52 protein-coding genes and 1 tRNA gene (1 of these 53 running past the window's edge) are annotated in these 57,671 nt (G+C 52.8%); 40 read left to right on the top strand and 13 right to left on the bottom strand.

The features are described from left to right. The 14 genes from SPV1_RS13655 to priA all read left to right on the top strand — a co-directional run. Window positions 1-544, top strand: partial view of an O-antigen ligase family protein gene (locus tag SPV1_RS13655; RefSeq protein ID WP_040882034.1) — the 3' portion only. 767 nt of this gene lie to the left of the window's left edge; 544 of the gene's 1,311 nt are visible here — the last part of the coding sequence; the start codon falls outside the window, past its left edge; it ends in the stop codon at window positions 542-544. A gap of 208 nt (window positions 545-752) precedes the next feature. After that, window positions 753-1,574, top strand: coding sequence for an FkbM family methyltransferase (locus SPV1_RS13650; RefSeq protein ID WP_009851821.1), 822 nt, complete (start codon window positions 753-755; stop codon window positions 1,572-1,574). Between the two features lie 3 nt (window positions 1,575-1,577). Next, on the top strand, window positions 1,578-2,303 hold the full coding sequence (locus tag SPV1_RS13645; protein ID WP_009851820.1) for a class I SAM-dependent methyltransferase: 726 nt from the start codon (window positions 1,578-1,580) through the stop codon (window positions 2,301-2,303). A 97-nt stretch (window positions 2,304-2,400) separates the two neighbouring features. After that, the gene (locus SPV1_RS13640; protein WP_196795148.1) at window positions 2,401-3,546 is read left to right on the top strand and encodes a CgeB family protein; all 1,146 of its coding nucleotides are present in this window, start codon (window positions 2,401-2,403) and stop codon (window positions 3,544-3,546) included. A gap of 40 nt (window positions 3,547-3,586) precedes the next feature. Beyond that, window positions 3,587-4,498: an NAD-dependent epimerase/dehydratase family protein gene (locus SPV1_RS13635; protein WP_009851818.1), complete on the top strand. Its 912-nt coding sequence runs from the start codon at window positions 3,587-3,589 to the stop codon at window positions 4,496-4,498. A 43-nt stretch (window positions 4,499-4,541) separates the two neighbouring features. Then, window positions 4,542-5,423 carry a glycosyltransferase family 2 protein gene (locus SPV1_RS13630; RefSeq protein ID WP_009851817.1) on the top strand — a complete coding sequence of 294 codons (882 nt, stop codon included), beginning with the start codon at window positions 4,542-4,544 and terminating at the stop codon, window positions 5,421-5,423. Next, window positions 5,407-6,549, top strand: coding sequence for a glycosyltransferase family 4 protein (locus SPV1_RS13625; RefSeq protein ID WP_009851816.1), 1,143 nt, complete (start codon window positions 5,407-5,409; stop codon window positions 6,547-6,549). The genes SPV1_RS13630 and SPV1_RS13625 overlap by 17 nt, the downstream gene beginning before the upstream one ends. Beyond that, window positions 6,546-7,139 (top strand): sugar transferase, encoded by a 594-nt coding sequence (locus tag SPV1_RS13620; protein ID WP_009851815.1) that lies wholly within the window; start codon window positions 6,546-6,548, stop codon window positions 7,137-7,139. Before SPV1_RS13625 ends, SPV1_RS13620 begins: the two co-directional genes overlap by 4 nt. Continuing rightward, window positions 7,136-7,771 (top strand): acetyltransferase, encoded by a 636-nt coding sequence (locus SPV1_RS13615; RefSeq protein WP_009851814.1) that lies wholly within the window; start codon window positions 7,136-7,138, stop codon window positions 7,769-7,771. The genes SPV1_RS13620 and SPV1_RS13615 overlap by 4 nt, the downstream gene beginning before the upstream one ends. 2 nt (window positions 7,772-7,773) lie before the next feature. After that, entirely contained in the window at window positions 7,774-8,937 is a 1,164-nt protein-coding gene (locus SPV1_RS13610) for a DegT/DnrJ/EryC1/StrS family aminotransferase (protein ID WP_009851813.1), read from the top strand. A gap of 193 nt (window positions 8,938-9,130) precedes the next feature. Then, entirely contained in the window at window positions 9,131-10,186 is a 1,056-nt protein-coding gene (locus SPV1_RS13605; RefSeq protein WP_009851812.1) for an O-antigen ligase family protein, read from the top strand. Between the two features lie 137 nt (window positions 10,187-10,323). Beyond that, the gene (locus SPV1_RS13600) at window positions 10,324-10,614 is read left to right on the top strand and encodes a ComEA family DNA-binding protein (protein WP_009851811.1); all 291 of its coding nucleotides are present in this window, start codon (window positions 10,324-10,326) and stop codon (window positions 10,612-10,614) included. A gap of 77 nt (window positions 10,615-10,691) precedes the next feature. Continuing rightward, on the top strand, window positions 10,692-12,554 hold the full coding sequence (locus tag SPV1_RS13595; protein ID WP_009851810.1) for a polysaccharide biosynthesis protein: 1,863 nt from the start codon (window positions 10,692-10,694) through the stop codon (window positions 12,552-12,554). Window positions 12,555-12,568: 14 nt separating this feature from the next. Then, window positions 12,569-14,686, top strand: coding sequence for a replication restart helicase PriA (gene priA, locus SPV1_RS13590; protein ID WP_009851809.1), 2,118 nt, complete (start codon window positions 12,569-12,571; stop codon window positions 14,684-14,686). A gap of 354 nt (window positions 14,687-15,040) precedes the next feature. Here priA and SPV1_RS13585 read toward each other — a convergent pair whose 3' ends face one another. Next, the gene (locus tag SPV1_RS13585) at window positions 15,041-15,844 is read right to left on the bottom strand and encodes a Stp1/IreP family PP2C-type Ser/Thr phosphatase (protein ID WP_009851808.1); all 804 of its coding nucleotides are present in this window, start codon (window positions 15,842-15,844) and stop codon (window positions 15,041-15,043) included. Next, the gene (locus SPV1_RS13580) at window positions 15,841-18,249 is read right to left on the bottom strand and encodes a serine/threonine-protein kinase (RefSeq protein ID WP_009851807.1); all 2,409 of its coding nucleotides are present in this window, start codon (window positions 18,247-18,249) and stop codon (window positions 15,841-15,843) included. The genes SPV1_RS13585 and SPV1_RS13580 overlap by 4 nt, the downstream gene beginning before the upstream one ends. A gap of 238 nt (window positions 18,250-18,487) precedes the next feature. On the opposite strand from SPV1_RS13580, the gene SPV1_RS13575 reads away from it, so the two are divergent. Both SPV1_RS13575 and thiI read left to right on the top strand, forming a co-directional pair. Beyond that, a tRNA-Asn gene (locus tag SPV1_RS13575) sits at window positions 18,488-18,563 on the top strand. 126 nt (window positions 18,564-18,689) lie between these two features. After that, on the top strand, window positions 18,690-19,868 hold the full coding sequence (gene thiI, locus SPV1_RS13570; RefSeq protein WP_009851806.1) for a tRNA uracil 4-sulfurtransferase ThiI: 1,179 nt from the start codon (window positions 18,690-18,692) through the stop codon (window positions 19,866-19,868). 101 nt (window positions 19,869-19,969) lie between these two features. Here the strand turns inward: thiI and SPV1_RS13565 are convergent, their stop codons facing one another. Continuing rightward, window positions 19,970-20,704, bottom strand: coding sequence for a creatininase family protein (locus SPV1_RS13565; protein WP_009851805.1), 735 nt, complete (start codon window positions 20,702-20,704; stop codon window positions 19,970-19,972). A 168-nt stretch (window positions 20,705-20,872) separates the two neighbouring features. Here SPV1_RS13565 and SPV1_RS13560 point away from each other — a divergent pair, with 168 nt between their 5' ends. The 9 genes from SPV1_RS13560 (at window position 20,873) to SPV1_RS13520 (ending at window position 32,539) form a co-directional block, all read left to right on the top strand. Then, entirely contained in the window at window positions 20,873-21,331 is a 459-nt protein-coding gene (locus SPV1_RS13560; RefSeq protein ID WP_009851804.1) for a YehS family protein, read from the top strand. 135 nt (window positions 21,332-21,466) lie between these two features. Then, the gene (gene groES, locus SPV1_RS13555; RefSeq protein ID WP_040882031.1) at window positions 21,467-21,763 is read left to right on the top strand and encodes a co-chaperone GroES; all 297 of its coding nucleotides are present in this window, start codon (window positions 21,467-21,469) and stop codon (window positions 21,761-21,763) included. Between the two features lie 94 nt (window positions 21,764-21,857). Then, window positions 21,858-23,498 carry a chaperonin GroEL gene (groL, locus tag SPV1_RS13550; protein WP_009851802.1) on the top strand — a complete coding sequence of 547 codons (1,641 nt, stop codon included), beginning with the start codon at window positions 21,858-21,860 and terminating at the stop codon, window positions 23,496-23,498. A 446-nt stretch (window positions 23,499-23,944) separates the two neighbouring features. Beyond that, a complete protein-coding gene (locus SPV1_RS13545; protein ID WP_009851801.1) occupies window positions 23,945-25,855 on the top strand; it encodes a SurA N-terminal domain-containing protein in 1,911 nt (636 codons plus the stop codon). 235 nt (window positions 25,856-26,090) lie between these two features. Next, window positions 26,091-26,633 carry a diaminobutyrate acetyltransferase gene (gene ectA, locus SPV1_RS13540; protein ID WP_009851800.1) on the top strand — a complete coding sequence of 181 codons (543 nt, stop codon included), beginning with the start codon at window positions 26,091-26,093 and terminating at the stop codon, window positions 26,631-26,633. Between the two features lie 7 nt (window positions 26,634-26,640). Further along, the gene (gene ectB / locus SPV1_RS13535) at window positions 26,641-27,918 is read left to right on the top strand and encodes a diaminobutyrate--2-oxoglutarate transaminase (protein WP_009851799.1); all 1,278 of its coding nucleotides are present in this window, start codon (window positions 26,641-26,643) and stop codon (window positions 27,916-27,918) included. Further along, on the top strand, window positions 27,915-28,316 hold the full coding sequence (locus SPV1_RS13530) for an ectoine synthase (RefSeq protein ID WP_009851798.1): 402 nt from the start codon (window positions 27,915-27,917) through the stop codon (window positions 28,314-28,316). The genes ectB and SPV1_RS13530 overlap by 4 nt, the downstream gene beginning before the upstream one ends. 15 nt (window positions 28,317-28,331) lie before the next feature. Further along, window positions 28,332-29,777: an aspartate kinase gene (locus SPV1_RS13525; protein WP_009851797.1), complete on the top strand. Its 1,446-nt coding sequence runs from the start codon at window positions 28,332-28,334 to the stop codon at window positions 29,775-29,777. Between the two features lie 473 nt (window positions 29,778-30,250). Continuing rightward, on the top strand, window positions 30,251-32,539 hold the full coding sequence (locus tag SPV1_RS13520; RefSeq protein ID WP_009851796.1) for a TonB-dependent receptor: 2,289 nt from the start codon (window positions 30,251-30,253) through the stop codon (window positions 32,537-32,539). Between the two features lie 294 nt (window positions 32,540-32,833). Here the strand turns inward: SPV1_RS13520 and SPV1_RS13515 are convergent, their stop codons facing one another. The 4 genes from SPV1_RS13515 to SPV1_RS13500 form a co-directional block, all read right to left on the bottom strand. Beyond that, entirely contained in the window at window positions 32,834-33,439 is a 606-nt protein-coding gene (locus tag SPV1_RS13515) for a MarC family protein (RefSeq protein ID WP_040882029.1), read from the bottom strand. A gap of 214 nt (window positions 33,440-33,653) precedes the next feature. Continuing rightward, the gene (locus SPV1_RS13510; protein ID WP_009851794.1) at window positions 33,654-33,857 is read right to left on the bottom strand and encodes a tRNA lysidine(34) synthetase TilS C-terminal domain-containing protein; all 204 of its coding nucleotides are present in this window, start codon (window positions 33,855-33,857) and stop codon (window positions 33,654-33,656) included. A 98-nt stretch (window positions 33,858-33,955) separates the two neighbouring features. After that, on the bottom strand, window positions 33,956-34,951 hold the full coding sequence (gene lpxK / locus SPV1_RS13505) for a tetraacyldisaccharide 4'-kinase (protein WP_009851793.1): 996 nt from the start codon (window positions 34,949-34,951) through the stop codon (window positions 33,956-33,958). Between the two features lie 24 nt (window positions 34,952-34,975). Beyond that, complete coding sequence (locus tag SPV1_RS13500) at window positions 34,976-36,181, bottom strand: 3-deoxy-D-manno-octulosonic acid transferase (RefSeq protein ID WP_081442015.1); 1,206 nt, start codon at window positions 36,179-36,181, stop codon at window positions 34,976-34,978. Window positions 36,182-36,342: 161 nt separating this feature from the next. On the opposite strand from SPV1_RS13500, the gene SPV1_RS13495 reads away from it, so the two are divergent. From SPV1_RS13495 to SPV1_RS13485, 3 genes are all read left to right on the top strand, one after another. Then, on the top strand, window positions 36,343-36,813 hold the full coding sequence (locus SPV1_RS13495) for a Crp/Fnr family transcriptional regulator (protein ID WP_009851790.1): 471 nt from the start codon (window positions 36,343-36,345) through the stop codon (window positions 36,811-36,813). A gap of 57 nt (window positions 36,814-36,870) precedes the next feature. Beyond that, the gene (locus SPV1_RS13490) at window positions 36,871-37,881 is read left to right on the top strand and encodes a sodium:calcium antiporter (protein ID WP_196795147.1); all 1,011 of its coding nucleotides are present in this window, start codon (window positions 36,871-36,873) and stop codon (window positions 37,879-37,881) included. A 129-nt stretch (window positions 37,882-38,010) separates the two neighbouring features. After that, the gene (locus tag SPV1_RS13485) at window positions 38,011-39,405 is read left to right on the top strand and encodes a cation:proton antiporter (protein ID WP_009851788.1); all 1,395 of its coding nucleotides are present in this window, start codon (window positions 38,011-38,013) and stop codon (window positions 39,403-39,405) included. Between the two features lie 447 nt (window positions 39,406-39,852). Here the strand turns inward: SPV1_RS13485 and SPV1_RS13480 are convergent, their stop codons facing one another. From SPV1_RS13480 to efp, 3 genes are all read right to left on the bottom strand, one after another. Beyond that, window positions 39,853-42,945: an efflux RND transporter permease subunit gene (locus SPV1_RS13480; RefSeq protein ID WP_009851787.1), complete on the bottom strand. Its 3,093-nt coding sequence runs from the start codon at window positions 42,943-42,945 to the stop codon at window positions 39,853-39,855. 2 nt (window positions 42,946-42,947) lie between these two features. Continuing rightward, a complete protein-coding gene (locus tag SPV1_RS13475; RefSeq protein WP_009851786.1) occupies window positions 42,948-44,429 on the bottom strand; it encodes a TolC family protein in 1,482 nt (493 codons plus the stop codon). A 159-nt stretch (window positions 44,430-44,588) separates the two neighbouring features. After that, the gene (gene efp / locus SPV1_RS13470) at window positions 44,589-45,149 is read right to left on the bottom strand and encodes an elongation factor P (RefSeq protein WP_009851784.1); all 561 of its coding nucleotides are present in this window, start codon (window positions 45,147-45,149) and stop codon (window positions 44,589-44,591) included. A gap of 143 nt (window positions 45,150-45,292) precedes the next feature. On the opposite strand from efp, the gene SPV1_RS13465 reads away from it, so the two are divergent. The 7 genes from SPV1_RS13465 to clpB all read left to right on the top strand — a co-directional run bounded on the left by SPV1_RS13465 (window position 45,293) and on the right by clpB (window position 53,357). Then, a complete protein-coding gene (locus SPV1_RS13465) occupies window positions 45,293-46,102 on the top strand; it encodes a hypothetical protein (RefSeq protein ID WP_018294091.1) in 810 nt (269 codons plus the stop codon). Window positions 46,103-46,146: 44 nt separating this feature from the next. Continuing rightward, window positions 46,147-46,470 carry a YajD family HNH nuclease gene (locus SPV1_RS13460; RefSeq protein ID WP_009851782.1) on the top strand — a complete coding sequence of 108 codons (324 nt, stop codon included), beginning with the start codon at window positions 46,147-46,149 and terminating at the stop codon, window positions 46,468-46,470. Window positions 46,471-46,571: 101 nt separating this feature from the next. After that, a complete protein-coding gene (gene dapA / locus SPV1_RS13455) occupies window positions 46,572-47,471 on the top strand; it encodes a 4-hydroxy-tetrahydrodipicolinate synthase (protein ID WP_009851781.1) in 900 nt (299 codons plus the stop codon). Between the two features lie 7 nt (window positions 47,472-47,478). Next, window positions 47,479-48,822 (top strand): ATP-binding protein, encoded by a 1,344-nt coding sequence (locus tag SPV1_RS13450; protein ID WP_009851780.1) that lies wholly within the window; start codon window positions 47,479-47,481, stop codon window positions 48,820-48,822. A gap of 2 nt (window positions 48,823-48,824) precedes the next feature. Continuing rightward, window positions 48,825-50,237 (top strand): sigma-54-dependent transcriptional regulator, encoded by a 1,413-nt coding sequence (locus tag SPV1_RS13445; RefSeq protein ID WP_009851779.1) that lies wholly within the window; start codon window positions 48,825-48,827, stop codon window positions 50,235-50,237. Continuing rightward, on the top strand, window positions 50,234-50,629 hold the full coding sequence (locus SPV1_RS13440) for a hypothetical protein (RefSeq protein ID WP_009851778.1): 396 nt from the start codon (window positions 50,234-50,236) through the stop codon (window positions 50,627-50,629). Before SPV1_RS13445 ends, SPV1_RS13440 begins: the two co-directional genes overlap by 4 nt. A 118-nt stretch (window positions 50,630-50,747) precedes the next feature. Then, on the top strand, window positions 50,748-53,357 hold the full coding sequence (clpB, locus tag SPV1_RS13435; RefSeq protein WP_009851777.1) for an ATP-dependent chaperone ClpB: 2,610 nt from the start codon (window positions 50,748-50,750) through the stop codon (window positions 53,355-53,357). A 151-nt stretch (window positions 53,358-53,508) separates the two neighbouring features. On the opposite strand, the gene SPV1_RS13430 is transcribed toward clpB, so the two are convergent. Then, window positions 53,509-53,880 (bottom strand): hypothetical protein, encoded by a 372-nt coding sequence (locus SPV1_RS13430; RefSeq protein ID WP_009851776.1) that lies wholly within the window; start codon window positions 53,878-53,880, stop codon window positions 53,509-53,511. Beyond that, the gene (locus tag SPV1_RS13425; RefSeq protein ID WP_009851775.1) at window positions 53,877-54,290 is read right to left on the bottom strand and encodes a hypothetical protein; all 414 of its coding nucleotides are present in this window, start codon (window positions 54,288-54,290) and stop codon (window positions 53,877-53,879) included. Before SPV1_RS13425 ends, SPV1_RS13430 begins: the two co-directional genes overlap by 4 nt. A 102-nt stretch (window positions 54,291-54,392) precedes the next feature. Here SPV1_RS13425 and SPV1_RS13420 point away from each other — a divergent pair, with 102 nt between their 5' ends. The 4 genes from SPV1_RS13420 to SPV1_RS13405 are packed head-to-tail and all read left to right on the top strand — an operon-like array spanning window position 54,393 to window position 56,539. Further along, window positions 54,393-55,007 (top strand): c-type cytochrome, encoded by a 615-nt coding sequence (locus SPV1_RS13420; protein ID WP_009851774.1) that lies wholly within the window; start codon window positions 54,393-54,395, stop codon window positions 55,005-55,007. After that, the gene (locus SPV1_RS13415; RefSeq protein ID WP_009851773.1) at window positions 55,004-55,516 is read left to right on the top strand and encodes a cbb3-type cytochrome c oxidase subunit I; all 513 of its coding nucleotides are present in this window, start codon (window positions 55,004-55,006) and stop codon (window positions 55,514-55,516) included. Before SPV1_RS13420 ends, SPV1_RS13415 begins: the two co-directional genes overlap by 4 nt. Further along, window positions 55,510-56,082 carry a thioredoxin family protein gene (locus SPV1_RS13410; protein ID WP_009851772.1) on the top strand — a complete coding sequence of 191 codons (573 nt, stop codon included), beginning with the start codon at window positions 55,510-55,512 and terminating at the stop codon, window positions 56,080-56,082. Before SPV1_RS13415 ends, SPV1_RS13410 begins: the two co-directional genes overlap by 7 nt. Beyond that, window positions 56,075-56,539: a hypothetical protein gene (locus SPV1_RS13405; protein ID WP_009851771.1), complete on the top strand. Its 465-nt coding sequence runs from the start codon at window positions 56,075-56,077 to the stop codon at window positions 56,537-56,539. Before SPV1_RS13410 ends, SPV1_RS13405 begins: the two co-directional genes overlap by 8 nt. 77 nt (window positions 56,540-56,616) lie before the next feature. Here SPV1_RS13405 and SPV1_RS13400 read toward each other — a convergent pair whose 3' ends face one another. Next, window positions 56,617-56,805, bottom strand: coding sequence for a hypothetical protein (locus tag SPV1_RS13400; RefSeq protein WP_009851770.1), 189 nt, complete (start codon window positions 56,803-56,805; stop codon window positions 56,617-56,619). Window positions 56,806-56,995: 190 nt separating this feature from the next. On the opposite strand from SPV1_RS13400, the gene SPV1_RS13395 reads away from it, so the two are divergent. After that, a partial coding sequence (locus SPV1_RS13395; RefSeq protein WP_040882027.1) for a multicopper oxidase domain-containing protein occupies window positions 56,996-57,671 on the top strand: 676 nt, incomplete at its 3' end.

The following is a 57,671-nucleotide window of genomic DNA, read 5'->3' as shown; positions in this document are numbered from 1 at the left end:
CGTGGCTTTGGCATATATTACGGCACCGGAAAACACCAAGCGTTTCTACGGACAGTGGGATGTAGCCGATCTTGTGAAGGCTGCTGAACTCCAAGGGGTTCCTCATGGGTATGGGTATGGTGAAGTGGATCCTACAAATAGCGCTGCTGTCAGGCTGGTTTTGTGGGCTAGGGCATGGGAGAATATCAAAAACAACCCTGTGCTAGGTATTGGCGCAAGGTCATGGAGTTACAAGGATCCTCATCCGCATAACGTAATAATTGAGTCGGCATTACTGTTTGGGCTTCCATCAGCAATGGCGCTGGTTATATTTTTTTTGTTTCTTATGAACTGTGTCTTGAGGAATTTTCCTAAAATGCTTGCGCAGAACCAAGCCGTTACTGTCTCGATAGTGTTCCTGCTGCTATTTTACCTTATTTTAAATATGACCCAAAGTCAGTTAGGATCATTCAGAAGCTTACCTCTATTCCTCCTCAGTGGATTTGCGGTCGCATGTTTATCCAGTTTGTTGCAGAAGCAGAGAGGTGATCTGTTTAATGACTAAGGCTGGCCTCTTGTGTGGTAAGTCAGTCCAGTCATTGCGGGGTCAAACATATCAAAATATTGAATTAAGTATTAATGATGGACCGGATTAACTACTATATTGGCTATGTGGAAAATACGGAGCATTTTCTTGATAAGGTAGTGATGGTCAGTGCTCCCTATAAAGTACGTCAAATATTTTCCGAATAATTACCCGATGAAGGTTGAATATGCAAAAGCTAGTTGATTATCGTTCAAACATTTACTCCCAGTTTGGAGAGGATGGTATTATTGAGCGAATTTTCGAAACTATTGGTACGAAGTCGAAGCTGTGTGTTGAGTTTGGCGCCTGGGACGGTTTTCATATGGCCAACACTGCGAATCTCTGGACAAAGTCCTGGAGAGGGGTGTTGATTGAAGGCAATCAAAGGCGTTATAAACGGCTGCTGAAAAATGTTAGTGAATATAACTGCAGCTGTATTTGTGCATTTGTGCAGAGTTCGGGTGATTCAACTCTGGAAGCCTTATTGGATAAAGAAGGGGTCACGGAGCAGATTGATCTGCTTTCCATCGATATTGATGGCAATGACTACTATATCTTTGAGAGCCTTAAAACGATTCGCCCGAGAGTGGTTGTGTGCGAGCATAATCCAACTATTCCAGCTGAGATTGATCTGGTCGCGGCAGAAAACAACTACTTCGGATGTTCTGTTTCTGCGCTGGTCAGAGTGGGAGAGTCGAAGGGATATAAGTTGGTTGCAGTGACCGAAACGAACAGCTTCTTTGTATTGAACGAGTATGAGGAATTGTTTGCAGATTATGAAACGCGTTTGGAAAAAATAAAGAATGACCGCTACGTTACATACTTCATCACCAGTTACTCAGGTGAATATGTTTTGTCTAAAACAGATTTAGCTTATGGTGCATCCTTTCCTTACAAAGGGAAACTTATCGGAGAGCATACAAGAATCAGCTTTCACTCTACCCTGTTGCGGCCGGTATATGACCTGATTAGAAAGGCCAAGGACTTTGTGCGGGAGCAGTTGAAGTAAGTGATGGAACCATATGAAAAGGCCTATTACGACTACCAGACCCAGGCACGAGGTCTGCTGACTGAAGATAGTTTGTTAGCCCGATTCAGGAAGCTGGGAAAATGGTATGACGGAAGATTGAAGCGCTATTTGCCCGTGGATAAACAGGCCAGGTGTCTGGATGTGCCGTGTGGCTTTGGGAATTTTCTTTACTTCCTGAAAGGCAAGGGATATCAAAATATTCAGGGCATTGATCTGGACTCAAAGCAGGTGGAGCTGGCGAAACTGGTTGGCTTACCCGCCGAACAGGGCGATGCCTTTCAAATCCTGTCCGGTGAAGGAGCTTCGTTCGACTTGGTCACTTCTCTTGATTTCATTGAACATCTGGATAAAGGCAAAGTGCTCGAATTTCTATCACTCATATACGATGGTCTGAAGCCAGGCGGGACAATAATCCTCAGGGCGCCGTGCGGTGATGGTCCATTCGGTGCCCATGATGCATGGAATGATCTGACCCATCAGTGGGGTATGACCTCCAATGTTGTGCGTACCCTGCTTGAGATGCATGGTTTTGAGCAGGTAAGGATTCTTGATGAACGGCCGCAACCGGGGGGTATCGTGGATACCCTGCGCTGGCTGGTCTTTTTCCCGGCAAAACTGCTGGCAGACGGTTTCTGCATTGCACTGGGTATGCGTCCTCCGGCAATCTGGTCCCGTTCGATGATTGCTATTGGTTATAAGCCGAAATGAGCTTTGCCATTACGTACATATGAAAGTCCTCTGTGTCTTCGGACAACATAATTATGGTGATCCGGTGCGCGGCTTGGGGTATGAATACACAAATTTTATGCCCGCGCTGAAGAACCTTGGCCATGAGGTGTTGTTTTTTGAAAGCCTGAACAAGGCGGCATACTCCGATTATGCAGAGATGAACCGGAAGTTGCTACAGTTGGTCGAAGCGGAAAAGCCAGACCTGATCTTCTGCGTGTTGATGACCTATGAAATCTGGTTGGAGACACTGCAACTGGTCCGAGAAGGCAGTGATGCAGCCCTGATACACTGGGCGACAGATGACTCATGGAAATATGAGCAGGCATCAAAATTTCTGGCTCCGTTATTCGACCTCCATGCTACGACTTACCCCTCAGCCATGGCAAAAGCGGAAAAGGACGGGCTGGATAACTTTGTCCTTAGTCAGTGGGCCGCGGACTCATCCCGCATGACCCCTCCTCTCAGGGCAGACCTGTGTCGTTACCCGGTCAGTTTTGTCGGCTCCACGTATGGCAATCGGAAACAGTGGGTTGAGTTGTTGAAGCAGCGAGGTATCCATGTGGATGCATTCGGTTACGGCTGGCCTAATGGGCCGGTGGCAGCCGAAGATATTGCCGGGATTATGCGAGAGTCTCAGGTCAGTCTGAATTTCGGTGATTCAGGCGTGGTGATTGAGGATGGTAAGCCAGTGCGCAGTCGGCAGATCAAGGCACGTGTCTTTGAAGTGCCCGGAGCGGGTGGCCTGCTGGTTACAGAAAAAGCAGAGCACTTGGATGAATATTATGTGCCGGGCGAAGAGATTATTGTTTTCGATGATATCGACGATCTGGTTGAAAAAACTGAATACCTGCTTGCCCATCCGGACAGGCGTGATGCCATTGCACAAGCCGGGTATGCAAGAACCAAAGCCGAGCACAGCTATGAGTCTCGTTTCGGCCCTCTAATTAAACTGGCTGTTGAGCGAAGAGCTAACCGTCCTGCTGCAGCAAAGCAGGGGATTGATTTTTGCCGGTTTGAAAACATCGCGAAGTTGTACCGGCCAACATTTTTACTTTACCTACTAAAAGTTCTGGTATTGCTGCCGTGCCTGCTGGTGTGGGGGAAGCAGCGTGGTCCTCGAGCAGCAAGGCGCTTCCTGTTTGAGTTCAGCTGGCGATACATGGGAAAAAAAACTTATTCTGCAACGAACTGGGCGGGGCGAATTTTTTACAAAGAGAGTTAAATGCATAGTCTGCTAGCCTTGCAACTAGACGGGAGTTGATATGAATGTTCTGGTATTGGGTGGTAGCGGGTTTATCGGTTCGCATGTGGTGGATCATCTGCTTGCAGCTGGCCACAAGGTACGAGTATTTGATCGCGCGCCGGAGCGTTATCGAACTGCTTTAAAGCAAGTTGAATACAGGCTTGGTGCTTTTGACGATACATTTCAGGTGGCTGAGGCATTGCAAGGCATGGATGCTGTCTGTCATCTGATTAGCACCACGGTGCCCGGCACATCCAACCTTGATCCTGTCGCTGATGTGCAAAGCAATCTGATCAATACACTTTCATTACTTGAGCAGATGAGAAATAAAGATTTGCACAGAATTTTATATCTCTCATCCGGCGGTACAGTATATGGAAACCCGCAACAGTTCCCGATTAGCGAAAGTCATCCGCTGAACCCGATTAGCTCGTACGGTGTTGTGAAGGTGGCGATCGAAAAATACATGAATATGTATCAGCAGTTGTATGGTTTTGAGCCGATTATTTTGCGCCCATCCAACCCTTACGGTTCCAGACAGGGACATGCCGGCGTGCAGGGCTTGATCGGAACCCTGCTTGCCAGAGCGCTGTCGGGCGATACGCTCGAAATCTGGGGCGATGGTTCTGTCATTCGTGATTATATGCATGTCAGCGATCTTGCCCGTTTATCTGTGGCAGCGCTGGAGAGTGGGCACAGTGGCGTGTTTAATGCTGGTAGCGGCGAGGGGCATTCAATCAACGATATTATTGGCTTGATTCGCGATATCATGAGTGAGGAGTTGCAGGTAAATTACTGTGAGGGTCGGACCTTTGACGTAAAAGAGGTAGTGCTCGATATCAGCCGTGCGAAGGAGACATTCGCATGGCAGCCCGAAATTTCACTTTCCGCTGGCATTAACGAGCAACTGCAATGGTTGAGGACGTTGTGATGCGAGCATATACGCACAGTGCTTCATCAGGATTGTTCTGGCAATGAAGCCAACAGTGACGATTGCTCTGCCTGTATATAACGGTGGAGCCACGTTGAAGCTCGCTGTTCACTCCATTTTGCAGCAGAGCTTCACAGACTGGGAGTTGATCATTCTTAATGATGCATCAACAGACAATAGCCTGGAGGTAATGCGCTCCTTTGATGATTCGCGCATCCGTCTGGTGGAAGGGGAAAGCAACCTGGGTTTGTCTGCACGCCTGAATATGGCTGCTGATTTGGCCAGAGGTGATTATTTTGCCCGTATGGATCAGGATGATGTCAGTTATCCGCATCGTATTGAGAAACAACTGGAGTATTTGAAACATCATCCCAGGATAGATTTACTGGCAACTGCCACAACAGTGTTTCGAGGTGCAGGCGAAGCTCTGGGATGTCTGCCTGTGCAAAACGCACATGATAAAATTTGTGCTCGCCCCTGGAATGGCTTTCATATGCCGCACCCGACATGGATGGGCAGAACTGACTGGTTTCGTCAGCACAGGTATGACTCATCAGCAGATGGTGCGGAAGACCAGCAGCTTCTCCTGCGTTCGTATCGGGATAGCCATTATGCATGTCTTAGTGAGCCACTTCTGGCTTATCGGGAAGGTGTCAGGTCACTGAAAAAAATGTTTCGGGCACGCCACATATTTGCACGAGCCTACATGCGACAGTTTGCCGTTGAAGGTCGTTATGGTATGACGATTAAAGTGGCATGCTATGCATTGCTTAAGGTTGCCGCTGATATGCTGAATCTGGTCTTTGGGGTGGCCGGCATGCGAAACAGTTTGCGCCAAATGTCAGCAGCGGAAATGTCAGCATGGCAAACAATATGGCGTCGATTTGAAGTGATGGACGCTGGAAAAAATGATGCAAAGCCTTAACAAGATCTGCTTTGTGGTTGCAAGCGAAATGACTGTGAAAGCGTTTCTGAAACAGCATATTATTGCATTAAGTGAACATTATGATGTGACGCTTGTTGTGAACACTCAACAAGCAGATTTCGCCGGGCAGAATGACCTGTCGGTCAAAGTTATCCCCCTTGTTATCGAGCGAACCATTAATCCTGTGGCCGACTTACAGGCTCTTTTTCGATTAACTCACATATTCCGGCAACATCATTTTGATCTTGTGCATTCTGTTACACCAAAGGCAGGACTGCTTGCCATGTTGGCGGGGAAAATTGCCGGTGTGCATTTTCGACTGCACACCTTTACCGGCCAGGTATGGGCAACAAGAAATGGCTTTTTAAGATTGCTGCTGAAAAGCATGGATCGCTTGCTGGCTGCATCGGCGACACATCTGCTGACGGACAGCTTTACTCAACGACAGTTCCTGATCGATCAGAAGGTTACCGGCGCAGAAAAGCTGAGCGTGCTAGCCGACGGGTCTATCAGCGGAGTGGATGTCGACAGGTTTATGCCGAACAGTAGCGCCCGTTCCGATTTGCGAAAGCAGGTCGGTATCAGTGAAAGCGAAATACTTCTGCTGTTTCTGGGCAGGCTGAATCGTGACAAAGGTGTGCTCGATCTGGCTGCGGCATTTGCCAAAATCGCTGTGAAACTGCCCCGCTTGCATCTGTTGTTTGTCGGTCCTGATGAGGGGAACTTGCAGGATGCTGTGAAATCAACCAGCGCTGAATTTGTGCAACGTGTCCATTTTATTGATTATACCGACAAACCCGAATCCTGCTTTGCGGCGGCCGATATATTTTGTCTGCCAAGTTACAGGGAAGGCTTTGGCAGCGTTATTATTGAAGCAGCTGCGTGCGGTGTCCCCGCAATCGGTTCGAGAATATACGGGATCTCTGATGCGATCAGAGAAGGACAGACTGGCCTGCTGTTCGAAGCTGGCAATAGCGACCAGTTGGCGAAGGAGATAGAACAGTTGGCCACAAATTCAACGTTGCGCAGTCAGATGGGAAAAGCCGCTTTTGAACGTGCGCGTGATGATTTTTCAACAAAACGTCTGGTTCAGGCATGGCTGGATTACTATGATGGTTTGCAATGAAACGTTTGTTTGACCTTGTCGCCGCAATCAGCGGCCTGTGCCTGTTGTGGCCGATACTGTTGTTGCTGGCTCTGCTGGTGAGAATCAAGCTGGGCTCACCGGTGTTGTTCAGGCAGCAGAGACCGGGGTTGCATGGGGAACCGTTTTATATTTACAAGTTTCGCAGTATGACCGATGAAAGGGGGCCTGATGGTAAGCTATTACCGGATGCTGAACGCTTACCCCCGTTTGGTGTTTTTTTGCGGCGGTTCAGTCTGGATGAGTTGCCGCAGCTGCTTAATGTGATCAAGGGTGATATCAGTCTGGTTGGACCAAGAGCGTTATTAATGGAGTATCTGCCGTTGTATAACGCAGATCAGGCACGGCGCCATGATGTCCGACCGGGAATCACCGGTTGGGCGCAGGTGAACGGACGCAATGCTATCAGCTGGGAAGAAAAATTTGCTTACGATGTATGGTATGTGGATCACCACTCTTTTCTGCTTGATTTGAAGATCCTCTGGCAAACGCTGCTAAAGGTGGTGCGCTCAGAGGGCGTGGCTCAGTCCGGTCATGTGACGATGGAAAAATTCCGGGGGAACTCCAGATGAATCAGTTGCTCATTCTTGGTGCAGGCGGACATGGCAAGGTGATGGCTGAAGCAGCAGAGGCTCAAGGTGCGTGGCAACATATCGCGCTGCTTGATGACCGGTATGCATTGCTTGATGGTACGCTGCGTTGGCCTGTGCTGGCGAGCATTGAACGGGCTGGGCATTTTGTCTCTGAGTATTCACATGCTGCCGTAGCTGTGGGCGATAGCAAACGAAGACTTGAGTGGCTTGATATGCTGGCCGGTTTGGGCTTTTGCATTCCGACACTGATTCATCCGGCTGCCTGGGTTAGTCCTTCGGCATCGTTGGCCGAAGGCTGTGTCGTGATGGCCAATGCTACCGTGCAGGCGGATGCTCGCTTGGGGCGCGGCTCTATTGTGAACACAGGCGCAAGTGTCGATCATGATTGCAGCATAGGCGATGGTGTGCATATCTGCCCGGGGGCAAGCCTTGGCGGCGAAGTAATTATCGGCCACGGCAGTTGGCTCGGTATCGGTTGTTCGGTGATTCAGGGGGTGCGTATCGGCAGTCATGTGACTGTCGGGGCGGGCGCTGCAGTGATTAGTGACATTGGAGATGCTATGACGGTTGTCGGAGTGCCGGCCAGAGGCATATCCAGAGGGATGGAGTGACAATGAGTTTTCCTGTTTGGCCTGAATATGCCGAGGATGAGATTGCAGCTGTAGAAGCAGTGTTACGCTCAGGCAAGGTGAATTACTGGAGCGGTGATCAGGGAAGTTGTTTTGAGATGGAGTTTGCAGCCTTTACCGGCACTTCATACGCGATTGCGCTGGCCAATGGGACTCTGGCGCTGGAGGCGGCACTGTATGCGCTGGGTATCGGACCTGATGATGAAGTGATTGTGCCGGCCAGAACATTTATCGCGACAGCCAGTAGTGTGGTGATGCGTGGTGCTGTACCGGTGGTGGCCGATATTGATCTGCGTAGTGGAAACCTGACTGTAGACACTATAGATGCAGCTCGTACTGAAAATACAAAGGCAATCATTGTCGTGCATCTTGGCGGCTGGCCATGTGATATGCCCCGGATTATGGCCTATGCGGAACTGCACGGGCTGAAGGTGATTGAGGATTGTGCCCAGGCACATGGTGCTGAAATCGATGGAAGAAAAGTTGGCTCATTCGGCCATGCTTCAGCATTTTCATTCTGTCAGGACAAAATTATCACCACTGGCGGCGAAGGCGGTATGCTGGTGACGGATGATCAGGATGTCTGGCGTAAAGTGTGGTCATTGAAAGATCATGGGCGCGATTATGACGAGGTGTTTCACAGTCAGCATGGCCCCGGCCACCGCTGGTTGTGTACTACATTCGGGAGTAACTGGCGGCTGACTGAAATGCAGTCGGCTATTGGCCGTATTCAGTTGAAGAAGTTGCCCTCATGGCTGGCCTCGCGCCGCCGCTCTGCGCAGACTCTTGCTGAAGGGCTGTCAGACCTTGTCGGACTGAATGTTTGGTTGCCTGATGAAGGCATTCTGCATGCCTGGTACAGGTTTTATGCATGCATTGATTCAGAGCTGCTGCAGGAAGGCTGGAATCAGGATCGTATCATCGAAGCGATTGCTGCTGAAGGCGTGCCCTGTTTTCATGGCAGTTGCAGTGAGATTTACCGTGAGAAAGCATTTGATCAGCTCAAACAGGATCGTTACCCGCTCCCAAACGCACAGCTCACCAGCAGAACCAGCATGGCCTTATTATTGCATCCGACATTGCGAGATGAACATATTGAAAAAACAATTGCAGTAGTAAGGGATGTATTTGAACGTGCAGTGGGCTGAGACTTTTCCTGTATGGCAGGGTACAAAATCAGTGGTGCTGATTCTGTTGTGTCTGGCTATGGTCTGCTTTCCATTTTCTGTCGCGGTCACTAATATATTTCTTGGTTTGACGCTGGCAACGGGCATACTTAGTGGTCTATGGTGGAGTGGTGTCAGGGACCTTTGGCATAATTACCGCTTATTGTTTATCGCCATGATGCTTTATCTGGCTCTTGTTCCTTTAGGCCTGTTATGGAGTTCTGACCTGGAATGGGGGCAGCGGATTTTGGCCAGACATTGGTTCTGGATGTTGCTGCCTGTTGTTACTATGGCGTTATCGTCTGAGCGTAACAGAAATATATTCCTTGTTACGACAAGCTTTGGTCTGACTGTCAACTTGGCGTTTTGTGTGCTACAAGCAAATGGCCTGATTGAAAGCCCGGCAGTTGCCGGTTCAGCAGTGGGTAATGCGACAGGACATATCGGGCATACCAGTTTTGGATTTATCTATGGTGTCTGGGCGGCCTGGCTGCTGCACATGGGGTTAATTTGTCGAAATAACACTCGCTGGTTGCTGTGGGGGTTGGCTTCATGGGCGGTAGTGATGGTCTTTCTGGCACAGGGGAAAAGTGGTTATATTGTTACGCTGGTGGCTTTTTTGCTTGTTGCTGTAAAGTGGTTGCAGGAGGTAGGAGGCAGAAGGATGTTTGTTTCATTTGCATTCGTGCTGTTGGTGCTGTCCATGTTTGCTGCTTTGGGGCCTGGCAAGGAGCGTGTGCTGGGAACATGGGAAGCACTGACTGGCACCGCACAGGGTAAGTTGAACTCAGATCAAATGGTCGCTGTTTCTTCTGCCACTGCCCGCCTGGAGTGGTGGAAAATGAGTTACAATATCTGGCTTGAACAGCCGCTTCTGGGGGTTGGTACAGGTGGCTTTCCTAAGGCTTCAGCAAACTGGCAGGCGGGCCATATGACAGGTATGGAGTTCGCCGTGCCGCTTGTGCACCCCCATAATCAATATTTGCTTTCCATGGTTCGCTGGGGTGTGGTTGGCCTGCTGGCACTGCTGGCGCTACTCTGTTTCTGGATTCGGACCGGTACCGCCTCCCCGTGGCGGGACAGAGTGGCTCTGCCTCTGGTTACACTGACTGGCGTCGCTCTGCTTGTCGATGGCTTGTCAACAGCAAGCCTGGAGGAACATTTTTCCACTATTTTTGCCCTTATTTTATTGGCAACAGGTTTGTCTGAACCCCTCTCGCAGGACGTCTGATTAGTCGTCTGGCCAGTCCAGAATGCATGATAATACGTGTGTTCAGAAATAATAACTTTGATATGCTATTATAAAGTTCACTGTTGTTTGGAACAGGAGTGTCTTGATGACAGAAATTTATATTTCTGGAGGATATCATGAAAATAAGAAAGATAATGGCATCAATCTGCCTGGCAATCATGATGGGGACTTCCGCAGTATTTGCTGGTGATAGTCATGTCGATGTCAACACAGCCACCGTTGAACAACTGCAAACTGTCAACGGCATAGGAAAGAAGACTGCCGCGGAGATTGTAGCGTACAGGGAGGCTCATGGGCCTTTCAAATCTGTGGATGCATTGGTTCATGTCAAAGGTATTGGCGAGAAAAAGCTAGAGCAGATCAGGGGTTCGGTAGAGGTTGGTGGTGACGCTAATTCAGCGAATTGAATGTCTCTGATTCCCGAGGCGCGGCACATCATGAATAGAGATTGCCGCGCCTTCATTTTTATGAAGCATGGCTTCCCATGAAGATGCTCGTATCTCTGAGGAATCGTTGGTTGGTGATCGCACACGATATGGCGTGGATTCCGCTGGCCATATGGATGGCCTTCTGGTTGCGTTTCAACATGGATGTGGTCCCGTCGGTCTATCTGGAACCGTTGCACCTGCTGATTGCTGTTTCTGTCCCATTGCAGTTCGTTGTATTTTGGTATTTTGGTCTTTACCGGGGCATCTGGCGCTTTGCCTCGATTCCTGATCTGCTGCGTATTATTCAAGCTGTCGCAGTCGGATCACTGTTGAGTTTCACTGTCATGTTTGTGCTGCAACGTCTGGAAGGAATCCCTCGCTCGGTGCTGATTTTATATCCTGTGATTCTGGCTATGGGGCTGGCTTCCCCACGCCTGTTTTATCGTTGGGTGAAAGATCGACACATCGATCTGAAAGCTGCTTCCGGCAAGCGCGCCCTGGTGATTGGTGCAGGGCAGGCCGGTGAGTTGCTGGTGCGTGACCTGCTGAAATCAGGGCCCTATTCGACGGTCGGCTTTCTGGATGATGCAGACCGTAGACAGGGGCAGGAAATTCACGGCGTTCGCGTGATCGGCAGCCTTGCTGACCTGGAAAAGACGGTGGCCCGCCATTGTGTGGAGGTGGTGCTACTGGCAGTTCCCTCGGCATCGCACCAGACCATACAATCGATTGTGCAACGTTGTCAGCAGATGCAGGTGGCGTGCCGGATACTGCCTTCGGTGGCCGAACTGGCTGACGGGCGGGTTGAGGTATCACGCCTCAGGTCGGTGCAGATCGAGGATCTGCTCGGGCGTGATACGGTGGAACTCGATTATGCAGGTATTCATCAGTTGATTGCAGGAGAGACGGTGCTGGTTACCGGCGCTGGTGGATCAATCGGATCCGAATTGTGTCGGCAAATCCTTCACCAGAAACCATCCCGTTTGCTGCTGCTCGACCATGGCGAATTCAATCTCTATACGATTGATCAGCAGCTCAGATCGACGGGCGAGGAGCAGGGTGTGGCGGTATCCGCTATTCTCGGCGACATCCGTGATCAAACGCGTATGCGCTGGGTTTTCGAGAGTTTTCGCCCGGATATCGTGTTCAATGCCGCAGCCTATAAGCATGTACCGCTGGTTGAGGAGAATCCGGTTGAGGGCATCAAAACCAATGTGTTGGGTACTTGTCAGCTGGCTGATCTGGCGGTGGCGTACGGGGTGAAAAAATTTGTGCAGATATCTACCGACAAGGCGGTCAATCCGACCAATGTGATGGGCGCATCGAAACGCACGGCGGAAATTTACTGCCAGAACCTCAATCGCAGAGAAGATCCCACCGCCTTTATCACCACCCGATTCGGTAATGTGTTGGGCTCTGCCGGTTCTGTCGTACCGTTGTTTCGCAAACAGATAGAGGCGGGTGGGCCGATCACAGTGACCCATCCGGATATTACCCGCTATTTCATGACAATACCGGAAGCCGTTAGCTTGATTCTGCAGGCGGGCAGCATGGGCAAGGGTGGTGAGATCTTCGTGCTCGATATGGGCGAGCCGGTGAAGATTGTGGATCTGGCCGAACAGATGATTCGCCTGACCGGACTGGAGCCCGGGCGCGATATAGAGATTAGTTTCACAGGCTTAAGGCCGGGTGAAAAGTTGTATGAGGAGCTGTTTCATGGCTCTGAACCGCTGACAACGACGATGCACCCGAAGATTATGCTCTCGGGCAGTCGTGAAGTGGATTGGCAGGCGATGCAGCAGGGGCTGCATGCCTTGCGTGATGCCTGTGAGATGCGTGATGTCAGTCTGCTGCACCGTCAGCTCAGGCAGTTGGTACCGGAGTTTGTATCCGGCGTGATTCAGGATGGCGACAACTGAAGCGGCAGGCACCCGTGCTATGCATTGAGGTTGCTGTTTTTTCACCCCTGCCGGGCTGCTTTAGCTACAGCTGGCCGCCCGAGTTTGGTGAACCGGCTGTCGGGATACGTGTACAGGTGCCATTCGGCAAGGGGACGCGAATCGGTGTAGTGCTGCGACTCTCTGATACCTTGCCTGATAGCGTTGAGCTTAAGCCTGTGGCGGATCGACTGGACGTATCGCCACTGTATGATGCTTCTCGGATACAATGGGTGGAGCGGGTACGGCGCTATTATCTGGCCAGTTCCGGCGATGCGTGGCAGACGGCGCTGGCATGGGCGGCCCATGACCAGGTGCGCGCCTTTCGTTGTCCGGATGTTGCGGTGCTGGCCAAGGCAGCTCCTGCTCTGGCCGCTGTATTCACCAGCAGGAGAGCGCTATCACTGAAAACCATTGCAGCCAGGATTGAGCCTTGTGCACTGCGCCATTGCCTTAATACGGCTTGTCAGGCCGGTTTGCTGGAAGAGGTGCTTCATGAGCCACTGTTGCAGCAGAATGAAAGTATACCGGCAGCTCTTACCCTGACGGACGCCCAAGCCTCGGCAGTTCAGATGCTGGTTGATGCCCGTGGTTTTCAACCCTTTCTGCTCTTCGGGCGCACCGGCTCCGGTAAAACCGAGGTCTATCTGCGGGCTGCAAGCGAGTCGATCCGGCGCGGTGGCCGGGTGTTGGTGCTGGTGCCGGAGATCGGCCTGACGCCGATGTGGATAGCACGCCTGCAGTCGCGTTTTGCGCGTGTGGCTGTATGGCATTCGGCACTTACCGAACGGGATCGTCTGGCGGTGCGTCAGCATCTGGCACAGACGGATATTCTGATCGGTACACGCTCTGCCCTGTTCCTGCCGTTGCCGGATCTGGCAATGATTGTTGTTGATGAGGAACATGACGGCAGTTTCAAACAGCAGGATGGCATGGCCTATTCAGCCCGTGATATGGCTGTGCTGCTGGCACAGCAACTGGATATTCCGATTGTACTCGGATCGGCCACGCCGAGCCTGGAGAGCTGGCGGCAGGCTCTGGCAGGGCTTTATCAGCGTATAGACCTGCCATCCCGGATTGCCGATCACACGCAGCAGATCAAGCCGGAGATTATCGATATGCGTGCTGTCGACGGGCCTGTATCACCGGCCCTGCTCGCGGCTATGCAGCAGACGCTGGCCGCCGGCGATCAGACGATTCTCTTCCTTAACCGGCGCGGTTATTCGCCGTCGCTGCAATGTACGGCCTGTGGTGATGTGCCCCAGTGTCCGGCCTGCTCCCTGAGTCTGACACTGCATCGGCGGGCCGGTCAGTTACGCTGTCACAGTTGCGGGTTCATCAGACGCGCTCCACGTTCATGCGAGTGTTGTGGTGAAGCGGCTCTCATGCCGATGGGTGAGGGGACGGAAAGGATTGAAGAGTGGCTGCAGCAGCATATACCCGACTTACGCTTTTCGCGCTTCGATCGGGATGTTGTAACCAGTCATGCCCGCCTGAGCGAGATTCTGGCCGCATTCGAACGCCGTGAGCTTGATTGTCTGCTTGGTACTCAGATGCTGGTCAAGGGGCATGACTTTCCGCATGTCACACTGGTCGGTGTGGTGAATGCAGACCAGGGCATGAATATGCCGGACTTCCGGGCAGGGGAGCGCTGGTGGCAGCAGATGACGCAGGTGACCGGCCGCGCAGGCCGGGGTGAAAAAGCTGGCAGGATGCTGATCCAGACGCGTATGCCGGATGCGGCATGGTTGCAGCGTATTGCAGAGGCGCAAGCCGAAGCGACAATGACGGCTGAACTTGAGTTACGTGAAATGTTGCAATACCCGCCGTTTGCACGCTGGGTCAGGGTGGTGTTTTCCGCTATGCGGGCGGAGCGGGCGGATCAGGCTGCCGCAGCCTTTGCCGAGAGTTGCCGGGCTATTTCGGAGTTGATGGTGAGCGGGCCCATGCCTTGTGCGATGGAGCGGCTGGCCGGCCGTTTTCGTTTTGAAGTGCTGCTGCGTGACACTACGCGTCAGCTACTGCCGTGGAAGTTATTACCGGTGTTGGATTCGCTGAAGGTTCCATCCGGTGTACGTCGCCGTGTGGATGTCGATCCGCAGGATATGATGTAGGCACTTCGTGTGCCTACACCCGCAGGGCGCACTAAAGTGCGTCCAATCTGGCTATCCTGCTGATTTGTGATGTAGAGCACCTTCGTAGGGAGGCAACACCCGTAGGGCGTCCACCATTGTGCAGGAGAGCACAATGGCACGATTTATCGCCCTGCAAGAGGGGAGTGCACGGATGCACTCCATGAAATAAGGTGTCCTGTAGATTTGTACCCAGGGCATCCTGCCCTTCGCCCTTCGGGCCGCCGCAAAAGCGGCGTTCAATTTGGCGATCGTGCCAAATTGTGATGTAATTTGATCTACCTTTCAGATGAGCAAGACAGCGTCAGGTAAGAAGAGGGCGATAGGTCGCTGCAATTATTTACCCATCAGACGGGAGAAGAAGCCGCGCTTTGGCGCTGCTTTGGCGCAGGCCAGGATGATGGAGATGTTATCCGGGCCGCCGGCCTCATTGGCCAGTTGGATCAGTTGTGCCGCTAAATTCTCCAGATGATTACGGTGCCGGGTCATTGTCTGCTGAATCTGGTCATCGGCAACGACATCGGTCAGGCCGTCCGAGCACAAAAGGTACAGATCACCGGGGAGTACTGTATCTTCGACAATATCCGGATCTACGCCCTGTTCGATGCCCAGTGCCCGTGTCACCAGATTTTTGATTGAGGAGTTTCGCGCATCTGCAGCGGTGACCAGACCACGGCGGACCTGTTCGTGGATCAGGGAGTGATCTTCAGTGACATGGCTCAGGATGTTGTCACGCAGGCGATACATGCGTGAATCCCCGACATGTGCTGCGGTAACACGGTCGGCATAAAAAACTGCAGCCAGCACGGTGGTGCCCATGCCGGCGCACTCTGTTTTTGTACGGGCAGCCTGATAGATCGCATCATTGGAGTGACGAATAGCGTTGCGAAGCAGGATCGACTCGCCCGTAAAGCCGGTTGCGCTGTCGATGGCGGCTGTTGGCATCGACAGTAGGTTTTGTTTCAGCTCTTCGGTGATGATGTCGATAGCCATGGCGCTGGCCACTTCACCAGCATTGTAGCCGCCCATGCCATCTGCCAGCACGGCAATGCCGTGTGAAGGCGTTATTTTAACGCAGTCTTCATTGTGTTTCCTTCGCCTGCCGACATCCGTGGCAGCATACATTTCCATTGATGTCATGGTTGACCTCCTGGTCTGTTCATATCTCGCAGGCAGCGACTTATTTCTTCCAGCACATCACTGGCAGAGTTGAACCGTTGTTGTGATTTCTTTGCCAATAAATGATCAATCAGAGCGGCAACACAGTCAGGTATATCCGGATTATGTTCCTGCACAGGGACATGTGGCTCTTTGGCAATCTTTAGCATGAGTTTGGAAATCGATTCCGCCCGAAACGGACGTACCCCGGATGTCAGCTCATAGAGCATGACACCAAGTGAAAACAGATCGGAGCGGCCATCGAGCTCCTTGCCGGAGAGTTGTTCCGGAGACATATAGGACGGTGTGCCGAGTACAACCCCCGCCTTGGTCTTGGTTGATTCTGCAATATGGGCGATGCCGAAATCCGTTACTTTTACCGTTTTGTTTTTCAGAATCATGATGTTGGCCGGTTTTATGTCGCGGTGAATGACACCGTGGTTATGAGCATATTGCAGTGCTTCGGCCACCTTGCCTATGATCTTTAGCGTGGTTTGTATCGGCAGTAGTCTGTCTTTTTTGGTGTAGGGAATCAGATCAATGCCATCAAGAAACTCCATGGCAATATAGGCCAGGTCATGTTCATCGCCGGCATCAAATATCGTGACAATATTGGGGTGATTGAGCATGCCTGCAATTTCAGCCTCATGAAAGAAACGTGATTTAACCTCTTCCAGTTCGTCGGCCTCAAACTCTTCAGACAGAGCCATGGTTTTGATTGCAACCTGACGATTTATTTTTGGGTCACGCCCCAGAAACACGGTGCCCATCGCTCCTTTTCCCAGTTCGCTGAGAATTTCATAACGCCCCAATGTCGGCTTGTTCTCACCGGTAAGCAGCAGCGCGGAGAGACCGCTGTTTTTATCATCACTGCCGGACAGGGCGTCATTGGCATTCCCGGCGGAGATGATCCTGGTTTGGATGTCTTTGTAATCGGCTTGATATTCGCTGATGTATTCGTAAATGCTGACAGCTTTGCTGAACTGGCGTTTACGTTCAAATGAGAGTGCCAGTTCGTACATGTAGGATGCGATCTCCTCATTCATCGGACAGGCCATGAATTTCTCACATGCCTGATCCAGCATACCCTGATTTTGGAAGGAGAAAGCAAGCATCTTGTTGGTTTCATCCACGCTTGAGGCATTGCTTTTACGGGTGTGATGACGGGTTGAATAATAGTGTTTCAGTGCCAGCCCCGCATGACCGATGATCAGCAACAGGACTGCAGCCATGGCCTGAAACCACACTGCATAGCTGCTCAGCAGGAGCGTGTCGGCCCCGGTAATCAGGATCAGCAGCAATACAGATGCAGCCGCACTGATGAGGACCGGTATGCGTGGCAGAAGAAGAATCAGATACAGGCCGATCAGCAGCAACAGGCCTGTCTCGGCCATGCTTGCCCAGGACGGGCGACTGATCGACTCCTCTTTCAGAATGCTTTGTAGAGCATGTGCATTAAACTCAACTGTGCTCATGTGGGTGGAAAACGGCGTGGCGAAGCCGTTCCCCGAACCTTTACCCGTCATGCCGATCAGGACGATTTTATCGCTGAATGATTCAGCCGGCACTGCGCCGGAACGCACGGCTGCAAATGAGTAGGTCTGGAAGCCATGTTTATGAAAGGCAGGTAGCATTTGAATGCGATCATTGACCGGAATATTGATCGGTCCCAATTCAATGGAACGTCCGATATTGATGCGGATATCATTCATGGAAATGTGTAATGCCCCGGCAGCGAGGCTTAGCGACATGGATGGAAAGTAGTGGCCGGAATACAAGATCGCCAGTGGCTCTGAGCGTACGATGCCATCATCATCGGGATGTATGTTCAGGTGTCCGAGCCCGGCTGCAGAGCGTGTCAGTTTTGCGTAGGGGGCGCGCAGGTAGGTGCCGTTTATCGGATTACTGACGCCCTCGCTGTCATTGATATGGCCGATTGACGCGCGACGAACATAATCAGGAATGTCGGCGTTTAAACGGGTGTTGACAGTGCCGGTAAGAAAGTAAATTGGTAGCAGAGTGTTGCCGGATGCACGCACGGCATCGGGCAGCGTGAGTGGTGTAGTTTCGCCATCCCTGTCTTTGTCCGGCTGACCATAGAAGAGATCCAGCGCAATCAGACGGGCACCCGCAGCAGAGAGCCGGGCAATTGTTTCCGCAACGGCTTCTTGCGGATGATCGCCGATGGTGTCTAAGGATTTTTTGTCCAGATTGATAATGACAATATCATCATCGGCTTGTAGTGCGTTGATGCGGGCGCCCAGATCGTAGAAGCTGCGATCCAGATACTGTACAGGTTCCAGTGCAAAACTGTGAGCCAGCAGGAGCAGCAGGGTGAGGCAGACGCCGAAGAACCAGTCCGATTTCCAGAATGTACCACCCTCCACTTATACCTCCCCAGGATTTTCTATTTATCTATTATCTCTGATGTTACCAATAAGGATCTATGCAATAAATCGGTGCTTTCAATTAACAGCTTGTTATACCGGTCAGGCATAGTGGCAATTCTGCCTGCTCAGTGCAATAGTTCGGCGTGTATGGCCTCTGTTTGCTGTCATTTTAACAGGTCGTTGAACTGACTATTGACAGTATATGGGCTCATCCTTACGGTTCGCGCCACCTTATTCCCCGGTAGCTCAGTTGGTAGAGCAGGTGACTGTTAATCACCCTGTCGCTGGTTCGAGTCCGGCCCGGGGAGCCATTTTAAAAAGGCCTGCTATGCAGGCCTTTTTTATTTCTGCCTATCCGTGGATCTGGTTATTTCAGGTGATTGTAAGTCGCGCAGGATTGTTGCCCTGAGTGTGCCAGACTCCTAGCTTGCCGGCCTATGGCAAAAATACTGTTCCATTTCGGCGAGCTCTCTCTCAAGGGCAAAAATCGCCACACCTTCGAAGACCGTATGGCGCGCAATATCAGGCGCGTACTGGGCGACCAACTTAAGCCCAACGGTTTCTATCGGGAACACGGGCGCATGTTGGCCGATGTGCATGAGCTCTCTGATGAGCTGCTCAGACAGCTGACGCTGACGCCGGGTATCCGTAACCTGTCGCTGGTTCACGAGTGTGAGCTGGATCTGGAAGTCATGCAGCGCACGGCTGCTGAGGCGGTGTTTGCGGCCTACGGCGAAAACGTCGCGGGGCGTCCCTTCAGGGTTAGTTGTCGGCGTAGTAACAAGCGCTTCGCCCTGACCACGCCGGAGATGAATTTCGAGATAGGCGGCTACCTGAAGCGCCACCTGAATCTCAGCGTGAATCTGGATGCGCCGGAAATTGATGTGCGCGTTGAAGTCGGGGCCAATGCCGCCTATATCTATACCCGCAAGATTACCGGGATTGGCGGTCTGCCCATAGGTTCCTCCGGCCGTGGCGTGGTGCTCTTCTCCGGCGGTATCGATTCGCCTGTTGCCGCCTACAGCATGATGAAACGCGGTATGGAGGTGGTGCTGGTGCATCTCTATAACAGCACGATCAATCGCGATTTTGCCAAGATCAGGGATCTGGCGCGCCAGTTATCGCTGTATCAGGGACGTTTGACGCTGCATATGATTGATCTGGAAGAGTTTCAGCGTCATGCCATCGCCAAGGTCGATGCTGAATACCGGATGATCATCTATAAACGCCAGATGATTCGCTCTGCCGCTGCCATTGCTGCAGATGCAGGCGCGCAGGCCTTGGTAACAGGTGACTCCCTCGGTCAGGTGGCCAGTCAGACGCTGGCCAATATCCATGCCATTTATGATGCCTCGGATCTGCCGCTGCTGTCGCCGCTGATCGCATGGGATAAGGAAGAGATCATCGCGCTGGCAAAGCGCATCGGTACCTATGAAATCTCTATCGAAGAGTATTGCGATATCTGCTCATTTCTGATTGCCAAACATCCTGAAACGCATGGCAAGCGTGATATGGTGGCGGAGTTGGAAGCGGATCTGCCGCTCACCGGGCTGGAGCGCCATATGCAAACGGTGCGCTTTAATGGTGGCAAAGAGGTCGTGCGCAAAAGCGTCTAGTGCGCCGGCATTTTTCATGGTACGGTGAAATCCATTGTTAAGCGTTGATATTTATTTCGGGTCAGGCCCTGCGCGCCGGCTTTGACGATCACCGGTTTTCCTCAGCATGTAAGGAAATGACGGTAGTCAGCGGTCAATGCATCAACGGCCAGATTGCAGAACTGTTCGCCGGCAGCGATGCTGGCCAACTGCGGGCTGGAACCCATGCGTCCGTCCGGGAACTGGCGTCTGAAATCGGCTGCCGTATAAATATCCCCGGTCGGTGCGATGGCAGGATGGATCGGCATATCCTTGACCGCTTCGGGATGGGCATAATAACTCAATGACACTTCACTGACGGTGGCGTGATAACCCTCTGCATCGCCGTATAACTCCTTTGCCAGACGGGTGATGGCATCATTGCGCCACCAGTTTGCCAGTTTACAGCGCACTGGATGTGAAATGTCTCCCTGAAGGTCAGCATAAATTTCCGAAAAAGCGGTGGTGACAGGCGCGATATTGCCGCCGTGGCCGTTGACGAAGTAGAAGTGGGTGAAGCCGTGCCGGTGCAGGGATGTAACAACATCAATGACGACTTGAATCAGGGTGGTGGGGCGCAGCGTGACGGTGCCGGGAAAAGCCATATGATGCTGCGACATACCATAATTGATGGTCGGTGCGATGAGAATCTGCTCCTGCTCAGCGATGCCAGCGGCAATACGTGTCGGGCAGATGGCGTCGGTACCGATCAGGCCGTTCGGGCCATGTTGTTCGGTTGATCCGATCGGAATGATGATGCCGGTGGAGTGCTCCAGGTAACGCTCGACCTCCTGCCATGTGCTCAGTGCCAGTTGCATACTCTCTCTCCTGTCGTTTTGAGTGTGGTGTTAAGCGTATCGTTGCACAAACAGCCGGGCACCGCCATGCTCAGAAGGGGAGGATGTGTCTGGCCGCCGATAAAGCACGACATCTCCCCCTGTTTTGATATACGTTGTCTCTGAAGCCGGAATCCGTAAGGTAGCGTCATGATAAATAACGATATATTACGCCGAATCCGCTATGCCTTTGATTTTGACGATGTAAAAATGATGGCACTGTTTGCGCTGGCGGATTGCAATGTTACGCGAGCACAGATCAGTGACTGGTTGAAAAAAGATGATGACCCCGCATTTCAGCCATGCAGCGATGTCGAGCTGGCCACCTTCCTCAACGGGTTGATCAACGACAGGCGCGGTAAACGCGAGGGGGTGAAGCCGGTGGCTGAGCAGCGGCTCAATAATAATATCATCTTCAGAAAACTGCGTATTGCACTGAACCTGCAGGATGACGATATACTGACCATGATGAACCGTGTCGGCGTGCGTCTGAGTAAACACGAATTGAGCGCATTTTTCCGGAAGCCTGACCATCAACATTATCGCGATTGCGGGGATCAGATCCTGCGCAACTTTCTTGCCGGAATGCAGCTAAGTTATCGACCATAAGCCGTGGCCCGGGATGTAAACAAATTACATCCGGGGGTTGAAATCGATTTGACTGAGCCCCACAAGGGGCTTGAATCGGTTCCGACCGGTTCCTATATAACAGTTTCCAACAACATTACGAAAGGAGAAACATCGATGGCAACAACAGTTCGTCCCTTGCACGATCGCGTCATTGTCCGCCGTTTGGACGAAGAAGAGAAGTCTGCTGGTGGTATTATTATCCCGGATTCAGCTAAAGAAAAGCCGCTTGAAGGCGAGGTTATCTCTGCCGGTAAAGGCAAGATCCTGGAAAACGGCGATGTGCGCCCGCTGGACGTGAAAGCAGGCGATAAGGTGATTTTTTCCAAGTACGCCGGTACAGAAATCAAGCTTGATGGCGACGATTTCCTGATGATGCGTGAAGACGACATCCTGGGCGTAATCGAAGACTGATTCGTTTTATAAAACGCAGATTATTGCCGTTTTGCCAGCCGGTTCCGGTGGGCAGGCGCAGAAATATGAAAGAGATAAATAGGAGATAAAAAGAATGGCTAAAGACATTCAATTCGGTGAAGACGCTCGTGCCAAGATGATGGTCGGCGTCAACAAACTTGCTGATGCAGTAAAAGTAACCCTCGGTCCGAAGGGCCGTAACGTCGTGATTGAAAAATCATGGGGTGCACCAACCATCACCAAGGACGGTGTATCCGTTGCCAAAGAGATCGAGCTGGAAGACAAGTTCGAGAATATGGGCGCACAGATGGTTAAAGAAGTCTCTTCCAAGACTGCAGATATTGCAGGTGACGGCACAACAACCGCTACCGTTCTGGCTCAGTCCATTGCCAAGGAAGGTGTGAAGGCTGTGGCTGCCGGCATGAACCCGATGGATCTGAAGCGCGGTATCGACAAGGCTGTAACAGCTGTTGTCGCTGAGCTGGCTAACCTCTCCAAGGAAGTTCAGAATCAGGATGAGATCGCTCAGGTTGGCACCATTTCTGCCAATGGCGATGCCGAGATCGGCAAGATCATTGCTGATGCGATGGATAAGGTCGGTAAAGAAGGCGTTATCACCGTTGAAGAAGCCAAGGGTCTGGAGACAGAGCTGGATGTGGTTGAAGGCATGCAGATCGACCGCGGTTATCTCTCACCTTACTTCGTGACCGACACCGAGCGCATGGAAGCCAATCTGGATCACCCATATATCCTGCTGTTCGAGAAGAAGATCTCCAACATGCGCGAGCTGTTGCCTGTATTGGAAGCGGTTGCCCGTACCGGCAAGCCACTGCTGATTATCGCTGAAGATATTGAAGGCGAAGCGCTGGCAACACTGGTTGTGAACAAGGTTCGTGGTGTGGTCAATGTGGCTGCTGTGAAGGCTCCCGGTTTTGGCGATCGTCGCAAGGCGATGCTGGAAGATATGGCGATCCTGACCGGTGCCAAGGTAATCTCTGAAGACCTGGGTCTGAAGCTGGAAAATGTAACCCTGGAAGATCTGGGTACTGCTGCAGCTGTGAAGATTGCTAAAGATACAACAACTGTTGTTGATGGCGCCGGCGAAAAAGCGGCTATTGAAGGTCGTGTTGCGCTGATCCGCAAGCAGATTGAAGACACCACTTCTGACTACGACAAAGAGAAGCTGCAGGAGCGTCTGGCCAAGTTGGCTGGCGGTGTTGCCGTAATCAAGGTCGGTGCTGCAACTGAAACAGCAATGAAAGAGAAGAAAGATCGTGTTGACGATGCACTGCATGCAACACGTGCTGCTGTTGAAGAGGGTATCGTTGCCGGTGGCGGCGTAGCACTGCTGCGGGCACGTAAGGCACTTGATAGCGTCAAGGGTATCAATCATGATGAAGATACCGGCGTGAATATCATTCGTCGTGCACTGGAAGAGCCGCTGCGTCAGATTGTTGCCAATGGCGGCGGTGAAGCGTCTGTGGTTGTGAACGAAGTGTCCAACAATAAAGGTCATTACGGTTATAACGCCCAGACTGAAGAGTACGGCGATCTGGTCAAGATGGGTGTGATCGATCCGACCAAGGTAACGCGTTCTGCACTGCAGTATGCAGCCTCTATTGCCGGTTTGTTGATCACGACCGAGGCAATGATTGCCGATATCCCTAAACCTGAAGCTGCTGCTGGAGGCGCTCCGGACATGGGTGGCATGGGCGGCATGGGCGGCATGATGTAAGGATTTGCCGGAGTGCGGCCTTACGGTCGTGCACGGGTAGATTTGCAACAAGATGAAAGGGCGGTTCCGAAAGGGCCGCCCTTTTTTTGTTGGGTGCTGGCGAATAGTAGAGGCCATGGCTCAGGTTGTTTTTGGCTATCGCATAAATAAGAGCTGTACCCACGGCTCTGGTTTGTTTTGAGCTACCGCATAAGTAAGGGCCGCACCCACGGTTCTGGTTGTTTTGAGCTACCGCATAAGTAAGAGCCGCACCCACGGCTCTTACTTATTTGCTACTATCGCGGTCCTCCAGAGCAACCCCATTACTCTGGAGGCCTTGCTTATCGCGCATAGCAGAGCAACGCCCATTGCTCTGCTATGCTTGCTTCGGTAGCGTGCCGAGTCCCAAATAATGGGGTGATCTGGCTGCTATAGCCTTACCCCGACTCTGAATTCTGAGGTTCATCATGCTCGAATCGATGCGTAGTCACGCACAAGGCTGGATTGCAAAAATTATACTCGGCGGTATTGCGCTGTCGTTTGTGCTGTGGGGTGTCGGTGATTATTTCCTCGGTGGCAAAACTGAACCTATAGCAACGGTAAACGGCAAAGCCATTGGCGGTGCTGAATTTTATCAGGCCTATGAGCGCCAGCTCAATGCTTACCGCTCCATGCTGGGCAAACAGTATTCCAGTGCATTGATGGACTCTCTGGGTGTTAAGGAGACAACGCTGCAGACGCTGATTAATCGGCGCATCATGCTCGATACGGCACAGCAGCTGCATCTGGCGGCACCCGCATCCGTGGTGCTGGCGACAGTGCATAGCGATCCCTCTTTTCAGTCTGCCCGTGGCTTTGATGTCCAGCGCTATCATGCCCTGACCCGTAATATGGGCTTCAGTTCCGCTCAGGATTATGAGAATGATCTGCGTTTGAATATTATGGTGGATGCGCTGCATAAAGCGCTGGTCGACTCTGTACATGTCAGTGAGACTGAAATTCGTGATCGTTTTAATCACGATTATCAGCAGCGGGTACTGGCTGCCGTTGTCGTGGATCCGGCGACTCAGTTGAACAAGGTTAAGGTCAGTGATGAGCAGGCTAAAGCCTGGTATGAAGCGCATAAGCAGAATTACAAGTCACCATTGCGTATCAATGTGAACACTGTCGAAATCGATCCGCGTAAACTGGCGGAGGACGTGCAGGTGGATGAATCTGAAGTGCGTAAGGCATTTGAGAAACGCAAGGCTGAATTCAGCCGGCCTGAAGAGCGGAAAGCACAGCATATCCTGATCAAGGTTGCCGAGAACGCTCCGGAAGCCGTGAGGGCGGCGGCGCGTAAAAAGATTGAAGCTGCACAGGCGCGCATCAAGGCTGGTGAAGATTTCTCTGCGGTGGCTAAAGCAGTGTCCGAAGATGGAACGGCTTCCAGCGGTGGTGAGTTGGGCTGGTTCAAGCAGGGTTCGATGGTGACGGCATTTGATCAGGCCGTATTTGCTATGGATAAGGGGCAAGTCAGCGATATTGTTGAAACCCCGTTCGGTTATCACCTGATTCGGCTGGAGGATATTCGTCCGGCGCATGAAGCATCGTATGATGATGTTAAGGATGGTATCCGACAGGACCTCGTCAAGGCTCGTGCAGCGGAGGAAGCATACAAGTTGTCTCAGGATTTGGATGAGGCTCTGGGAATGGAAGACTCTCTGAAAGCTGCTGCCACGTCCCTGGACCTTAAAACAATCAATTCAGGGCTGGTAAGTCGTGATGAAGCGCTGGCTGTACCCGTGCTGTCTGATCCCGAAATTGCTGCCAAGGCATTCTCCACACTGCCGGGGCAAGCTGTTGAAATCGTCGAAACAAGTGACGGCCGCTATGTTGCGGTGGAAGTGACTGAGCGGGTGGAGCCGGATGTATTACCTTATGCCAAGGTGGCTCGTCGTGTGTTGACCGATGCCAGGCTGGATGCGGCGGCCAAACAGGCAGCCGTCATAGCTGATGAGATCCGGCACAGTACAGGTAAGTCACTGGATGAGCTGGCACAGCAGTATGGTCAGGCAAAGTATATTTCCAAGCCGGTACGCAGTAACGGTCAGGGCGATAATGCTTCATGGTTGAGTCAGGCGCTGCTTAAGCAGGCATTTTCCACGAAGGCGGGTGCATGGGTTGATCAGTCTGTTCATGTGCCTCAGGGCTATGCTGCGGTGCGTGTGCAGCAGGTGATTGCTGCCTCCGAAGCTGAATACAACAAGCAAAAAGACCAGATTGCTGCAGAAGTAAGAAAGGCCAAGGGCGCTGCCCGTTTTGCCCGCTGGATGGCATCGGTACGTGACCGTTATGAGATTACAACCAATCCGAAAGAGTTGGACCGCTACAAGTAAGTTGCTGCTCTGATCTGATTGAAAAAACCGCCCGCGTGGCGGTTTTTTTATGCCTGATATACAAGGGTGGGAGGTATGTATTCATGTTAGCCATAGCGCCGAATGTAGCCTGTGGTTTATGTGTCCGGCCATGCGAGCTGTGGCAGGCGTACTGCTCCCGACTGCTGGAGTTTGATGTTTGTCTCTTTCCCGGGCTGATTTGCATTTTGAGATCTGGCGTCTAGGGTACCCGCCAATGCTTACCGGAAACAATCTGGAAACTAAGGAAGCAGGCCGTTTGTCTTTTCGTGCACCAGTTGCGAATGACGGTCCGGAGATACATGCGCTTGTTGAGCGCTGTAAACCGCTGGACGTCAACTCCCGGTACTGTTATTTAATCCTCTGCGAACACTTCTCTTCAACCTGTGTGGTTGTTGAAGAGAACAATGCCGTGGTTGCGTTTATTACTGCCTATATTCCGCCCGAACGACGTGACACGCTGTTTGTCTGGCAGGTGGCTGTAGATGCGCGACTGCGCGGACGCGGCGTGGCCAAGAAGATGCTCAGACATCTACTGTCGCGCCGTAATCTCAAGAGCATACGCCATGTCGAAGCGACGGTAAATCCTTCCAATGACGCATCGCGTTCCCTGTTTCAAGGGCTGGCTAACGAGTGCAAAAGCACGATTCATGAATCACTTATTTTTCCGGCCGACATGTTCGGCGAAAATCATGAACAGGAGAACCTGATTCGCGTGGGTCCGATTACTTCGGTAAGCAAAACCTTAATCGGGAGATAATAGAAACATGAGAATTTTTGAAGAGATGGAATCCGAGGTTCGGGGTTATATCCGTTCCTTTCCTGCCGTATTCGATGTTGCCAGAGGCTCTGAGATATTTGATGAGCACGATAACCGCTATATCGATTTTTTTGCCGGCGCCGGATCTCTCAACTACGGTCACAACAACCCTGCTATCAAGGAGGCGCTGATCGAGTATCTCCAGCATGATGGTATTGTCCATGGACTGGATAAAGCCACTCTGGCCAAGCAGGCCTTTCTGACGAAGTTACGCGATACGATTTTTGCGCCGCGCAACATGGAGTACAAGGTTCAGTTTACCGGCCCTACAGGCACGAACTCTGTGGAAACAGCACTGAAGCTGGCGCGCATGGTTAAGGGGCGCTCCAATATTATCGCTTTTACCAATGCCTATCATGGCCTCTCCATGGGGTCACTGGCTGTTACCGGCAACTCCTTCTATCGCGATGAGTCTTATGGCGTGCGCGCCAACAGCGCTTTTATCCCGTTTGATGGTTACCTCGGATCGGGTTTCGACAGCATGGCTTACCTGCGTAAGCTGCTTACCGACCAGAGCAGCGGCGTCGACCTGCCGGCTGCGATTATTGTCGAAACCGTTCAGGGTGAGGGTGGCATCCATGTGGCGCGTGATGAATGGCTGCAGGAGCTGGAGTCGATTTGCCGTGAATTCGATATTCTGCTGATTATCGATGATATCCAGATGGGTAATGGGCGCACAGGAACCTTTTTCAGCTTTGAGCGCGCCGGCATTATGCCGGACATGGTGACGGTTTCCAAATCAATCGGCACCGGCTTACCCATGTCGCTGTTGCTGATGCGTCCGGAACTGGATCAATGGAAGCCCGGTGAACATACCGGTACGTTCCGTGGTAACAATCTGGCTTTCGTTGCCGCTACCAAGGCCCTGGAATACTGGGATACGCCTGATTTTGCCGAAGGTATTGCTTACAAGGGCGGCCTGTTTGAGAAAGGATTGAAGGCAATCCTTGAGAAGCATCCGGAGGCCTGCGGTGAGTTGCGCGGTGTAGGCATGGTTTGGGGAATCGACTTTTCCGATGCCGGTTTTGCCAGCAGTATCTCTGAGGAGGCATTTAGCCGCAATATGATCATCGAAACAGCCGGTGCCAACGGTCAGGTGCTGAAATTCCTGCCCGCACTAACCATTGATGAAGCGCTTATTGAAGAGGGGCTGAAGATTATCGATGATTCGATTGCGGCCGTGTTGAAGGTGCGTCAGGGGCTGCGTGAAGGGGTGCTGGTATGATTGTTCGCCACCTGAACGATATCATCGATAGCGAGCGTGATGTGCACGCGAAAAACGGTAACTGGGAGAGCCGCCGGCTGATTCTTAATAATGATGCCGTGGGCTTTTCGCTGCACGATACAATCATTCACGCCGGTACGGAAACCCTGCTCTGGTATAAGCATCATATTGAGGCGGTGTACTGTATCGAGGGTGAAGGTGAAGTTGAGACAACAGATAACGGCGAGGTTTATAAAATCAAGGCCGGCTCCGTTTATCTGCTCAATGGCAACGAGCGCCACTGGCTGCGGGCCAGAACAACCATGCGCATGGTCTGCGTATTCAATCCACCGGTAACCGGCAGTGAAAAGCACGATGCTGATGGTGCCTACTGCCCGGGTGCTGAGGCAGGCAGCTAAGCCAGCTACACAGCGATGAACAACCACAGTGTAGAGAAGGTCGGCGGCACGTCGATGAGCAACTATGTTGCCGTGCGCGACAATATTATACTGCGCCCGGGGGCTGGTGAGAGTCGCTGCCAGCGAATTATTGTCGTATCGGCTTACGGCGGCATCACCAACCAGCTGCTGGAGCATAAGAAGAGCGGTAAACCGGGCGTTTACGCCCTGTTTGCCGACGCTGTCAATGATGACAGCTGGCGCGAGATGCTGCACGCGGTCAAGGATGAGTTCTTCGCCATCAACAGTTCGTTGTTTGGCAATACAGAGCTGTTGACCCGGGCGAATGCATTTATCAGTGAGCGGCTCGAAGATGCCGAGCGCTGTCTTTCGGACCTGCAGAGCCTTTGTCGCCATGGTCATTTTGCACTGGAGTCACACCTGGCCGAAGTGCGCGAGATGCTGGCCAGCGTCGGAGAAGCGCACAGTGCCTGGAATACGGCCCAGTTGCTAAAGCGTGACGGTATCAATGCCTGCTTTGTCGATCTCACCGGCTGGCGTGCTACGTGCCACACCTCGCTTGATGAGCGTATTATCGACGCCTTCGCTTCGATTGATCTTGAGCGTGAAGTGCCGATCGTTACCGGTTATGCGCATAGTGACAGCGGTGTGATGTCCACCTTCGATCGCGGCTACAGCGAGATGATTTTCAGCCGTATTGCTGTGCTGACAGAGGCGCGCGAGACCATTATTCACAAGGAATTTCACCTGAGCAGTGCCGATCCGCGGCTGGTGGGTGAAGATAAGGCCGTACCGATAGGGCGTACCAACTACGATGTCGCCGACCAGCTGGCCAATCTCGGTATGGAGGCGATCCATCCGAAGGCGGCGAAGGGGCTGAGGCATCGCAATATTCCGCTGCGTGTCAAGAATACCTTCGAACCGGATCACCCCGGCACGCTGATCACCAGCGACTATCGCAGTAGCAGGCCGTGCGTGGAGATCATCGCCGGACGTAAGGGAGTCTATGCGCTGGAGCTCTTCGATCAGGACATGACCGGCAGTATCGACCTATATGATCGGCAGATTCTCGAGACAATCCGCCGTTTCAGGGCGCATATTGTCTCCAAGGACATCAATGCCAACACCATCACCCACTACCTGTTTACCAACCTGAAGACGGTGCGCCGTATCCGTACCGCGCTTGAGCAGTGCTATCCGGATGCCGAGCTTGATCAGCAGAAGGTTGCTATCGTTTCGGCCATCGGCAGTGATATGCAGGTGCCCGGTATCCTCGCCAAAACCGTCGGCGCGCTCGCTGCTAATAACATCAGTGTTCTGGCGATGCATCAGTCGATGCGTCAGGTCGACATGCAGTTTGTCGTCAACGAAGAGGATTACGAGTTGGCGGTCAAGAGTCTGCACGGCGTGCTGGTTGAGATTCACGATCACGGCAAGTGCATATCGGCACCACCCGGCTGATGCTCACAGGCTGCGCTCCGATGATCATAGCCAGTAAAGTAAACGAAGTAACAGATAAGCCGCTCTTGTGGCGGTTTTTTCTGTCTGTTCGGAGGCCAAACCGTCACAGAGTCGGTTTGAGACAGAATCCAGCACATTTCTTTCAAATCAATTATGAGCTGCCAATAGCACCCTTGTGTTAACTTTAGAATTATCTTTGGACGGTTTGAGGTTGCGTGATGACACTGAGCACCCCTAGGTAGATTCATTAACCCCCACTCAAGAGTTTTAAGATAACAGTGATAACTGCAGGTTACTCGGCTATTTGATTAGTGATAAGCACACAATGCGCGACCTGTCGCAATATCTCTGCGACATTATGCCACATTTTACGAAAACTCCCCGTCAGTAACATCCGCCGCCAAGCAAATGATACCGAATGCAGTCAGAGGCTTTCAGTCGACAGGATGTCTGCAATTGAGGGGGGATATATAATGATTTTCAAAAAGCTCTTTTCCAGTGAAGAAGGGCATATCTTTTCTGGAAACAGAAAAATGGATAAAGCTGCAACATCGTCATTCCGTGTGAGGCACCTGCTGTTTTCTGTGCTAGCCATCGGTATGGCGCAAGGTCATGCATGGGCCGAAGAGAATCTGCCGACCATCAAGGTCAATGCGGCTCCAGCCGACACGCAGGCAGCCGATTGCACAGTGGTAGGCAAGGATGAAGTGAAATCGAAGTCTATCGCGACGAGCGACACCGCTGGCCTGCTGAAAAACACACCCGGGGTGAATCTTCAGAGTGGCGGCGGTGTTTCCAGTTTGCCAACGATCCACGGCTTGGCTGATGATCGACTTCGTATCAAAGTCGATGGGATGGACCTGGTATCCGCCTGTGCCAACCATATGAACCCGCCACTCTCCTACATCGATCCGAGCAATGTAGGCAGTGCGACGGTTTTTGCCGGTATTTCACCGGTAAGTATGGGGGGAGACAGTATTGGTGGAACAATTCTGGTCAAATCTGAAAGCCCTGAATTTGCCAAGCCCGGTGAAGGCACGCTCTTAAAGGGTCAAATCGGTGCATTCTATCGTAGCAACGGCAATGTCGTGGGAGGCAGTGCCTCTGCAACGGCCGCTACCGAAACGGCCAGCGTCAGATATAACGGCTCCACTGTGAAAGCAAAGAATTACAAGGCTGCTGCAGCCTTCAAGCCAGCGGGTCTTGCCGCGGTAGATCGAGGGTGGTTGGCAGGCGATGAGGTTGGCTCAAGCATGTACGAAGCGACCAACCACGCTCTTGCAGTCGATGTGTTAAACGGCGACAACATGATCGATCTGAAACTCGGTCTTCAGGACATCCCTAAACAGGGCTGGACAAATCAACGCATGGATATGACTGGCAATAAGAGCATTCAGGCAAATCTGGGTGTGACCAGTGAGTTCGATTGGGGCAACCTGGAGTCGCGAGTCTACTTCGAAAATACAAAACACTCCATGCAGTTTGGTCAGGACAAACAGTTTCTTTACGGAGGGGTTGCACGCGGTATGCCTATGGATACCGAGGGTAAAAACCTTGGTGCCTCTCTGAAAGCAAACATTGACCTATCGTCTGCTGATCTGCTGCGGGTCGGTGCAGAGTATCAGCAGTACCGACTGGATGATTGGTGGAATCCTTCCGGTGGAGCAATGATGGCACCGAACGTTTTCTGGAACATCAATGGCGGCAAACGCGATCGAATGGCGGTTTACAGTGAGTGGGAGTCCCAGATAAGCAGTAGCTGGCTGAGTCAGTTGGGCCTGCGATTCGAGCGTGTTGATATGAATACAGGTGCTGTTCAGGGATATAATACGATGATGGCCTTCCAGGGCGCAGAATCCGCCGCTTTTAATGCCACAAATCGCAAAAAGGTCGATAACAATATTGATGCGACTGCGCTGGTACGCTTTACCCCGGATGAGAACAAGACCATTGAGTTCGGTTACGCGATGAAGACCCGCTCTCCGAATCTTTATGAACGCTACACATGGTCCACTGCCGGTATGATGATGCGCATGGTGAATATGGCCGGTGATGGCAATGGTTACGTTGGCAATCTAAATTTGAAGCCGGAAACTTCCCATACGATAAGTGCCACGGTTGACCTCCATGATGCTGGCAAGAAGCAGTGGGGAGTGAAGGTGTCACCTTACTACACCTACATCAGCGACCATGTCGATGCAGCACGTTGTAGCTCTGCCAACGCCAACTGTGGTGCGGCAAACCAGACAGCGACCAATTCATTCGTCTACCTGCAGTTCGTCAACCAGTCAGCCCATCTGTACGGTGTCGATTTATCAGGAGATCTCCTCGTTAGCGATAATAGCTACGGCAGTGTAACCGCCAAAGGCCTGATGAATTACGTTCGCGGCAAAAACAAGGTAACCAGAGAAAACCTTTACAATATCATGCCTCTGAATGGGCATATGATCCTTGAGCATGCTCTGGGTGGATGGAGCAGCAGTGTTGATGTTGAGATGGTTGCAGCCAAGAAGAAGGTGTCGAAGGTCAGAAATGAAATGGTGACGGGGGGCTACACACTGGTGAACCTGCATAGCACCTACCAGTGGAAGCAGGTCCGCCTTGATGTCGGCGTAAGCAACCTCCTGGATCGCTTCTACAACCATCCGCTGGGTGGCGCATATCTTGGTCAGGGCGCAACCATGGGTACCGCTGTTCCCTGGGGTATCGCGGTACCGGGCATGGGCCGTTCCATCTTTGCAGGGGTTACCATCGACCTTTAACAACGAATCGTTCCATATTCTCGCCCAGCCGTACTTTGTGCGGCTGGGCTTTTTTATGTGGTGTTTTTTAAGTGTTGCTCATATTGAATCGCACGCAATTGGGTGAACCACCTTTTCCGCCGGTCGAGGCATCCGTGCCCTCACCCTTCGGGCGCAAAGTGTGCAAACCGGCTCTCCTGCCGATTTGTTATTCAGACCATCCATGGCCTTCACCTTTCAGGCGTAATACGTGCAAATCATCTGTCCTGATGATTTGTCATTCAGGCTGGCTAACGGCGGGCTGAGGTTTATGGGTTAGAGCGCCTTGTGGATGCCCTGCAGTATCATCTGGACGCCGATTGTGCCGGTCAGCAGGGCGCTGGCCCTGCCGGTGATATCAATATAGCGCTCAAGCAGATCGGCATTGCGTACCTTGATAATATCAAAGGCGTATTTCAGCACCATCAGCATCAGCACAGTCAATATAAGCGACAGGGTGATCGCGGCTAATGCCAGCGGATAGCTGAGGGTGGTGCCGGTAATAACGCTGGCACTGATGGTCCCGGGTCCGATCATGAATGGCATGGCAATGGAGCCGGAGAGGTGGGCGGGATCGCCGCCGCGCATTTTCTTGATCGCGTCGCTGCCGGTGAACATCATTTGCAGGGCAATGATAAAGATGACAATGCCGCCGAAGATCAGAAAGGATGAAAACTGAACCTGCAGGATATCGGTGAAGATCGCATCGCCTCCCCAGGCAAAGACCAGAAACACCGAGCCGCTAATGAGCGTGGCACGAAACAGAACCTTGAAAAAAGTGCCTCTATCCAGATCCTGGATCAGGTCGAGCAGGTAAATACTCATCAGGAAAGGGTTGAATAGAACGAGAAAGAGAGTCAGGGACTTCAGGAAGGGATCCATAGCAACCCTTGCTAGGTAAAGCACAACAGGGTGTCAAGCTGGCACCCTGCGATATTGCTCCGGACGAGCGGGATCAGCTTTCAGCGGATTGTACCTGCCGGGTTATGGCACCAGACACGCTGTTTCGACCGCCAGGGCAGTCTGAGCATTCAGACATATTCAGATTTAAGCCGGGTCATGATGAGACCCCCGGCGAAAGTGCAGCCTAGGCAGGCTATTCCTTCATCAGTTTGATGGCTCCACTTTGAATCATATCCTGCAACTGGCCCAGAAGCGCTTTCTCATGACTGTCTATAATACCATCCTCATCAGCAAGCATCATGATCTGCTCACGCTCCCACGGCGTGATTTTCTCATCATGAATAGCTGTTTTTATCATGGTATTTAACTGTACTGCTGATTTGCTGAGTTCTGACATTGCTCAATCCCCCGGTTTATCAATGGTTTTAACAGTGTATAGGCTTCATTTTGCCTGGAGTGATAGATAAGCACCTTCCATGCCAAGCCGGTGGAATTTTATTGCTCAGGGTGTTGTATTTGCCGGATAATAGCATTGAGCAGGCCCTCTTCGGCTTCGGCGCGTTGTTGCAGCACCCACAGGGGGCGATCAGCAGCCCACAGGCGGACAAGTTTGACGGCATCTTTAGCCGTTACCGCAACTGGGGTGTTAAGCGCCAGCAACGCTGCTGTATCCTGTTTGGTAAAGCGGTAATGATCCGGCCATGTTTGTGTCGAGAGCAGGGCGATGCCGGTTGATGCCAGGTCATCGAAAAAGCGCTGAGGTCGGGCGATGGCCGTAGCCGCGCATACTTGTGCGGGTGCGGGTGCGCCGGTATTGCGAATATCGATCAGCTCGCCGGCTTTGGCTTGCCAGCGCCACTCTTTGTGCGACCAGACAGGATCGATCCGGGCTTGGGGCCGGTTGGATGTGCGAACCACGATATCTGCGCGCTGCAGGGCAGCAACAGGCTCCCGCAGTGGTCCTGCCGGAATTTGATGGCCGTTACCGATACCTTCGGCAGGCACCAGCACAATATCGCAGCAACGATCCAGCTGGCGATACTGAAAGCCGTCATCGAGGATTAGCAGATTCCCTATCCCGGCCGCCAGCTGGCTGCCGGCTACCCGATCCTGTGCGGCGATCACGGGGCAGGGGGCCAGGTCAGCCAGCATGCATGCCTCATCACCGACGCTGTTGGCATCGGCTCGCGCTTCCACCAGTGCAGCTTTTCCGGATTTTCCGCCGTCACCACGACAGAGGATGACTGGTTGGTATCCGTGTGCTTTCAGCTCGGTGGCCAGCCACAGGGCAAACGGTGTTTTACCGCTACCGCCGGCAGTGATATTGCCGATGGAGATCATCGGAATGGACGGTTTGATTACAGCTCTGCTGCGTTTGCTTAAATGGCGGCGGCTGATCGCGGCATAGGCCGGCTCCAGCAAACGCAGCAGCAGCGGAGGCCGGGCTTGGGACCACCAAATCCTCTCCACCCAGGCATGGATGTTAGCCATGCGGGCGCTTCAGTATGTATAGCTTCATGGCCTTGGCTCGGGCAGCCATGGCTGTATTGCAGCCAGCATGTTCTCCAGTGCATGGCCCTTATCCTGCATGAAGCGTGTAGCATTGGTGTGTAACTCTCTCAGCTCTTCAGGGTGATGCAGCAGGCGGGTAGTCGCGGCTGCCAGTTCATCGTCATCATGCGTGACAATAGCACCGCCTGACTGCTGCATTTCATGCATCACCTGTCGAAAGTTCTGCACATGCGGACCGGTAACGACACCGCGACCGCAGACCGCAGCTTCCAGCGGATTATGGCCGCCGACAGGCTCCAGACTGCCGGCGATAATGACGAGGTCGGCAATGCAGTAGAGGCCGGTCAGTACACCCATGGCATCGACCAGAACAATATCAGCAGCCGTTTGCACTTCATCAGACGACCAGCGTGACAGGCTGTGACCACGTGCGAGAATCAGTTCGGCCACACTGTCGAATCGCTCCGGATGGCGTGGCACGACAAGCATCAGCAGATCCGGGCATGCAGCATGCCACTGCTCCCATAGTTTGAGGATGCGTTCATCTTCTCTCTGATGAGTGCTGGCAACCAGCAATATCGGTCTGCGGCCTGTGCTGTCGACGCGTTCACGCAGATGCTGACTGTCGACCTCCGGAGCCGAAAGGGCATATTTCAGGTTGCCGCAGGCTTTGATTCTTGACGCAGGCACGCCGATGGCTGTCAGGCGCTTGGCATCCGTATCACTCTGGACCAGAAACAGTGAAACAGGTTTAAGCCAGTGCCGCCATAACCAGCGCGATGCCAGATAGCGGGGAAAGGAGCGGTCGGAAATACGTGTGTTGATACCGATGACAGGGATATTTTTCCGCTGGCAGGCGCTTAGCATACCGGGCCAGAATTCGGTTTCGGTCAACAGCATCAGCGCCGGTTGCAAACGTGCGACATAGCGGGACATGGCGCCGGGCAGATCCCATGGCAGGAAAGAGGTGCTGATGCGGTTGCCCAGCAGACGATGCGCATGTTCAAAACCGGTGGCGGTAACAACAGTTAAATGGACGCTATGGCCCTGATTCAGCAGCGCTTGAATCAATGGGGTGACCGAGCCTACCTCTCCTACAGAGCAGGCATGTACCCATATGCAGCCGGTTTGAGTAACGGGCAGGTCGATGGTGAAGTGCTGGCGCCACTTCTCGGTTGCGCTGATTGGGGAGGAGCTGCCTGCTTGCATGGCCGTATTGCAGCAGGAATGGCCACATTATACCAGTTTACCTTGAATATTGATGGGGCTGGCGATGCCTGAAAGGAGCATCAATACTCGCGTAGACTTGTGTCGAATCAGTCGATAGTCTGCAATCTGAATTTCGAAAATGGTATGATCGGAGGGGCCCTGTGGACATCGAAGTCGCATGGATTGAAAACAACATCATTAAAACAAAGTTGAGTGATGAACAACATCAGCAGCTGGAGGGTGTCGTTCGTGCAGTCGCCATCAAAAAAGGTGACACCATCGTTAAAGAGGGTGAAAAGGGCGGCATACTGTATCTGGTTCGTTCCGGTTGCGTGGATATTTTTCAGGATCTGGATGGTCAGGTGCAGCGTCTGGCAGGTCTGGGTGAAGGCTCGATGATCGGTGAGGTGACTTTTCTGTCCGGTGAGCTGGCGACGGCGACTGTTGTGGCAGCAGAGGACAGCATCGTCTACACGATGGATCGCGCCGGCTTTGCCCGTCTGATGCAGACCAGCCATGAGCTGGTGTTCGCGCTGTTTACCTATATGTTATTGTATCAGTCACGCATGATTCGCGGCCTGAAGGCCGATCAGGTCAAGCTGATGTCATTTATGTCAGGTAGCCACAAGTAAAAACCGCCTCGTACAACAACCTGTGCACGATAAACGGCGCTTGTTGAAGGCGATGTTTTGACTGCAACTGTGATGCTACTGCTGCTGGCACTCGGGATTGTCTATCTGGCGGCCGAGCTGTTTACCAACGCACTGGAACATATTGGCGAGCGGCTGGGTGTTTCCGAGGGGGTTACCGGCTCTGTGTTTGCCGCCGTCGGTACGGCCATGCCCGAGACCATTGTACCTATGGTGGCGATTCTGGCCGGAGGCGCCGCTGAATCGGTTAACCGTGACGTGGGCCTTGGTGCAATACTTGGTGCGCCGTTCATGTTAGGTACTCTCAGCTTCGGTTTGATGGCATTCTTTGCAGGCAGAAAACGGGGCTGGCATGCACGCTTTAAGCCCGAATCCGGCGGGTTAAATCGCGATTTGCGCGTATTTATGCTTGCTTTTTCTCTGGTGATCGGGGCGGCCCTGCTCCCGGAAGGCTGGGAATCAGCCAAGATCGCTTTCGCGACAGCCCTGTTTTTGACCTACTTCCTGTATGTGCTGAAAACTATCCAGGCTAGTCGCGCGCTGGTGGATGAGGGGCATTCGACGGAAGCTGATTCGCCCCTGTATGTATCGCGGCTGCTCGGGGATGGTATGCCTGCAGTGGTGCTGCAGCTACTATGCGGTCTTACGTTGCTGGTAGTCGGGGCTAGGGTTTTTGTCGATGGGGTGCAGCAGGCCAGTGCCTTGTTCGGTGTTTCCGCGCTCGTGATTGCGCTGCTGGTTGTGCCGGTAGCGACTGAATTGCCGGAGAAGGTGAATTCGATTCTGTGGATCAGACGAGGCAGGGATACGCTGGCTTTTGGTAATATTACCGGGGCAATGGTGTTTCAGAGCACCATCATTCCGGCTGCAGGTATGTTGCTGATGCCATGGCATTTTAGCGACATTCATGCCGCTGCGGCGGTCTTGCTTGCGGTGCTCGGAGTGGCGTGGTTGTGGCTCATCAGTCGAGCCAGCTGGTTCAGGCCGATAGCGTTGCTGCTTAATGCAGGCTTGTACCTGTTGTTTGTGGCAGTGGTTATATTGTATTAGGTCTTATGTTTTTACGGGGAATTGGCGTAATAATTGCGCGTGCCGCGTGAATGCATGTTTGTCATAAGTTGAGTTGCCAATGCACCTGTGGCGGCAGATGACATTGGTGGTAATAGCAGGGAGTTATTGATGATCACGACATTGCTGGTAATCGCAGTCATTCTTTATCTGGCGCTGCAACTGGAAGACAAGCTCAGCCTGCCTTCGCCGCTTGGTTTGATCGGGCTCTCTTTTCTGGTGCATTACCTGTTTCAACAGGTGCCTATCATGACCGGTGATACGGAGCATTTTGCCGAGCTGGTTATTTTTTTGCTACCGATACTGCTGATTGCCGATTCTCTGGAATTGAAGCTGTCGGACCTGAAGGAGCACGGTTTAAGCCTGTTTTACCTGGCGGTGGTGGCGGTTGGGCTATCAGTTGTGCTGGCGATTTTTACCGCCGACTGGTTATTTGGCCAGTATCATTTGTCGGTTGCGGCCATCATCGTGTTGTTCGCTATGGTACTGGCAACAGATCCCGTATCGGTTGTCAGCATTTTTTCCAAGTTTGAGCTGCCCCACAAGCTTAAAATTCTGGCTGAAGGTGAGAGTCTGTTCAACGATGCCACTGCGTTGATCGTTTTTGTCTTTATCGGCCTGTATGCTCTGGATGGTGGTGAAATTTCCACGGCATATGTGACTGAAACCAGTCTGATTGTTGTGCTGGGCTCGGCGTTGTTTGGTTTTGTCATCGGCCTGCTCGGCATTGCCGCACTGAAGACCACGGAAAACCGGATTGCCGAAATGATGATGATCATCATCGCCGGCTATGGCGCATTTGAATTGTCGGAGCACTTTTATACGCTGCTTAACCTGTTTGGTTCGCACTCCCATATGCACTTGTCCGGTATTCTCAGTTGTATTTTTGCGACCATTACGATTCACCATTTGATGACCCGCAGTATCGAGGCTGAGGACGCCCGGCTGGGTGACGATGTGGAGTGCATACAGCAGGAGGCGCAAAATGAACCCTCTTCACGTAACATGATTGCCAATGTGCTCGGACGTATTCGTATCTCTATCGAAGAGCGGGACAGGCATGTGCGTACCAAGGAGGATGTGCAACTGCTGGCTCTGGTGGCTAATACGATTCTGTTTGTGGCAATGGCTGAAATAGTTGATCTGTCACTGCTTTGGCATTACAAAACGGAAATCCTCGCCATGTTTGTTGCGACAACGATTATTCGCGCGCTGATGATGGCCAAGTTTGCCGTGATCACCAATCGGACCACGCGCATGAGCAACGTCAATTTTCGTTGGTGGGGCATACTGACCTTTGCCGGCATCAAGGGTGGACTCTCTATCGTGATGCTAATGATGATTCCTGTTGGTTTCGAGCACCTGGAGATGTTCAAGGCTGTGGTGATCGGTGTTGTTCTGCTCTCAACGTTTATCTACTCCGGCATTCTGCTGGCGATTATTGCAGTGAATAAGGAAGCTTTTGCCAGAGAGGTACGGGAAGAGGAAGAGGCCGGTTTACACTGATGTTCAGATGACGATTGGTGAGTTTTGAATTAAAATAAAAGGCCCTGCATTGCAGGGCCTTTTATTGGTCTGACGTCGAGGGGAAGGGGGGAGTTGACGCCAGACCGAGGGGAATAGTCAGGTTTAATAAAGCTATTTAGCAATAACTATCGGATCTATGTCGTACAACTTTAAACAGTCGAACTGATTTGCTTCCGGTACAGGCATTAAGAATGCCTGATAGCATCACAGGATCTGTGCGCCAGCTCACACAAAGTCGGAAAGAAAGTGGATGAGCTGCAGGGGTAGTGGGAGGTAAGTATGTGCAAGTGCAACAAAAAAAGGCTCCGTATAACGGAGCCTTTTTGTCTGGGCCTGATGTCCAAAGGGAGGGAGGAGGGGGACACCAGACACGCAATACAGTAGGGGCGCGCTATGATGCTCTTGTTAACCGGTCATTAAAGCTTGTTAACCTTTCTGTTTGATGCTGAACAGGCGTAGTAGCATATATTTACAGTCCAAAGCGATACCAAGTGCTGCCGGTATTGAAAACAGGGTTATGACGGTAGAGAACATCAGTCCCCACGAGAGTGCCAACGCCATGGGAGCGACGAACGGATCAAAGCCACCCCATCCGTAGGCGGTTGGCAACAGGCCTACAACCGTAGTAATCGCGGTCAGCAGTACCGCGCGCAGACGACGTCTGCCGCTCTCAATGATGGCCTGCCGCCACGGTACGCCATCAAGAATCTGTCGCTGGATGAAAACGGCCATGACCAGTGAGGCATTGACGACCACGCCGGTGAGCGCCACAAAACCCATCATCGCCATGAATGAGATCGGCGCCCCATGCAGGAAAAAACCGACAATTATACCGATAATGCCGAATGGAATGGCCAGCATCACCAGAATCGGATAGCCGATGCGGTTAAACTGAACGGCCAGAATGGCGAAGATGCCCAACAGGGCAAACACAAAACTGAAAACAAGGCCTCTGACAGACTCCTGTGTTTTCTCCTCCTCACCGCCGTAATTAACACGTATTTTCCCGGCATCATCACCGAGCCATTCGCTGCTGCGCTTCTTGATCAGGGCGTTAACCTCTTTGGATGTGATATCTTTCTGATTCACTTCGGCCGAGACATTGATGATGCGCCGGCCATCCTTGTGGCGAATACTGCTGGTGCCGGCCTTGTGTACCAGGTGCGCAATCCGGTGGAGCGGTACCAATCCTCCGGTTTTATTCGGAATTTCAAGATTCATCAGCGTGTTGATATCATGCTGGGCGCGATCGGGATAACGGATGGTGACATCAATCTCTTCCTTGCCGCGTTTAATTGTGGATACGCGCAGGCCATCGAAGGCTGCACGGATATGGGTACTGGCAGTTGCCAGATCAATGCCGGCATAAGCGGCAAGGCTTCTGTCCATGACAATGCGAATCTCGGGATCGCCCGGCTCCAGGTCGCTCTCCACAGCATAAACGCCCTTGATGTTGTCCAGCATCGCAATCAACCGTGTTGCCACCCGTGTCATGGTGGCTTCATCCGCATCGGTGAGCTCCACCTGCAGGGCGCGTCCGACAGGTGGCCCCGATCTCTCCATGGCAAAGCTGATTTCCATGTTCGGAAACAGCGGCGGTATCTCTTTTTCGAGCCTGCCCATGACGTCGTAGGCTTTGACGCTGCGTTCGGTAAAGGGTGTCAAAATAACCCGCTCGAAACCAAAGCGATCGCCGATCTGCTTTAGTGCTTCGCGCTGGTCGGCACTGTTTTCACCGGCGATCATGGTGGTGGTTTCCAGCAGAGTCGGATCAATACGCTTGCGTACTTCGACATCCAGCGATTTAAGCGCATTGCGCATCTCTTCCAGTGTTGTACCGGTCGCCATATTTACCCTCAGATAGAAGGTGCTCTCTGCTCCGGACGGGAATAACTGAAATTTCATGGTCGATGCCAGTGCGAAGGAGCCCAGCAGTCCTGCGATGGTAATCAGGATTGTGAGGTAGCGCAGTTTCACGGCCTTTTCGAGCAGCCATGTGTAAATATTAGTGATCCAGATGAACAGCATGCGCTCTTTCGGGTGTTTATTCGCGTTGGCAACGTCGCGGATATGGTTGGGCAGTATGAAAATCGCCTCAAACCATGAGAATGTCAGTAGTACAACCACGACAACCGGAATCGAGGCGATAAATTTACCGATAATGCCGTCCATAAACATTAACGGCAGAAAGGCGACGACTGTGGTTAGTACCGTGGCCGTGACCGGTCCGATCAGCTCGTAAGTGCCTTCGATGGCAGCCTCTTCCGGCGAGAGGCCTTTCTCCATGTGATAGGTCGCATTTTCACCGATGATGATAGCGTCATCAACCATCAGGCCGAGTACCATAATAAAGCCGAACATGACCAGCAGGTTCAGCGTAATACCGGTGATATAAAGTACGGCAATACCGGAGAAGAAGATAATAGGCAGTCCCCAGGCGGTGGTCAGTGCCACAGCCGGACGCAGGAAGAGCATCAGCAGTACCAGTACCAGCGCCAGACCGATCATGCCATTATTAGTCAGCACGCCCAGCCTCAGACGGGTAATCGTGGAGAGGTCATTATAGGCGCTGACATGCACACCCGCGCCGTAATTTTTGGGGATAGTGGCCAGGTAGGCGCGTACGCGGTCTACCAGGTTGATAATGTCGGCGTCACCTTTTTTGACCACGATCATGGTAATGGCCGGCTCACCTTTGGCGCCGACATATTTATAGGGGCGCTCGAGTGTTTCAGTTACTTTTGCGACATCTTTCAGATACAGGGACTGCCCCTGTTCATTGGCGCGCAGTACCAGATTCCCGGCATCTGTTGCCGAGCTGAACTCACCGGTGATGCGAATAATGCTTTGACCATCATGCGCTTTAAGGCGGCCGCCGGGCGCATTGATATTCCATCCTTTAACCAGTGCGATAATATCATTGACCGAGACCCGGTTTCTGCGCATTTTGACCGGATCGGGCACAATGCGAATTTCCTCTTTCAGGTCCCCCTGCACAAAGACATTGGCGACACCGCCGATATTGCGTACATCATCTTCGATAGCGCTGCTCAGGTGCTTGAGTTCCAGTGGCTGGAAATTACCGGAGATGGAGAATGTGAGCACCGGTGCCTGCTCCGATTTTACCTCCATAATAACAGGGTCGGCAGGCAGGTCGGCGGGCAGATCGGCCCGATTGATAGCCTGCTGGATGTCGGAGACCAAACGTGCTCGATCCTTGAAATTGGGGTCGACCTCAATGGTCATTTGCATGGTGCCTGAATAGGCCGTGGAGCGGATGACGTTAATGCCGTCGACACCCTTCAGCTCCTGCTCAATCGGCGCCAGCATCAGACGTTCTACTTCTCTGGGAGCAGCACCCGGATAGGCGCCGGAGACGGCAATGATATCGAAATTGATGCTGGGGAATGCTTCGCGTTGCATGTTCATAGCGGCATAGATGCCGCCGGTCAGCAGAATAATTGAGGTCAGGTTGACCAGTACGCCGCGTTTAACAAAAAAAGCGATCAGATTACGCATGGTTATTGTCCTGCACTGATGTCGGTCAAGCCGAGTTCATCGCGTAGCGTGCCTCTGGCCCAGGACAGTTGGCGAGCAGCAAGCTCCAGAGTTAGTGCTTGCAGGTTCGCATTGAGTTCGGCATTGCGCAGCTCTCCTTCAAACTGAACGAGCGTGGCTGTATCCGAACGTCCTTCGCGGTAGCGCTGCATTTCCGCATCGAATTTCCGTTTTTCAGCGATCGCCTGTTTGCGGGCAACGACAAGCATGGGGCGGCCGGCATGGATGGCTGTGATGGCAGCAGAGATATCGCTTTTAATCTGTTCATGTGTCCTGATGCGCTCAGCGGCCACCCGCTCACGTTGCAACTCGGCTTTGCGGATATCCGCATTGGCACTGTTACGCGTCAATACATCGGAGAGTTCAAACGACAGAGCCGCATAATGATCCTTGACGGTGAAGCCTCTGGCGGCAGCGGTTGCGCCATTGTTGGCCAGTGCGCGGGAGCCTGCTTCGGCTATCAGATCCAGTTGCATCTGGTCTGCGTCTCTGCTGATGGCCAGGCGGGCTTCTGCCGCCTGCAGCTGCGCTGTTAGTAGCTGCATTTCGGGACGTTTCGACTCGGCCTGATTCAGCGCATCATCCATGGAGGGGGTGCTTGCCGGCTCACTCGTTTGCAGGTGAACGGCCAGCTCCGCTTCGCCGCTCCGCAACATCATGCGATTGAGGCTGGTTTGGCTGTTCATGCGCATCGACAGAGCCCTCTGGAGATCTGTATTGCGCGCTGCAAGCAGTGCTTCAGCCTGCAGGCGGTCGGCTTTTTCAATCAGGCCGAAGCGCTCGCGCGAGCGTTGATAGGCGAGCAGTTTTTTTGCGCGTTTTACGGCCTGAGCCGCAATGCGGATATTGATGTCATCAGATGCGAGCTGAAAACAGGCATTGACGACCTGCAGTATGATCTGGTGTGCGCGTTGCTGTCGTTGCATGTCAGCAGCTTCGATGTCGGCATCGGCGACGGTCAGTGACTGATGATAATCGGGTCTGTCTGCACCTTTCAGTAGCGGGTGACGATAGCTGAGGTTGATCTGGTTGCGATAGGCCGGATTGAAACGGGAGAGTTGGGCCGCCAATGGGGAGTTGTAGGCCTGACTGATGCGGCTGTAGGCAAAGTTGGCGCTGACCGTATCGCCGTTTGACAGTGGCTTGTTAATGCCGCCGGTAATTTGACCGGTTCTTGTTTCTGCCGCCTGGAAGTCACTGGAGACCGGCGTCTTCTCCTCGCTGGCAATGATGCTAGCCGAAACACTCGGATCGAGCATGCCCTGAATACGCTGCTTTCCGGTTTCGGCGATAGCGGTATCAATGCGGCTGACCTGAAGGTCGGGGTGATTTTTCAGGACGACAGTTACGATCTGTTTCAGACTCATGCTGTCTGAAGCGATAGCAGAGCATGTGGTAGCCATGGTGGTCGCAGCAATGATGGTGCAATAAAACAGCGTTTTCATGGGGCTTCCTTGTTTTCGGTGGCTCCGGTTACAGTGGTAGAATGAATGCGTATCATTCGGCCGCAAATCAGCGAAGAGGCAAAGCGGCTTTTTGTGAAGCTGTGGCCGGAGCCGGGCAAACCTCACTGAATCGACCGACAAGCACCTGAACTGTAGCGATCAGGCGCGCTCCATATATTCCCCGGTTTCGGTGTTGACCTTAACCTTGGTGCCGGACTCGAGATATGGTGGTACCATAATCGGCGCGCCGGTTTCCAGCACGCCCGGTTTGTAGGAGCTGGTCGCTGTCTGGCCCTTGATGGCGGCATCACATTCCACCACTTCCAGAACGACGGCCTGCGGCAGTCTGACATTCAGCGGACGCTCATCGTGAAACTCTACTGTCACCTGCATCTCAGGCAGCATATAGGGCAATACATGCTCCAGCATATCGGAGCCAAGCGTGATCTGATCGTAGGTTTCCATATCCATGAAATGATAATCGTCACCGTCGGCATACAGGTACTGCATATCGCGCTGTGACAGCACGACACGCTCAACTTTCTCGCTGGAGTTAAATCGTTTGTTGGTTTTGGTGCCGACTTCGATATTGCGCATCTCCAACTGCATACATGCCACGCCCTTGCCCGGTGTCACGTGCTGGGTTTTTAAAATGCGCCAAAGGGCGTTATTCCATTCCAGAATGTTGCCAACGCGAACGCTTGTGACATTGATTAACATGGCGGTTCCTCTCGATTGTTGTTCGAATTAAAACGGTGCGATATGGTAAATGGGTCGCAAACATAGCCATTTGTCGCTTTTCGGGCAAGAATCGGCGCGCTTTATGATGGAGGTTTCATGTTTCATTTGCGGTTGCTGGGATGATGTCCCCGACTACAGTGCAGACGGCGATAGACGACTTTGTGCGTTACGCCGATACAGTTGAGAAGTCCGACGCGCAGGCGACGCCCGATCAGTGTCTGGAGATGTTGAGCCAGTATCTGGTTCACTATTCGGATCTGTTTAATGAAATGGAGAGTGAAGAGGAGCCGGCCGACTTTGCTGACTGGGAGGAGGGGCTTGATAATCATATGAGCGCTTTGCTTGAGGGCGATGTGGAAGCAGTCGGGCATTTGGGTAATCTGCCGCTGGAAGCACTGGATCCGGAGCATATGCGTGATTTTCTGGGCTGGTTTGTCCTGCGTGAAACCAGTGATGGCGAATTGTTGCAAGCCTATTCCGATACGCTGCGCGCGTGGGTTGATTTTATTTTGGCGCGAGGCTGGTGGAAGCATGATGTCTACCTGGGCTTCATCGAAGTGCTCGAAGAGGTGACGCCGGAGGCCGTGCGGGTGGCGCGCGTTTCGAGGGTTCTGTTTCACTTTATTCGCTCCGGTGGCGGGGTTCCCCCCCGCATGCGTGGTCAGCGATTTTCCCGTTTTGTTGAGGGCCATGCTCAGGTGTCTACGCTTGCGGAGAACTCGTTGCAGTTCAGTTTTCATCATCAGGATGAGTTGATTGGCCCGGTCATCCTGCCCGCTCCGATTCTGGGCATGATTGAGGTTGGTGATGTGTTCGATCTGGAGCTCGGCATGCGTGGCGACGCATGGGTGATTGTCGATGTCGGCCCCGTCTATCCGTCCTGCGTCTATGTTGAGGTTGAAGAATATCAGGGGCTGGATAAACTTTCCTGAGTGCAGCTTTGCCGCTTAAGTCGCGGCATTGGCGGAGGGTACGGATGACAGGCAGAAAGCCGTACGAGAGCGGTGATAATTACAGGGAGCAGGCGCTTAAGCTCTACCCGTGGGTTTGCGCACGTTGTGCGCGCGAGTTTGGCGGCAAGCAGTTGCGCATGTTGACCGTTCATCACAAGGATCATAACCATGATCATAATCCCTCTGATGGCAGTAACTGGGAGCTGTTGTGTATCTACTGTCATGACAATGAACATCAACGCTATATGGAGGCTGATGCGCAAGGGGATATTCAGCGTGAAGAACCGGTTGCCGGAACCCACAACCCGTTTGCCGGACTGGATCTCTTGTTGAAAGGACGGAGCTAGGAGCCTGTCGAAAATGTAAATATCAGCACCCATCTGAGATATCTGCTTTCTCGATTGCGTGTAGCGGTTATAGTTCTGCACGTACAATCACGGAGGCTTGCATGTTTCACGGCACGATGACCGCATTGGTCACACCTTTTGCAGACGGAAAGATAGATGAGGAAGCATTTCGCGCCCATCTGGAGCGACAGGTGGAAGCGGGTGTTGATGGTGTGGTGCCGGCCGGAACAACCGGTGAGGCTGCAACGCTGTCGTTTGCCGAACACAAGCAGGTGATTCGCATTGCTGTAGAGCAGGTTGCCGGGCGTGTGCCGGTGATTGCCGGTACAGGCAGCAATAACACTGCCGAATCTGTTGAGCTAACACAGGCAGCCAAGGATCTGGGGGCCGATGCGGCACTGCTGATTTCACCGTATTACAACAAGCCGACTCAGGATGGTATTTATCATCATTATAAGGCGGTTGCCGATGCCGTGCACCTGCCGCAGGTGATCTATAATGTGCCGGGTCGTACCAACTCAAATATCCTGCCGGAAACGGTGGGGCGGTTGTCGCATGTAGCCAATATCGTAGGCATCAAGGACGCGACGGCTGATATGGAACAGCTGGTTCATACCATCGCAGCCTGCGAAGGGCGGATTGAATTTTATTCCGGCGATGATGCCACGGTCATGCCCTTTTTGGCGCTTGGCGGACATGGCGTAATCTCTGTGGTTTCGAATGTCGCGCCGAAAAGCATGCTGGCACTGACTGCAGCCATGCGTAGCAACCGACCGGATCAGGCGAGAGTCGCCCAGTTTTCCCTGCGTCAGCTCAATCAGGTGATGTTTATGCAGTCCAATCCGATACCGGTAAAGGCGGCCTGTTATTTACTCGGCTGGATGAGTAATGAATTGCGACTGCCGCTGTTGCCGCTGACGGGAGCGCCCTTGCAGTTGTTACGCGATGTGATGGCGGGTTTTTCCGGGGTGGACGAGAAACTGGAGTTAGCCGATCGCTGAGCATGTAATGTCATCATTGCGTATGGTGTTCAGTTTCAGGCGCATCGTACACTCCTTTGCCTATTTTATCGCTACGCTGGTGGCGGTTGCCGTATTTGCACTGGTGTTGATGCTGGCTGAATCTCTGGTCTATGCGCTTACTGGTGAGCCTGTATCGCTCTGGTCGATGGTGATTGCAGCTATTGCGGCGGGTTTTGGTTATGCCCCGCTGGTACAGGCGATGCAGCGCATGCTCGATCGTATGTTCTTTCGCCATCAGCTCGATACGCTGGCTGCTATCCGTCAGCTCGGCGCGGGTGATTTGGCACAGTTGCCGGAACAGGATGTGGAGCGGGCCCTACTGGAGCGTATTTGCAAGGTCTGCTACCGCCGCTATGCGGCGCTCGATGAGAGACAACTGCCGGAAGGTGGCTGGTACTCCTTTCCAGCCGATGCTCCGAAAACCGATGCGGATGATGCGTCCGGCGGGCATGAGGGCTATGCGCTCTGTTTGCCCTTGCCTGCTGCCTCCGGTGAGGCCTGGCTGTGGCTGGGGCCGCGGATAGACGGATCTCCCATGGACGCTGAAGAGCGTTCCAGTCTGGACTCGCTGGCCAAGTTTGCAGCCATGAGCCTTGAGCATGCACGGCTGACGCATCATCAGTCGGAAGCGGCACGTCTGGATTCACTCTCCAGGGTGACCAAGCAACTCCACTCACATGACTTGAAAAACCGGTTGCATGATCTGTCATTTCTTGCCCATCACCTGGGCTCCGGCAAACTTGATGATGAGGACGTGCAGCGTATGCTGGCTGCGATTCGCAAGGTGACTGGGCGTATGCAGACGCTGATGCAACGCATGTCTGACCCGAATGCACCGGTTGAACCGGTGTTGGCGCCGCTGGATCTGGTGGCAATACTGCGATCAAGTATTCGCGATCGCCTGTGGCCGGAGGCGATCACGATTGACCAGTGTTTTGACCCGCTACCAGCGGTAGCGGGTGATGCCGACCTGTTGCAGGGTGTTATTGAAAATCTGTATGATAATGCGGTTCAGGCCATGCAGGGACAGGGCGTGATTACCGTTCGTGCCCGGTTGCTTGAAGCTGGTACGGCCAGTGATGTGCCGATGGCTCAGATTCAGGTTGTGGATCAGGGCGCAGGCATGAGTGAATACTTTATCCGCCAGCGGCTGTTTCATCTGTTTGCAACCAGTAAGAGTAATGGGCTTGGCATTGGTCTCTATCTGAGCCGTCGCATTGTCGAGGCGCATGGCGGAACGATTACGGCAGAAAGCGAGGGTGCGGGTAAAGGTTCCACCTTCAGCATATGTCTGCCGCTGTGGCAGTCTGGACACCAACAGGAGGAGTAGAGATGAAACGGACTGTGCTGGTCGTGGATGATAATGATATCAACCGCTTGAACCTGAAGCTGCTGCTCAAGGATGATTATTGCGTGCTGGAGGCCGGCGATCTGGATGCAGCGGATGCGGCGCTTTCGGGCAATCGCGTGGACCTGGTGGTGCTGGATCTGGCGCTGCCGCCGGAGCCGGATAATCCGCAGATCGGCATGGGTTATCTGGAAAAGCTGCGTAGTGAAAGTCCCGATACGCCCGTGGTGGTGATTACCGGCCATGACGAACGAGCGCTGGCCCTGCGGGCACAGAAGTTGGGGGCACAGGACTTTTTCGGCAAGCCTTTCGATCCGGACGAGGTGAAAAACACTATTGATCGCAGTATGGAAGCGCATTGGCAGGCCATGCGTGAGCAGGAGATGCACCGGGCACTGGAGACACGCGTTAACAGTGAATTGTTGGGCGAGTCGGCTGCGATGCAGGCGCTGCGTGCGGTGATTGCAAAAGTGGCGGGAGCACCATCCACGGTATTGATTCGTGGGGAAACAGGAACAGGCAAAGAGCTGGTGGCCCGCAAGCTGCATGAGGCCAGTCCGCGATCGGGGCATCCGTTTATTGCCATTAACTGTGCAGCTATGAGCGAGCAGTTGCTGGAGTCTGAGTTGTTTGGTTATGAAAAAGGTGCTTTTGCCGGTGTGGGAAAGCGCAAGCTGGGCTGGTTTGAACGGGCCGGCGGGGGTACGCTGTTTCTTGATGAGGTGGCCGGTTTGCCATTGTCGGTGCAGGCCAAGTTGCTCAGGGTGCTGGAGTCCGGCGAGTTTTCCCGACTCGGTGGCGACGCGATTATCAGCTCGGATGTCCGTCTGATCTGTTCAACACGCGAAGATCTGGAGCAGCGGGTTGCCGCAGGCTCTTTTCGCGACGATCTCTATTATCGCATCCACGTCGTGGAAATTGAGGTGCCGCCGCTGCGTGAGCACATTGAGGATTTGCCACTACTGGCCGATGCGATCCTGCTGCGCAAGGCGGCGATGTGCGGCAAGCGTATAGAAGCGTTTGATGAGCCGGTTCTCGAACAGCTGGAGAGATACAGCTGGCCGGGTAATGTGCGTGAGTTGGAAAATGTTATTGAGCGCTCAGTGGTGCTGGCAGCAGATAATGTGGTGGAATCGATCCCTTCACTGAGCGGACCGCAACCGGCCAGTGGTGATGTTGACCCAATGACGTTGTGGTTGCAGCAGTTGCCTGACAGCGGCATTCGGGCGGAAAAAGCGGTCGCTGATTTCGAGCGTCAGCTGGTGGAAGAGGCGCTGGAACGTAACCAGCATATCAAGGCCCGTGCAGGTCGCTGGCTGGGCTTTGGAGACCGTGCCAAGGACAAGATGCGCTACCTGTGTGACAAATATGATATTGAGGTTGCGGACAACTCATGAGGTGGCTCCTCTACCCGATGCTGGTTGTGCTGCTGTCTGCGGCATTGCCGGCTCAGGCTTCCGATAAGGATTACCTCTATTATCGCGATGCCATTGTGCCGCCATTTCAGGAGTCGCGCGAATTCTTCGATATGCCGAACCGGCCGGGCGTGTATGAGGTGACGCTGGTATCGGAAAGTACCGGTCCGTTGACCTTTCGCGTTGTACGTGTGCATGACGAGAAAGAGGTCACACTGGCTCAATCACGTAGTTATACGGCGGGGAATCATGAATTTCACAGTCGCTTTGATAATCCGCAGGGAACAGAGGACCTGATTGTAGAAATTGCCAACTCCAATCCGGTATCAAGCGCCCGGGTCTCCGTCATTGTTGTTGAGCTGCCCCATCAATAACGGCGGTTTGAATGTTACGCACTTGGATTGACTGAAGAAAAACCCCATAGATGTACTGAAAGCTGTGGCGCTTATGAGCAGGTTGGCATAGCTTGTAAGTAATATCAGGAGTGCAGATATGGATATGAACCGCATGACACAAAAAGTGAATGAAGCGCTGGCCGCCAGTCAGACACTGGCGGTGCGTTTGTCACATCAGGAGGTGGATGGAGAACATCTGCTGACTGAACTGCTGGCCCAGCAGGATGGCTTGGCGCCGCGGTTGCTCGAAGAGGCAGGGGCATCACTGCCGCTACTGCAGACGCAATTGCAGCAAGTATTGGCTAAGCGTCCGAAAGTAAAGGGTAGCGGTGTTGAAGCGGACAAGGTGTATATCACCCAGCGTTTACAGCAGCTACTGGTCCATGCCGGTGATGAAGCGACAAAACTCAAGGATGAATATATTTCGGTTGAGCATCTGTTGTTGGCCTTTATTGATGAAGGTAGCAAAACCGATGCAGGCCGGATATGTGCGGATCAGGGGCTTACTCGAGAGCGTTTCCTGCAGGCGCTGGATGCTGTGCGCGGGCACCAGCGAGTAACCACGGACAATCCGGAGGGGCAGTACGATTCGCTGAAAAAATATGGCAGCGATCTGGTGGAAATGGCCCGCTCCGGGAAACTGGATCCGGTCATAGGACGCGATAGCGAGATCCGCGCGGTCATTCGTATTCTTTCACGCAAGACCAAAAACAATCCCGTGTTGATCGGTGAGCCGGGCGTGGGTAAGACGGCTATCGCCGAGGGACTGGCACAGCGTATTGTTTCCGGTGATGTGCCTGAAGGATTGAAGGAGCGAACCGTGTTTTCGCTCGATATGACGGCGCTGATGGCCGGAGCCAAATATCGGGGTGAATTCGAGGAGCGCTTGAAGGCGGTGCTCAAGGAGATTAAGGAGGCAGAGGGTCGGATTATTCTGTTTATTGATGAGTTACACACCATTGTCGGTGCAGGCAAGACCGAAGGGTCGGCCGATGCGGGCAATATGCTTAAGCCCATGCTGGCGCGCGGTGAATTGCACTGTATCGGCGCAACCACGCTGGACGAATATCGCCGTTATATCGAAAAGGATGCAGCACTCGAACGCCGGTTTCAGCCGGTCAAGGTCGATGCACCGGATGTTGAGGATACCATTTCCATCCTGCGAGGCCTGCGTGAGCGTTTTGAGCTGCATCACGGCGTACGCATTGCTGATGCGGCAATTGTAGCTGCGGCGACGCTGTCGGATCGTTATATCTCCGATCGTTTTCTGCCGGACAAGGCGATTGATCTGGTGGATGAAGCTTGTGCCTCGATTCGTACGGAAATGGATTCGGTGCCGGCGGAGCTGGATGAGGTGACGCGCAAGGTCATGCGTCTGGAAATTGAAGAGACGGCACTGAAAAAAGAGAAGGATGCCGCCAGCATCGAACGTTTAAAGGCGTTGCGGCGTGAGCTGGCCGATTTGAAAGAGAGTCGCGATGCCATGCGCTCCCGTTGGGATAGCGAGAAAGGTGCGCTCGGCGATGTGCACGCTTTGCGTGAGCAGATCGAGGGGACCCGTCTGGCAATAGAGCAGGCCGAACGAAAGTATGAGCTGGAGCAGGTGGCCGAGCTGCGCTACGGAAAGCTGCCCGAACTGGAAAAGAAGTTGGCCATGATCGAGGCGAATGCCACAGAAAAAACACTGTTGCGTGAAGAGGTCAGCGAAGAGGAGATCGCCGAAGTGGTGGCGCGCTGGACCGGTATTCCTGTGACCAGGCTGCTCGAGGGTGAGCGGGAGAAGTTGCTCAAGCTGGAGTCTGTGCTGCATGAGCGGGTCATTGGTCAGGATGAGGCGGTACAGGTTGTGGCTGATGCCGTGCTGCGCGCACGCGCCGGTATTCAGGATCCGAATCAACCGATTGGTTCCTTTCTGTTTATGGGACCGACGGGCGTTGGCAAGACGGAGTTGGCGCGCACACTGGCACGCACCCTGTTCGACAGCGACCATAATATGGTGCGCATTGATATGTCCGAATATATGGAGAAGCATGCCGTATCGAGACTGGTTGGTGCTCCTCCGGGTTATGTCGGTTTTGAAGAGGGCGGTCAGTTGACTGAGGCGGTACGGCGTAAGCCCTATTGCGTACTGCTGTTCGACGAGATTGAAAAGGCACACCCGGACGTGTTCAATATCCTGTTGCAGATGCTTGATGACGGACGTATTACCGACAGCCATGGACGTACCGTGAGTTTTCTCAATACGATCGTGATCATGACCAGCAATATAGGCAGTGACTATTTGCTTGGTGGTATTGATGCGCATGGTCATATTTCCGAATCTGCGAGAGCACAGGTGATGACAGCTCTGCATGCGCATTTCCGGCCGGAGTTTCTCAATCGGCTGGATGATACCGTGCTGTTCAAGCCGCTTTCAGAGCAGGATGTAGCTACCATTGCCGGTCTGTTCCTTGCCGAGCTGAAAAAGCGTCTGGCAGATCAGCAGGTGTTGCTGGAGTTGAATGCCGAGGCGGCATTGTGGCTGGGTCGTGAGGGGTATGACCCTGTCTTTGGCGCCCGTCCTTTGAAGCGCTTTATCCAGCAGCAGGTGGAGACGCCGGTGGCACGTCTGCTGATTGCGGGTAGTGCCATGCCCGGCAGCACGATTCGGGTAGAGGTGGTGGATGGCGGGCTCAAGTTCGTCTGCGAACCAGCGCAAGCAGCCTGATCATACTTGTGTATGGTCAGTGTCTTCCTTGGGTTTTCGTTATATGAAGACCTTGTGGTTGATGAGCATGCCGGAATATTCTTTCCGGCATGCTTGAGCCTGAAGCGTTATCCGAGCGTTAATACACGGCGCATAGAATTCGTGCCGTGTGTTACTCGCTTGCGAGGTGAAAATTCAGCGTGCGATCCGGGTCGCCCGGGAAAATCAGTTGCAGGGAGCGCCCGTCTTTGGCAAGTACGACATGCACTGGCCCGTTCCAGCGATCATTAACGCCGAAACCGATCTGGTCATCCTTGATTACTTCCAGTATCGATAGCAGGCGCAAGGGCGGTTTCTCGTCCGGCATCGTCAGTTTGACGGTCTCATCCTCATAGAAACGCACGCGGGCTGATCCGTCGTCCTGCAACCATTCACCATTAAGCTGTGTGATCGTTGTTGCAGGTACAGGGTTGTCGCCGCCCATGCATCCACTGAGGGTCAACAGCGTAAATATGAGCGCCAGAATCGTGGCACGATTTATCATGAGTGCCTCAAGATTTTCAGGTTGTGGCCGGAGATGGTCATCGGGTCTTTATCGCTGGGTTTATATACGGTCAGTGTCTCGGAGATGCTGCCGTGTTCAAATTGCAGGATAAAGCCATACTGGTAGTAATCGCCACTAACGCGGGGGTCATAGCGCTCAAATGTTGACTTGATATTGTTCAGTTTGCCCATTGGTGCAGTCATTTCCGTTACCTGACGCTCCCATGCCGCAGGGGAGTGGGTGCTCAGAAATTCCTTGTCGTAGAGTGGTATAACCGAGTGCCAGTCTTTGGTTATAATGGCCTGATGCGCGGCGGTGACCAGCTTATTGGCCTCATCGCCATGGTCGGCCTGGCTCGGGCAGCCGGAGAGCATAGGCAGCAGCATCAACAAAATCAGGATTCGTTTCATAATGGACCTCCGGTGGGGATGCGATGCTATGAACCGCTGTCGGCTTGGCAAGCATGGCTGTGCCACTTGCAAAGTGGGTGGCATGGGGAATAATGCGGCACCATGACTGAAAACTCACAACCACTCAAACCAGGTGAAAAGATCCTGTTCACCGTAGCCGGCGCCTTCGTCGTCTTTGCTGTTATTGCCTTTATCATTATGCAGTTCGTTATCGCTCGCTCGGATAAGCCTGTGTTTGAAACAAGGGTTCATGATAATCTGTCACCCGAGGGGCAGACAGGATCGGCCCTGTTTCGCACTCGTGGCTGTACGACCTGTCATCGGGCTCTGCTCAATGGTACCAATATGGGACGAACGGCCAATCTTGATGGTATTGGCTCGAGTCGAAGTGCTGAGTGGATCTATACTTTCCTCACTGAACCGGAAAAAACGTACGGCGATGTAACAATGGATCATCGTGCCGGCCAGCGTTCAGCCGCTTATGTGGCGCTGCTGCCGAAAAAAGAGTTGCATGCGATTGCCGTATTTCTGTCTGAGTTGAAATCAGATCAGGGTTCATCTTCTTCCGCGATACCGCCTAAGGGTGACTCGCCGTTTATCGACAGTATGGCCAAAACATGGGCGCCAAAGGAGTGGCAGGAAAAATATCCGGATGTGCGTACCAAGCAGAATCCTAAGCCAGCTCAGAATCAGAATGCAGGAGACAAGGCAAAATGAGAGAGCCCTGGGAAGATGAAGAGTATGTAAAATATACGCTCTGGTTCATATTTGCCTGCGTTGTATACAGTATTATTGGTTTTTCATGGGGTGCCCTGATGGGAGGGATTCATGATTTTCGCCATTTCGTGGATCACCGCATGTTCGGCAAGCTGATTGTCCGCGCTCATACCCATATCAATCTGCTTGGCTGGGTGGAAATGGCAATTTTTGCTGCCGTCTACTATGTCGTACCTCGATTGGCCAAGCGGCCGATCTACAGTTTGAAACTGGTCAAGGTCCATTTCTGGACACATAACTTCGGTTTGATTGGCATGGTCGTGTTTTTTACTACCGCCGGTATTATTGGTGGTATTGCCAGTCAGACACTGCCGCCGGCCGATGTGGAGTTGCTCGTGCGTCCCTGGTTGGCTGTGATGGGGATATTCGGCTCTATTGTGCTGCTGGCTAACTGTATCTGGGCTTATAATATTTTCCGTACCTGTGCCGGTTGGAGAAAGAATTGGTAAAACGCCTCGGGTTGCTGGTGTTGCTGGCTGCCGGTTTATCGGCATGCAATGCTGATTTCGGCAGTGTCGGTGGCGGCGGGGTTTTTCTCGAGGGTAAACAAGCGCCGTCAGTAAAGACCAAGACGCTGGCAGATGTTGGTGGCGATATGTCCAAGATCACCAGTTATCGCTATCCCGATCCTCGTATGTATCAGATCTCATTTGATGATGCGCTCAAGAAGCATAAGCCGATTGTGCTGGAGTTTGCCACGCCGGGTCACTGTACGCAGTGTGATCAGCAGTTGCAGATGTTGAAGGCGATGATGGATAAATATCCTCAGGTGCAGTTTCTGCATATGGATCAGTATTACAATCCGGAAGCCTATGATGCGTTTCAGGTGCGCGGCGAGCCGTGGACATTTGTGATTGATGCGACCGGTGTGGTGAAGGAAGTTTACCCCGGGCGCATGTTGTACCAGGAGATTGACCCGGTGCTGGCTGATGTGACCTCTGTAAAGAAGAGTAAGCCAAAGGCAGAGCCAAAGCAAAAGCAGGGCAGTGACGGTGGAGTGAAGCAGAATGGCTAAACCTTGGGATGAATTGCAGTGTCGACTGCAGCCGGATCGTGCAGGTGTGCTTTGGGATCTGGTATTGTATGTGCCGACAGTCGGATTTCTGCTGCTGTGGGGGCTGAAGCTCTGGTATGCCGGTGATGATCAGGCGTGGATGGGTTACGGCTTGATGTTTCTTGGTTTTTTCTTTCTGATGGTTGGTGGCGGTCGGATTATGCGGCGCCTGCTCATTCACCCGACAGCGCCGGTCGCGCTGGATATTAATCGTGAGCGTATCCGACTGACATTGAAAAACGGTAATGTCAAAGCGCTGGTGAAAGAGATTCGTTTCTTTACCGATCATGCGGGTAAATCATTCGGCCTGACTGGTACCGATAACCAGGGTGCTAAGTGCCAGTACGTCTTCCATCGCAAGCAGTTTGATGAGGAGACTTTTCAGGCGATCGAAAAGGCACTCGAACGCTATAAATAAACGAGTGCCGGGCGATCTAGAGGCGCGTTAGTCAGCGTGTGCTTCTGGCACCCCTTTGATAAATGAATCTCTTTAGGTCAGCGGCTGCGGCGCAGAGTGTCCCATGCCAGCCAGGCGATAGCGGCAGCGCCGAGTGTAACGACGGCTCCGATGAGTATGATCTCGGTCTGCTCACTGACCAGGCCTCCTACAAAGATATGCACGCAATAGCCGAAAATAAACAGGGATGCGATGCCACTGGTGCCGTAAACGAGTAACTCTTTCATGTCCGTATGATGATTTCCCGCGCCAGCGCTGGCAAGCACTGCATGCGATGAAGCCGGGCGTTATGTCTGTAGTTTAAGGTGTCACTCTTCAATTATATATCCTCTTTACATCTTTAGGCAATATGGCTAAGGTTTGCATTAATATTAAGTTTCCTTAATAATTAAGGAGGCTCAGAGGAGGAGGATTATAATGATAACGTTTAGCAAACTAGTTTCATTGTTGATGCTGGCATTTGCCTGGTTGGCAATGGTGTCGACCGCTCAGGCGGAGACCCGCGAAATGAATATGACCATTGATGAGGTGACGCTTCCCGTTGCTCCTGACCTTAACTACAAGGTGTTTGCATTTAACCGTCAGGTTCCCGGTCCTCTTATTCATGCTAAAGAGGGTGATGACCTCGTTATTCATGTTACCAACAATACGTCACTGGCCCATACCATTCACTGGCACGGCTTCCATCAGATGAACTCCTGGCGAATGGATGGCGTGCCGGGTATTACCCAGGAGCCTATCAAGCCGGGTACGACCTTTACTTATAAAATAAAAGCGGATCGACCGGGTACACTGTGGTATCACTGCCATGTGAATGTAAATGAGCATGTGGGTATACGCGGGATGTGGGGGCCGATTATCATTGATCCGGCCAATCCTACTGCGCTGGAAAAAACAGTGACTAAAAATGTGTTGATGATGCTCTCTACCTGGGAATCCGCCAATGCGGATAAATACGGTACAGGTTCAACACCATACGATGTTGAGGATTACTTTTCAGTCAACGGGCGTTCATTTCCATATACCCAACCGATTCGCCTGAAAACCGGTGATGTGGTGCGCGTACGCTTCTTTGGTGCTGGCGGCGCAATGT

The sequence above is a fragment of the Mariprofundus ferrooxydans PV-1 genome (assembly GCF_000153765.1).
GTDB classification, from domain to species: Bacteria; Pseudomonadota; Zetaproteobacteria; order Mariprofundales; family Mariprofundaceae; genus Mariprofundus; species Mariprofundus ferrooxydans.
The sequence above is the reverse complement of the archived record's forward strand: the minus strand, read 5'-3'. Positions and strand labels throughout refer to the sequence as shown.

Bases quoted from the DNA above. Each gene is read 5' to 3' on its own strand.
- SPV1_RS13650 (WP_009851821.1), top strand. From the start codon at position 753: ATGCAAAAGCTAGTTGATTATCGTTCAAACATTTACTCCCAGTTTGGA.
- SPV1_RS13645 (WP_009851820.1), top strand. From the start codon at position 1,578: ATGGAACCATATGAAAAGGCCTATTACGACTACCAGACCCAGGCACGA.
- SPV1_RS13640 (WP_196795148.1), top strand. From the start codon at position 2,401: ATGCCCGCGCTGAAGAACCTTGGCCATGAGGTGTTGTTTTTTGAAAGC.
- SPV1_RS13635 (WP_009851818.1), top strand. From the start codon at position 3,587: ATGAATGTTCTGGTATTGGGTGGTAGCGGGTTTATCGGTTCGCATGTG.
- SPV1_RS13630 (WP_009851817.1), top strand. From the start codon at position 4,542: ATGAAGCCAACAGTGACGATTGCTCTGCCTGTATATAACGGTGGAGCC.
- SPV1_RS13625 (WP_009851816.1), top strand. From the start codon at position 5,407: ATGATGCAAAGCCTTAACAAGATCTGCTTTGTGGTTGCAAGCGAAATG.
- SPV1_RS13620 (WP_009851815.1), top strand. From the start codon at position 6,546: ATGAAACGTTTGTTTGACCTTGTCGCCGCAATCAGCGGCCTGTGCCTG.
- SPV1_RS13615 (WP_009851814.1), top strand. From the start codon at position 7,136: ATGAATCAGTTGCTCATTCTTGGTGCAGGCGGACATGGCAAGGTGATG.
- SPV1_RS13610 (WP_009851813.1), top strand. From the start codon at position 7,774: ATGAGTTTTCCTGTTTGGCCTGAATATGCCGAGGATGAGATTGCAGCT.
- SPV1_RS13605 (WP_009851812.1), top strand. From the start codon at position 9,131: ATGATGCTTTATCTGGCTCTTGTTCCTTTAGGCCTGTTATGGAGTTCT.
- SPV1_RS13600 (WP_009851811.1), top strand. From the start codon at position 10,324: ATGAAAATAAGAAAGATAATGGCATCAATCTGCCTGGCAATCATGATG.
- SPV1_RS13595 (WP_009851810.1), top strand. From the start codon at position 10,692: ATGAAGATGCTCGTATCTCTGAGGAATCGTTGGTTGGTGATCGCACAC.
- SPV1_RS13585 (WP_009851808.1), bottom strand. From the start codon at position 15,844: ATGACATCAATGGAAATGTATGCTGCCACGGATGTCGGCAGGCGAAGG.
- thiI (WP_009851806.1), top strand. From the start codon at position 18,690: ATGGCAAAAATACTGTTCCATTTCGGCGAGCTCTCTCTCAAGGGCAAA.
- SPV1_RS13565 (WP_009851805.1), bottom strand. From the start codon at position 20,704: ATGCAACTGGCACTGAGCACATGGCAGGAGGTCGAGCGTTACCTGGAG.
- SPV1_RS13560 (WP_009851804.1), top strand. From the start codon at position 20,873: ATGATAAATAACGATATATTACGCCGAATCCGCTATGCCTTTGATTTT.
- groES (WP_040882031.1), top strand. From the start codon at position 21,467: ATGGCAACAACAGTTCGTCCCTTGCACGATCGCGTCATTGTCCGCCGT.
- groL (WP_009851802.1), top strand. From the start codon at position 21,858: ATGGCTAAAGACATTCAATTCGGTGAAGACGCTCGTGCCAAGATGATG.
- SPV1_RS13545 (WP_009851801.1), top strand. From the start codon at position 23,945: ATGCTCGAATCGATGCGTAGTCACGCACAAGGCTGGATTGCAAAAATT.
- ectA (WP_009851800.1), top strand. From the start codon at position 26,091: ATGCTTACCGGAAACAATCTGGAAACTAAGGAAGCAGGCCGTTTGTCT.
- ectB (WP_009851799.1), top strand. From the start codon at position 26,641: ATGAGAATTTTTGAAGAGATGGAATCCGAGGTTCGGGGTTATATCCGT.
- SPV1_RS13530 (WP_009851798.1), top strand. From the start codon at position 27,915: ATGATTGTTCGCCACCTGAACGATATCATCGATAGCGAGCGTGATGTG.
- SPV1_RS13525 (WP_009851797.1), top strand. From the start codon at position 28,332: ATGAACAACCACAGTGTAGAGAAGGTCGGCGGCACGTCGATGAGCAAC.
- SPV1_RS13520 (WP_009851796.1), top strand. From the start codon at position 30,251: ATGATTTTCAAAAAGCTCTTTTCCAGTGAAGAAGGGCATATCTTTTCT.
- SPV1_RS13515 (WP_040882029.1), bottom strand. From the start codon at position 33,439: ATGGATCCCTTCCTGAAGTCCCTGACTCTCTTTCTCGTTCTATTCAAC.
- SPV1_RS13510 (WP_009851794.1), bottom strand. From the start codon at position 33,857: ATGTCAGAACTCAGCAAATCAGCAGTACAGTTAAATACCATGATAAAA.
- lpxK (WP_009851793.1), bottom strand. From the start codon at position 34,951: ATGGCTAACATCCATGCCTGGGTGGAGAGGATTTGGTGGTCCCAAGCC.
- SPV1_RS13500 (WP_081442015.1), bottom strand. From the start codon at position 36,181: ATGCAAGCAGGCAGCTCCTCCCCAATCAGCGCAACCGAGAAGTGGCGC.
- SPV1_RS13485 (WP_009851788.1), top strand. From the start codon at position 38,011: ATGATCACGACATTGCTGGTAATCGCAGTCATTCTTTATCTGGCGCTG.
- SPV1_RS13480 (WP_009851787.1), bottom strand. From the start codon at position 42,945: ATGCGTAATCTGATCGCTTTTTTTGTTAAACGCGGCGTACTGGTCAAC.
- SPV1_RS13475 (WP_009851786.1), bottom strand. From the start codon at position 44,429: ATGAAAACGCTGTTTTATTGCACCATCATTGCTGCGACCACCATGGCT.
- efp (WP_009851784.1), bottom strand. From the start codon at position 45,149: ATGTTAATCAATGTCACAAGCGTTCGCGTTGGCAACATTCTGGAATGG.
- SPV1_RS13465 (WP_018294091.1), top strand. From the start codon at position 45,293: ATGTCCCCGACTACAGTGCAGACGGCGATAGACGACTTTGTGCGTTAC.
- SPV1_RS13460 (WP_009851782.1), top strand. From the start codon at position 46,147: ATGACAGGCAGAAAGCCGTACGAGAGCGGTGATAATTACAGGGAGCAG.
- dapA (WP_009851781.1), top strand. From the start codon at position 46,572: ATGTTTCACGGCACGATGACCGCATTGGTCACACCTTTTGCAGACGGA.
- SPV1_RS13450 (WP_009851780.1), top strand. From the start codon at position 47,479: ATGTCATCATTGCGTATGGTGTTCAGTTTCAGGCGCATCGTACACTCC.
- SPV1_RS13445 (WP_009851779.1), top strand. From the start codon at position 48,825: ATGAAACGGACTGTGCTGGTCGTGGATGATAATGATATCAACCGCTTG.
- SPV1_RS13440 (WP_009851778.1), top strand. From the start codon at position 50,234: ATGAGGTGGCTCCTCTACCCGATGCTGGTTGTGCTGCTGTCTGCGGCA.
- clpB (WP_009851777.1), top strand. From the start codon at position 50,748: ATGGATATGAACCGCATGACACAAAAAGTGAATGAAGCGCTGGCCGCC.
- SPV1_RS13430 (WP_009851776.1), bottom strand. From the start codon at position 53,880: ATGATAAATCGTGCCACGATTCTGGCGCTCATATTTACGCTGTTGACC.
- SPV1_RS13425 (WP_009851775.1), bottom strand. From the start codon at position 54,290: ATGAAACGAATCCTGATTTTGTTGATGCTGCTGCCTATGCTCTCCGGC.
- SPV1_RS13420 (WP_009851774.1), top strand. From the start codon at position 54,393: ATGACTGAAAACTCACAACCACTCAAACCAGGTGAAAAGATCCTGTTC.
- SPV1_RS13415 (WP_009851773.1), top strand. From the start codon at position 55,004: ATGAGAGAGCCCTGGGAAGATGAAGAGTATGTAAAATATACGCTCTGG.
- SPV1_RS13405 (WP_009851771.1), top strand. From the start codon at position 56,075: ATGGCTAAACCTTGGGATGAATTGCAGTGTCGACTGCAGCCGGATCGT.
- SPV1_RS13400 (WP_009851770.1), bottom strand. From the start codon at position 56,805: ATGAAAGAGTTACTCGTTTACGGCACCAGTGGCATCGCATCCCTGTTT.